The 57,671-nt window shown below is 56.3% G+C and carries 48 protein-coding genes and 2 pseudogenes (1 of these 50 running past the window's edge); 19 read left to right on the plus strand and 31 right to left on the minus strand.

Features of this window, described 5'->3' with window-relative positions; genetic code table 11:
- The 3 genes and pseudogenes from APH42_RS01460 to APH42_RS01470 form a co-directional block, all read left to right on the plus strand.
- A pseudogene (locus tag APH42_RS01460) lies at nt 1-106 on the plus strand (DNA mismatch repair protein MutS); the annotation flags it as partial.
- 70 nt (nt 107-176) lie between these two features.
- Nucleotides 177-722: a GTP cyclohydrolase I FolE gene (gene folE, locus APH42_RS01465; RefSeq protein WP_012271077.1), complete on the plus strand. Its 546-nt coding sequence runs from the start codon at nt 177-179 to the stop codon at nt 720-722.
- 59 nt (nt 723-781) lie between these two features.
- Nucleotides 782-1,153, plus strand: coding sequence for a glutaredoxin (locus APH42_RS01470; RefSeq protein WP_012271076.1), 372 nt, complete (start codon nt 782-784; stop codon nt 1,151-1,153).
- A 69-nt stretch (nt 1,154-1,222) separates the two neighbouring features.
- Here APH42_RS01470 and APH42_RS01475 read toward each other — a convergent pair whose 3' ends face one another.
- Entirely contained in the window at nt 1,223-1,825 is a 603-nt protein-coding gene (locus APH42_RS01475; RefSeq protein ID WP_060492560.1) for a glutathione S-transferase family protein, read from the minus strand.
- A gap of 145 nt (nt 1,826-1,970) precedes the next feature.
- Between APH42_RS01475 and APH42_RS01480 the strand changes: the two genes are divergently transcribed.
- Nucleotides 1,971-3,161: a benzoate/H(+) symporter BenE family transporter gene (locus APH42_RS01480; protein ID WP_012271074.1), complete on the plus strand. Its 1,191-nt coding sequence runs from the start codon at nt 1,971-1,973 to the stop codon at nt 3,159-3,161.
- A gap of 99 nt (nt 3,162-3,260) precedes the next feature.
- Here the strand turns inward: APH42_RS01480 and APH42_RS30755 are convergent, their stop codons facing one another.
- The 3 genes and pseudogenes from APH42_RS30755 to APH42_RS01490 form a co-directional block, all read right to left on the minus strand.
- A complete protein-coding gene (locus APH42_RS30755; protein WP_370739278.1) occupies nt 3,261-4,142 on the minus strand; it encodes a methyl-accepting chemotaxis protein in 882 nt (293 codons plus the stop codon).
- A gap of 27 nt (nt 4,143-4,169) precedes the next feature.
- Nucleotides 4,170-5,201, minus strand: a pseudogene (locus APH42_RS30760) (methyl-accepting chemotaxis protein); the annotation flags it as partial.
- Between the two features lie 161 nt (nt 5,202-5,362).
- Entirely contained in the window at nt 5,363-6,124 is a 762-nt protein-coding gene (locus APH42_RS01490; RefSeq protein ID WP_060492562.1) for an SDR family oxidoreductase, read from the minus strand.
- 177 nt (nt 6,125-6,301) lie between these two features.
- Between APH42_RS01490 and APH42_RS01495 the strand changes: the two genes are divergently transcribed.
- Both APH42_RS01495 and APH42_RS01500 read left to right on the plus strand, forming a co-directional pair.
- A complete protein-coding gene (locus APH42_RS01495) occupies nt 6,302-7,303 on the plus strand; it encodes an NADP-dependent oxidoreductase (protein WP_060492563.1) in 1,002 nt (333 codons plus the stop codon).
- Nucleotides 7,304-7,467: 164 nt separating this feature from the next.
- The gene (locus tag APH42_RS01500; protein ID WP_060492564.1) at nt 7,468-8,493 is read left to right on the plus strand and encodes an acyltransferase; all 1,026 of its coding nucleotides are present in this window, start codon (nt 7,468-7,470) and stop codon (nt 8,491-8,493) included.
- Between the two features lie 101 nt (nt 8,494-8,594).
- Here the strand turns inward: APH42_RS01500 and pyrF are convergent, their stop codons facing one another.
- Complete coding sequence (gene pyrF / locus APH42_RS01505; protein ID WP_060492565.1) at nt 8,595-9,296, minus strand: orotidine-5'-phosphate decarboxylase; 702 nt, start codon at nt 9,294-9,296, stop codon at nt 8,595-8,597.
- A 181-nt stretch (nt 9,297-9,477) separates the two neighbouring features.
- On the opposite strand from pyrF, the gene APH42_RS28950 reads away from it, so the two are divergent.
- Entirely contained in the window at nt 9,478-9,645 is a 168-nt protein-coding gene (locus tag APH42_RS28950) for a DUF2897 family protein (protein WP_012271069.1), read from the plus strand.
- Between the two features lie 248 nt (nt 9,646-9,893).
- Here the strand turns inward: APH42_RS28950 and APH42_RS01510 are convergent, their stop codons facing one another.
- The gene (locus tag APH42_RS01510) at nt 9,894-10,229 is read right to left on the minus strand and encodes a helix-hairpin-helix domain-containing protein (protein ID WP_012271068.1); all 336 of its coding nucleotides are present in this window, start codon (nt 10,227-10,229) and stop codon (nt 9,894-9,896) included.
- A gap of 187 nt (nt 10,230-10,416) precedes the next feature.
- Nucleotides 10,417-10,881 carry a hypothetical protein gene (locus APH42_RS29800; RefSeq protein WP_150104945.1) on the minus strand — a complete coding sequence of 155 codons (465 nt, stop codon included), beginning with the start codon at nt 10,879-10,881 and terminating at the stop codon, nt 10,417-10,419.
- 32 nt (nt 10,882-10,913) lie between these two features.
- Between APH42_RS29800 and wecB (APH42_RS01515) the strand changes: the two genes are divergently transcribed.
- The 11 genes from wecB (APH42_RS01515) to APH42_RS01565 all read left to right on the plus strand — a co-directional run bounded on the left by wecB (APH42_RS01515) (nt 10,914) and on the right by APH42_RS01565 (nt 29,572).
- Nucleotides 10,914-12,056, plus strand: a complete 1,143-nt coding sequence (gene wecB / locus APH42_RS01515; protein ID WP_012271067.1) for a non-hydrolyzing UDP-N-acetylglucosamine 2-epimerase — start codon at nt 10,914-10,916, stop codon at nt 12,054-12,056.
- Nucleotides 12,053-13,315 carry a UDP-N-acetyl-D-mannosamine dehydrogenase gene (gene wecC, locus APH42_RS01520; protein ID WP_060492566.1) on the plus strand — a complete coding sequence of 421 codons (1,263 nt, stop codon included), beginning with the start codon at nt 12,053-12,055 and terminating at the stop codon, nt 13,313-13,315. The genes wecB (APH42_RS01515) and wecC overlap by 4 nt, the downstream gene beginning before the upstream one ends.
- Nucleotides 13,316-13,328: 13 nt before the next feature.
- Nucleotides 13,329-19,841 carry a methyltransferase domain-containing protein gene (locus tag APH42_RS01525; protein WP_060492567.1) on the plus strand — a complete coding sequence of 2,171 codons (6,513 nt, stop codon included), beginning with the start codon at nt 13,329-13,331 and terminating at the stop codon, nt 19,839-19,841.
- Nucleotides 19,842-19,848: 7 nt separating this feature from the next.
- A complete protein-coding gene (locus APH42_RS01530) occupies nt 19,849-21,648 on the plus strand; it encodes a DUF6270 domain-containing protein (RefSeq protein WP_082421365.1) in 1,800 nt (599 codons plus the stop codon).
- Nucleotides 21,649-21,660: 12 nt separating this feature from the next.
- A complete protein-coding gene (locus tag APH42_RS28955) occupies nt 21,661-22,074 on the plus strand; it encodes a hypothetical protein (RefSeq protein ID WP_082421364.1) in 414 nt (137 codons plus the stop codon).
- Nucleotides 22,075-22,116: 42 nt separating this feature from the next.
- A complete protein-coding gene (locus APH42_RS01540) occupies nt 22,117-23,856 on the plus strand; it encodes a hypothetical protein (RefSeq protein WP_060492569.1) in 1,740 nt (579 codons plus the stop codon).
- On the plus strand, nt 23,853-25,088 hold the full coding sequence (locus APH42_RS01545; protein ID WP_060492570.1) for a glycosyltransferase family 4 protein: 1,236 nt from the start codon (nt 23,853-23,855) through the stop codon (nt 25,086-25,088). The genes APH42_RS01540 and APH42_RS01545 overlap by 4 nt, the downstream gene beginning before the upstream one ends.
- A gap of 7 nt (nt 25,089-25,095) precedes the next feature.
- Nucleotides 25,096-26,313: a glycosyltransferase family 4 protein gene (locus APH42_RS01550; protein ID WP_256217751.1), complete on the plus strand. Its 1,218-nt coding sequence runs from the start codon at nt 25,096-25,098 to the stop codon at nt 26,311-26,313.
- 72 nt (nt 26,314-26,385) lie between these two features.
- On the plus strand, nt 26,386-26,769 hold the full coding sequence (locus APH42_RS01555; RefSeq protein ID WP_060492572.1) for a hypothetical protein: 384 nt from the start codon (nt 26,386-26,388) through the stop codon (nt 26,767-26,769).
- A gap of 220 nt (nt 26,770-26,989) precedes the next feature.
- Complete coding sequence (locus tag APH42_RS01560; protein ID WP_060492573.1) at nt 26,990-27,997, plus strand: D-glucuronyl C5-epimerase family protein; 1,008 nt, start codon at nt 26,990-26,992, stop codon at nt 27,995-27,997.
- Between the two features lie 486 nt (nt 27,998-28,483).
- Nucleotides 28,484-29,572, plus strand: a complete 1,089-nt coding sequence (locus APH42_RS01565; RefSeq protein WP_060492574.1) for a DUF6270 domain-containing protein — start codon at nt 28,484-28,486, stop codon at nt 29,570-29,572.
- A 207-nt stretch (nt 29,573-29,779) separates the two neighbouring features.
- Here APH42_RS01565 and APH42_RS01570 read toward each other — a convergent pair whose 3' ends face one another.
- The 3 genes from APH42_RS01570 to tnpB form a co-directional block, all read right to left on the minus strand.
- The gene (locus tag APH42_RS01570; RefSeq protein ID WP_060492613.1) at nt 29,780-30,040 is read right to left on the minus strand and encodes an IS66 family transposase; all 261 of its coding nucleotides are present in this window, start codon (nt 30,038-30,040) and stop codon (nt 29,780-29,782) included.
- A 67-nt stretch (nt 30,041-30,107) separates the two neighbouring features.
- Nucleotides 30,108-31,634 carry an IS66 family transposase gene (locus APH42_RS01575; RefSeq protein ID WP_060492575.1) on the minus strand — a complete coding sequence of 509 codons (1,527 nt, stop codon included), beginning with the start codon at nt 31,632-31,634 and terminating at the stop codon, nt 30,108-30,110.
- Nucleotides 31,635-31,652: 18 nt separating this feature from the next.
- On the minus strand, nt 31,653-32,012 hold the full coding sequence (gene tnpB, locus APH42_RS01580; RefSeq protein ID WP_060492576.1) for an IS66 family insertion sequence element accessory protein TnpB: 360 nt from the start codon (nt 32,010-32,012) through the stop codon (nt 31,653-31,655).
- A gap of 113 nt (nt 32,013-32,125) precedes the next feature.
- Here tnpB and APH42_RS01585 point away from each other — a divergent pair, with 113 nt between their 5' ends.
- Nucleotides 32,126-32,857 carry an SGNH hydrolase domain-containing protein gene (locus APH42_RS01585; protein ID WP_374701032.1) on the plus strand — a complete coding sequence of 244 codons (732 nt, stop codon included), beginning with the start codon at nt 32,126-32,128 and terminating at the stop codon, nt 32,855-32,857.
- A 99-nt stretch (nt 32,858-32,956) separates the two neighbouring features.
- Here the strand turns inward: APH42_RS01585 and rfbA are convergent, their stop codons facing one another.
- The 21 genes from rfbA to APH42_RS01690 all read right to left on the minus strand — a co-directional run.
- Nucleotides 32,957-33,838 carry a glucose-1-phosphate thymidylyltransferase RfbA gene (rfbA, locus tag APH42_RS01590; RefSeq protein WP_060492578.1) on the minus strand — a complete coding sequence of 294 codons (882 nt, stop codon included), beginning with the start codon at nt 33,836-33,838 and terminating at the stop codon, nt 32,957-32,959.
- A complete protein-coding gene (rfbD, locus tag APH42_RS01595; protein WP_060492579.1) occupies nt 33,835-34,740 on the minus strand; it encodes a dTDP-4-dehydrorhamnose reductase in 906 nt (301 codons plus the stop codon). The genes rfbA and rfbD overlap by 4 nt, the downstream gene beginning before the upstream one ends.
- Nucleotides 34,737-35,807 carry a dTDP-glucose 4,6-dehydratase gene (rfbB, locus tag APH42_RS01600; RefSeq protein ID WP_012271056.1) on the minus strand — a complete coding sequence of 357 codons (1,071 nt, stop codon included), beginning with the start codon at nt 35,805-35,807 and terminating at the stop codon, nt 34,737-34,739. Before rfbB ends, rfbD begins: the two co-directional genes overlap by 4 nt.
- Before the next feature lie 155 nt (nt 35,808-35,962).
- Nucleotides 35,963-37,960, minus strand: coding sequence for a nucleoside-diphosphate sugar epimerase/dehydratase (locus APH42_RS01605; protein ID WP_060492580.1), 1,998 nt, complete (start codon nt 37,958-37,960; stop codon nt 35,963-35,965).
- A gap of 64 nt (nt 37,961-38,024) precedes the next feature.
- Nucleotides 38,025-39,035 carry a glycosyltransferase family 4 protein gene (locus APH42_RS01610; protein WP_060492581.1) on the minus strand — a complete coding sequence of 337 codons (1,011 nt, stop codon included), beginning with the start codon at nt 39,033-39,035 and terminating at the stop codon, nt 38,025-38,027.
- On the minus strand, nt 39,032-39,997 hold the full coding sequence (locus tag APH42_RS01615; RefSeq protein WP_012271053.1) for an SDR family oxidoreductase: 966 nt from the start codon (nt 39,995-39,997) through the stop codon (nt 39,032-39,034). The genes APH42_RS01610 and APH42_RS01615 overlap by 4 nt, the downstream gene beginning before the upstream one ends.
- Nucleotides 39,997-41,247, minus strand: a complete 1,251-nt coding sequence (locus APH42_RS01620; protein ID WP_060492582.1) for a glycosyltransferase family 4 protein — start codon at nt 41,245-41,247, stop codon at nt 39,997-39,999. The genes APH42_RS01615 and APH42_RS01620 overlap by 1 nt, the downstream gene beginning before the upstream one ends.
- Before the next feature lie 14 nt (nt 41,248-41,261).
- On the minus strand, nt 41,262-42,392 hold the full coding sequence (wecB, locus tag APH42_RS01625) for a non-hydrolyzing UDP-N-acetylglucosamine 2-epimerase (protein ID WP_012271051.1): 1,131 nt from the start codon (nt 42,390-42,392) through the stop codon (nt 41,262-41,264).
- Between the two features lie 22 nt (nt 42,393-42,414).
- Nucleotides 42,415-43,533, minus strand: a complete 1,119-nt coding sequence (locus APH42_RS01630; RefSeq protein ID WP_012271050.1) for an NAD-dependent epimerase/dehydratase family protein — start codon at nt 43,531-43,533, stop codon at nt 42,415-42,417.
- Nucleotides 43,534-43,537: 4 nt separating this feature from the next.
- A complete protein-coding gene (locus APH42_RS01635) occupies nt 43,538-44,572 on the minus strand; it encodes a polysaccharide biosynthesis protein (RefSeq protein WP_012271049.1) in 1,035 nt (344 codons plus the stop codon).
- Nucleotides 44,565-45,773, minus strand: a complete 1,209-nt coding sequence (locus APH42_RS01640) for a glycosyltransferase (RefSeq protein ID WP_012271048.1) — start codon at nt 45,771-45,773, stop codon at nt 44,565-44,567. The genes APH42_RS01635 and APH42_RS01640 overlap by 8 nt, the downstream gene beginning before the upstream one ends.
- Nucleotides 45,774-45,843: 70 nt before the next feature.
- Nucleotides 45,844-46,869: an EpsG family protein gene (locus tag APH42_RS01645; RefSeq protein ID WP_060492583.1), complete on the minus strand. Its 1,026-nt coding sequence runs from the start codon at nt 46,867-46,869 to the stop codon at nt 45,844-45,846.
- A gap of 3 nt (nt 46,870-46,872) precedes the next feature.
- The gene (locus tag APH42_RS01650) at nt 46,873-47,874 is read right to left on the minus strand and encodes a hypothetical protein (RefSeq protein ID WP_060492584.1); all 1,002 of its coding nucleotides are present in this window, start codon (nt 47,872-47,874) and stop codon (nt 46,873-46,875) included.
- Between the two features lie 47 nt (nt 47,875-47,921).
- On the minus strand, nt 47,922-49,172 hold the full coding sequence (locus tag APH42_RS01655) for an oligosaccharide flippase family protein (protein ID WP_060492585.1): 1,251 nt from the start codon (nt 49,170-49,172) through the stop codon (nt 47,922-47,924).
- A gap of 47 nt (nt 49,173-49,219) precedes the next feature.
- Nucleotides 49,220-50,263: a Wzz/FepE/Etk N-terminal domain-containing protein gene (locus APH42_RS01660; RefSeq protein WP_060492586.1), complete on the minus strand. Its 1,044-nt coding sequence runs from the start codon at nt 50,261-50,263 to the stop codon at nt 49,220-49,222.
- 390 nt (nt 50,264-50,653) lie between these two features.
- Entirely contained in the window at nt 50,654-52,087 is a 1,434-nt protein-coding gene (locus tag APH42_RS01665; protein ID WP_060492587.1) for an MBL fold metallo-hydrolase, read from the minus strand.
- A 100-nt stretch (nt 52,088-52,187) separates the two neighbouring features.
- Entirely contained in the window at nt 52,188-52,451 is a 264-nt protein-coding gene (locus tag APH42_RS01670; RefSeq protein ID WP_012271042.1) for a lipopolysaccharide assembly protein LapA domain-containing protein, read from the minus strand.
- 19 nt (nt 52,452-52,470) lie between these two features.
- Complete coding sequence (ihfB, locus tag APH42_RS01675; protein WP_003252675.1) at nt 52,471-52,767, minus strand: integration host factor subunit beta; 297 nt, start codon at nt 52,765-52,767, stop codon at nt 52,471-52,473.
- 306 nt (nt 52,768-53,073) lie between these two features.
- Nucleotides 53,074-54,750 carry a 30S ribosomal protein S1 gene (gene rpsA / locus APH42_RS01680; RefSeq protein WP_003252673.1) on the minus strand — a complete coding sequence of 559 codons (1,677 nt, stop codon included), beginning with the start codon at nt 54,748-54,750 and terminating at the stop codon, nt 53,074-53,076.
- Between the two features lie 124 nt (nt 54,751-54,874).
- On the minus strand, nt 54,875-55,561 hold the full coding sequence (gene cmk / locus APH42_RS01685; protein WP_012271040.1) for a (d)CMP kinase: 687 nt from the start codon (nt 55,559-55,561) through the stop codon (nt 54,875-54,877).
- Nucleotides 55,558-57,671 carry the 3' portion of a bifunctional prephenate dehydrogenase/3-phosphoshikimate 1-carboxyvinyltransferase gene (locus APH42_RS01690; protein ID WP_060492614.1) on the minus strand. It continues 94 nt past the right edge of the window, so the window shows 2,114 of its 2,208 coding nt (coding positions 95-2,208); the start codon falls outside the window, past its right edge; the stop codon is at nt 55,558-55,560. Before APH42_RS01690 ends, cmk begins: the two co-directional genes overlap by 4 nt.

Consider the following 57,671-nt stretch of genomic DNA (forward strand, 5'->3'; position numbering starts at 1 on the left):
GCACCCGCAGGTGCTCGGTTTTGCCTCCTGCAGCGCCCGCCATGGCGGCACTGGCGCGGTGTATGTGATGCTCAAGCGAACCATGCTCGAAGGCCGCGACGAGTAACGCCGCGCTTGCAGCGCCGCCCTCACCGCCGTACCCTTCGTTTTTGCGATTTTTTCCCACAGGTAGATCCATGTCCCTGGAACAGAACTACACCGAGATCCTCAGCCAGATTGGCGAGGACGTCTCCCGTGAGGGCCTGCTCGACACGCCCAAGCGGGCTGCAAAGGCGATGAAGTACCTTTGCCGCGGTTATGAGCAAACACTGGAAGAGGTCACCAACAACGCGCTGTTCAGCTCTGATAACAGCGAAATGGTGCTGGTCCGGGACATCGAGCTGTATTCGATGTGCGAACACCACATGCTGCCGTTCATCGGCAAGGCACACGTGGCCTACCTGCCCAAGGGCAAGGTCCTTGGCCTGTCGAAGGTGGCGCGCATCGTCGACATGTACGCCCGCCGCCTGCAGATCCAGGAAAACCTCAGCCGCCAGATCGCCGAAGCCGTGCAGCAGGTTACCGGTGCCGCCGGTGTGGCCGTCGTGGTCGAAGCCAAGCATATGTGCATGATGATGCGCGGTGTCGAGAAGCAGAATTCGACCATGATCACCTCGGTGATGCTGGGTGAATTCCGCGAAAACGCCGCCACCCGCAGCGAGTTCCTCAGCCTGATCAAGTGATTGGCTGCTGACCCCGAGCCGACCCCTGCGGGTCGGCTTTTGCATTTCAGGAGTTGCCCATGATCGTCAAAGCCCTGCGGGTTGGCCTCGGCCAGCTTATCGTCTTCGGTGACTGGATCAGCCGCCCGGCCAAGCGCAAGCGTGACGCCGCCGCCCAGGCCCGCGTCGAGCAAGCGGCCAAGGGCCTGGCGCTGTACCAGTTCCATGCCTGCCCGTTCTGCGTCAAGACCCGCCGCACCCTGCATCGCCTGAACGTACCGGTGGCGCTGCGCGACGCCAAGAACGACCCGGTGCACCGCCAGGCCCTGCAGGAAGGTGGCGGCCGGGTGAAAGTGCCTTGCCTGCGCATTGAAGAAGCCGGCAAGGTGACCTGGATGTACGAGTCCAAGGCCATCATTGCCTACCTGGATGAGCGGTTTGCTTCGGTCTGACAGGTCGTAGCTTTCGTGTATCGGCCTCTTCGCGGGCAAACCCGCGAAGAGGCCGATACAAGCTGAAGATCATCCCACCATCGGCACATGCCGTGGGTGGCTGGTGACCCGCTCCAGCCAGGCCCTTACCGCCGGGTAATCGGCCAGGTCGAAACCGCCCTGCTGCGCCACATGGGTGTAGGCATACAACGCCACATCGGCAATCGAGTATTGCTCACCCACCAGGTACGGCGTCATCTGCAGCTGCCGCTCCATCACCTTCAGCGCCTTGTAGCCGCCCTTGTGCAGCTTGCGGTACTCCTCCAGGCGCTCGTCCGGCAGCCCCAGGTAAAACTGGATGAACCGCGCCACGGCGATGTACGGCTCATGGCTGTACTGCTCGAAGAACTGCCACTGCAACACCTGCGTGCGCAGGCGCGGCTCGCTGGGCAGGAACTCGCTGCCATCGGCCAGGAAGTTGAGAATGGCGTTGGACTCCCACAGGTAGCTGCCGTCCTCCAGCTCCAGTACCGGCACCTTGCCGTTGGGGTTCATCGCCAAAAACTCGGGCGTTTCGGTCTCGCCCTTGAGGATGTCCACCGGGTGCCATTCATACGGCCGACCCAGCAAGCTCAACATCAGCTTGACCTTGTAGCAGTTGCCCGACTGGTAGTCGCCATAGACCTTGTACATCGCCCCTCCACTGCCAAGCAGTTTTGCAATTGCGCCCAATAGTTGGTGACTGTACGGCTAAATGCAATGGCCGCTGTATGGCAAGGATCAACCTTGCGCGCTGTAGTCTGAAAAAACTGCTTACACCTTTACAAGGATTTTGTTCATGACCGATGCCACCTCCGCACGCCTGCGGCCCCTGGCAGACACCTCTCCGTCGGCTGTGGTTGCAGGCTTCATTGCCATGCTCACCGGCTACACCAGTTCGCTGGTACTGATGTTCCAGGCCGGCCAGGCGGCCGGGCTGACCACTGCGCAGATTTCGTCATGGATCTGGGCGCTGTCCATCGGCATGGCGGTGTGCAGCATCGGCCTATCGCTGCGCTATCGCACCCCCGTCACCGTGGCCTGGTCCACCCCGGGCGCTGCCTTGCTGATCACCAGCCTGGGCGGGGTCAGCTATGGCGAAGCCATTGGCGCCTATATCACCTGTGCCGTACTGGTCCTCATCTGTGGCCTGACCGGCAGCTTCGAGCGCCTGGTCAAACGCATTCCGGCCTCGCTGGCCTCGGCACTGCTGGCGGGCATCCTGTTCAAGATCGGCAGCGAAATCTTCGTCGCCGCCCAGCACCGCACGTTGCTGGTGCTGGGCATGTTCTTCAGCTACCTGCTGGTCAAGCGCCTGTCGCCACGCTACTGCGTACTGGCCGCGCTGTTGGTGGGCACGGCATTGTCCGGCGCGCTGGGCCTGCTGGACTTCAGCGGCTTCCACTTGGAAGTGGCCAAACCAGTATGGACCACACCCAGCTTCTCGCTGGCGGCAACCATCAGTATCGGCATTCCACTGTTCGTAGTGGCCATGACCTCGCAGAACATGCCCGGCGTGGCCGTGCTGCGTGCCGACGGCTACCAGGTGCCCGCCTCGCCGCTGATTTCGGCCACCGGCTTTGCCTCGCTGCTGCTGGCGCCATTCGGCTCGCATGGGGTCAACCTGGCGGCGATCAGCGCAGCGATCTGCACCGGGCCGCATGCCCATGAAGACCCGAGCAAACGCTACACCGCGGCGGTGTGGTGCGGGATTTTCTACGGCATTGCCGGGGTGTTCGGGGCGACCTTGGCGGCATTGTTTGCGGCATTGCCTAAGGAGCTGGTGCTGTCGATTGCCGCACTGGCGCTGTTTGGTTCGATCATGAACGGGCTGACCGTGGCCATGAGCGAGGCGCGCGAGCGTGAGGCGGCGGTGATTACCTTCATGGTCACGGCTTCGGGGTTGACCCTGTTCTCGATAGGCTCGGCGTTCTGGGGGATTGTGGCGGGGGTGCTGACCTTGATGATCCTGAATCCGCGCAGGGGATGACGGTAGAGAGGCGCTGGGGTTGAGATCGAGCGCCGCCCGCGCGGCGCTCGATCTCAAAACCCACAAAGCACTTTGAACCTGGCACCTGGCACCTGGCACCTAAAGCCTGAAATGCCCCACCATCCCTTTCAAATCAGCCCCCAACTGCGCCAGCTCCACACTCGACCGGGCATTGTCCCGCATCGCCAACGCCGCCTGATCCGCACTACCGCGAATCTGCGTGACGCTACGGCTTATCTCCTCCGCCACCGAGCTCTGCTGCTCGGCCGCCGCGGCGATCTGCTGGTTCATCTGCTGAATCAATGACACCGCCGCGGCAATGCTGCCCAGCGCACTTTCCGTCTGCAGCGCATCGGCCACCGCCAGGCGCACCAGCTCGGCACTGCCACGGATCTGCGCCACCGATTGCTGGGCATTACCGCGCAGGCTGGCGACCAGTGTCTCGATCTGCTCGGTGGATTGCCGGGTACGCCGCGCCAACGCGCGCACCTCATCGGCCACCACGGCAAAACCACGCCCTTGCTCACCGGCGCGAGCTGCCTCGATGGCGGCATTGAGCGCCAACAGGTTGGTTTGCTCGGCCACGCTCTTGATCACTTCCAGCACGTCGCCGATGGTGTGAATTTCGGCACTGAGGCTGTCGATGCCAGCGCTGGCTGTTTCCGCCGCCGCCGCCAACTGCTCGATGCGCTGCATGCTCTGGCGCACCACCTGCTGGCCGGTGTCGACTTTCTCGTCCGCTGCCTGGGCCGCTTGCGCCGCCTCTTCGGCATTGCGTGCCACATCGTGCACGGTGGCGGTCATCTGCTGCATGGCGGTGGCGACCTGCTCGGTTTCTTCCTTCTGGCTGCCCACCTCGCGATTGGTCTGCTCGGTCACCGCCGACAACGCCTGGGCGTTGCCAGCCAATTGTTCGATGCCCTGCTGCAGGCCGCTGACAATACCCGAAAGCCCCGCCGCCATCTGCTGCATGGCCTGCATCAGTTGCCCCACCTCGTCCCGGCGCGGCGCCTGGGCGTCCAAGCCCAGCTCACCCGCAGCGATACGCTGGGCGCGGGCGATGACATGCTGGAGAGGGCCGACGACCGCACGGGTAATCATCCAGGCCGCCAATACACCGACGATCAAGGCCAGCACCGTGGCCAGGCCGATGGCAACGGCATTACGCTGCAGCTCGCCCTGCAGAGCCTGCTCCTGCCCCAGATAGGCCTGGTCGACTTGCCCGGTCACTTGCTCGGCACTGGTTTGCAACTGCGCCTTTAGCCCCTGCTCGCGGGCCAACTGGTCGGTGTATTCGTTGAGTTTTTCCGAGAAGCTGCCAATGTGCCCGGCCACTTCGCCAAGCACACTCTGGTAACCGGCATCGCCAACCGCACCCTGTAGTTGGCTGACCAGGCTGGCGGCCTCCACCGTCTGGGCAATTCGCTCCTGGCTCAAACCCTCTTCGCCCTTACGGCTTTTTTCCAGGCGCACCCGCGCTTCGTCCATGGCCTGCAGCATCAGCCGCGACACCTGTGCCACTTGCGCAGCTTGCTCAAGGAACTCACCACCCTGCTGGCCCTGGGACTGCTTGAGCGTGTACACACCGTCATCGGCCAGGCCGGCCTGCAGCACATCGAGGTTGTTGGCCACGCTGGACACCGACCAACTGGCCATGTCCAGCGCCAGCTCCTTGGCCTGCACCGCCTCGACAAAGGCCTCGAATGCCTGGCCATAGGCGGCAAGATCGGTTTGCGCCGCCGCCAGTGCCGGCAGGCCCCGGGCGCGCTCGGCCAGGCCCTGCAGGCCGCTGCGCAAGGCCTCGGCCTGCTGCATGTCGGAGCGCAGGGCAAACGCCTGCTCGTGCTGGCGCAAGCGCAACAGGTCGGTATTGAACTGGGCCAGCTGGCGCAAGCTGTCGAAACGCTGGCCGACGCTGTGCAACGCAGCGACGCCGATGGCTGCCACCGCCAGTGTCAACAGCAGCACCAGGGCAAAGCCCAGGCCGAGTTTGCGGGCCATGCCCAGGTTGGCCAGCACACCGTGCTTGCTCGCGCCCATCGCCGACTCCCCTTCTGCTTGCGAGGTTATCCGAAGGCCAAGGGTGGCAACGTTGCCAGCCTGTGAACAAGGGCCTGGCGTCAGAATAGTGTCAAATAGCTATGTGCGTGTCGTTATCAGCTTGGCCGAGGTCGCCCCTGCGTGCGGGAGGAGTGCCTGGCTCAGATCGCCGTAGCCCCACCATCGACCGTCAGGCAATGCCCGGTGGTAAACGCCGCACCGTCGCTACACAGGTACAGCACCGCGCTGGCGATTTCCTCAACCTTGCCAATGCGCCCCACCGGGTGCATGGCGGCGGCGAACTCGGCCTTGCGCGGGTCGGCCTCGTAGGCACGGCGGAACATGTCGGTGTCGATCACCGCCGGGCACACAGCGTTCACGCGGACGCCCTTCTTGGCGTACTCGATGGCCGCCGACTTGGTCAGGCCAATCACCGCATGCTTGCTGGCGCTGTAGATGCTCATCTTCGGCGCCGCCCCCAGCCCCGCCACCGAGGCCGTGTTGACGATGACCCCACCGCCCTGGGCCAGCAGCAAAGGCAGCTGGTACTTCATGCACAACCACACGCCCTTCACGTTCACACCCATGATGGCATCGAACTCTGCCTCGCTGCCTTCCGCCAGACGGTGTTGCTCGATCTCGACCCCAGCGTTGTTGTAGGCATAGTCCAGCCGACCGCAGGTGGCGATCAGGCGCTCGTGCAGCTGGCGCACCTCGGTGTCGCGGGTAACGTCGCAGGCAATGAACAGCGCTTCGCCACCCGCCGCGTGGATCAGCGCCACAGTGGCTTCGCCGCCGACCGGGTCAAGGTCGGCCACCACCACCTTCAGGCCCTCGCGGGCGAAAGCCAGGGCGGTTGCCCGGCCAATACCGGCGGCAGCGCCAGTCACCAGGGCTACCTGGCCAGAAAAGGTCATGCTCATCGCGTGCTCCTGTGGGGGGTTAGGTGGGGTTCAGAGCATAGCCAGCCACCGCTCGGCCGGGCAGCATCATCACACCAACGGTTGGGCTACCATGCCTGTCAGTGATGTTAACGACCTGCCTAAATCAACAAGGTAGATTGAACACCTCACTCACTCCACTGCCCACAAGGACCCGCCATGACCCAGACCAACCGCCGCTTCCTGCTTGCCAAACGCCCGGTCGGCGCCGTGCGCCGTGACGACTTCAGCTTCGAGACCGTGCCCGTCGAACAACCCGGCGAAGGCCAGGTGCTGGTGCGTAACCTGTACCTGTCGCTGGACCCCGCCATGCGCGGCTGGATGAACGAAGGCAAGTCCTACATCCCGCCCGTGGCCCTGGGCCAGGTAATGCGTGCGCTGGGTGTGGGCGAAGTGGTCGCCTCCAACCACTCGGCATTCAAACCAGGCGACCACGTCAGCGGCGCGCTTGGGGTGCAGGACTATTTCACCGGCGAGCCCCAGGGCCTGCACAAGATCGACCCCAACCTGGCCCCCCTGCCCCGCTACCTGTCGGCGCTGGGCATGACCGGCATGACGGCCTACTTCGCCCTGCTGGATGTTGGCCAGCCCAAGGCCGGCGATACCGTGGTCATCTCCGGCGCGGCCGGTGCGGTGGGCAGCATTGTCGGGCAAATTGCCAAGGTCAAAGGGTGCCGCGTGGTCGGCATTGCCGGCGGCGCCGAGAAGTGCCGGTACCTGCTGGACGAGCTGGGCTTTGACGGGGTGATCGACTACAAAGCCGAAGACGTACTGGCTGGCCTGAAGCGCGAATGCCCCAAAGGCGTGGACGTGTACTTCGACAACGTCGGCGGCGAGATCCTCGATGCCGTGCTGACGCGCATCAACTTCAAGGCCCGCATCGTGATTTGCGGCGCGATCAGCCAGTACAACAACAAGGAAGCGGTGAAGGGGCCAGCCAACTACCTGGCGCTACTGGTGAACCGTGCGCGTATGGAAGGGTTTGTGGTGATGGACTACAGCAAGGACTACGGCAAGGCCGCGCTGGAGATTGCCGGGTGGCTGGCCAGTGGGCAGGTGAAGAGCAAGGAAGATGTGGTGGAGGGGTTGGAGACCTTCCCCGAGACGTTGCTGAAGCTGTTCAGTGGGGAGAACTTTGGCAAGTTGGTGCTGAAGGTCTAACCCTCAAAAGCCTGCGCCGCCCCTCCTTTAGGAGCGGCGCCCCATTGAAGTCGGGCCTCAGCACGTGTTGTGGCACTTTCACCGCTTGCAGTTTCCCCCTTCCACCGTACATTCAGGCATCTACAAGAACCCATTGCGCAAGGTAGCGACAAGGTGGGCAACCAATGCAGCAACGCTTGAATGCCGGACTCGACCTTTGCAGGATCGCCGCCTGCTTCATGGTGATAATCCTTCACATCGCATCAGCCGGGGCACTGCAACGGGATGACAACTGGATGTCCTCCAACATCTACAACTCCTTGGTCAGGTCTTGCGTCCCCCTGTTCCTGATGCTGTCTGGCGCCCTGCTGTTGAACCGAACAGAGGGTGCAATCACGTTCTACCAGAAGCGCTTTGTGCGCATACTGCCGCCGCTGCTGTTCTGGTCGGTGTTCTATGCGCTGTGGCGCACGACCCTGGGCACCGGGCACGGCAGCTTGTGGCAAGCGGCAGTGGCCATGCTCCACGGCCCTGTCTACTACCACCTCTGGTACCTGTACGCGATCATCGGCATTTATTTGTTCATGCCCTACATGGCCAAGGTCTACCAGCATTGCGGGGCACAGGAGAAGCGAGTGTTCCTGGGCCTGTGGCTAGTGATCAGTTGCCTGCTGCCCACCGCCGCACAGTTCAACCCTACATTGGCCAACGTGGTCCATACCTATGAGCTGTTTACGTTCATGGGGTTTGCCGGCTATGCATTCCTGGGCGCCTATGTTTACGAACAAATTCGGCTGCACGGCCCGGGCAACGCCTGGGTAAACCTTGCCGGCTTCGCCACCAGCGGCGCCCTGACCGCCGCCGCCACGCATGCCGTGTCCATGCAGCACGGCGAGCCCAACCAGGTTTTCTATTCCTACGTATCTCCGTTGGTGGTGCTGGCCGCCATCTGCGCCTTTCGCCTGCTGCTTGCGCTGGGCGGGCACCTTGTACAGCACAGTAAGCTGCTGGCCGAGCTGTCGGGTTGTACGTTGGGGCTGTACTGCTTGCACGTGTTCATCATGAACAGGGCCAGCATCTTCTATGGCCCGCTGATCGAGGGGCATTCGCTGGCGTGGTTGATACCGTTGCTGGCAGTGGCTGTTTTCGTGCTGACTTTGGTACCGATCTACTTGCTCAGGCTGTTCAAGCCGGTGCGCGCAGTGATCTGATTCCAGCTACCGAAGATGGGTGAAAAACCTGCACACACAGCCTGCAGAAACAAAAAAGGCCAGCACGCTCGTGCTGGCCTTCTTCCACAATCGCAGGCTACTTACGCGCGAATCTCCGCCACCACTGCCGCCAGCGCTTGCGCTGGGTCGGCTGCCTGGCTGATCGGCCGGCCGATCACCAGGTAATCCGAACCCGCATCCAGTGCCTGGCGCGGAGTGAGGATACGGCGCTGGTCATCCTGCGCGCTACCCGCCGGGCGAATGCCCGGGGTCACCAGTTGCAGCGACGGGTGCGCCGCCTTCAGCGCGGGGGCCTCAAGCGCCGAGCACACCAAACCGTCCATGCCGGCCTTTTGCGCCAGTGCCGCCAGGCGCAGCACCTGCTCCTGCGGGTCGACATCCAGGCCAATGCCAGCCAGGTCTTCGCGTTCCATGCTGGTCAGCACGGTCACGCCAATCAGCAACGGCTGCGGGCCGCTGCGCTTGGCCAGCTCTTCGCGGCAGGCAGCCATCATGCGCAGGCCACCGGAGCAATGCACGTTGACCATCCACACACCCATCTCGGCGGCGGCCTTTACCGCCATGGCGGTGGTGTTGGGGATGTCGTGGAACTTCAGGTCGAGGAACACTTCGAAGCCCTTGTCGCACAGGGTTTCGACAATGCCCGAAGCGCTGCTGGTAAACAGCTCCTTGCCAACCTTTACCCGGCACAGCGCAGGGTCAAGCTGGTCAGCCAGCTTCAGGGCGGCCTCACGGGTAGGGAAATCCAGGGCGACGATCAGGGGCGTCTGGCAGGCGGACATGGCAGGGTCTCTTGGCAAGTCGAAAACGGCGCGCATTGTAAACGAAGTGACGCAAGCTTTGGGGCCCGCGGGTCACGGAATTGGCCCGGCAGTGGCTGGCTTCTATAATTGAACCAATGGAACGGGCAAATGCTCAAAATTCGTACAAGCGCTGCCCACTAGCCGCTATAGGAGAACGACAATGCCCTGGTATGCCTGGCTGATCCTCATCATAGCCCTCGGCTCCATCGTCGGTGGGTTGATGATGCTGCGCGACACGGCAAAAAAATTGCCACTGACCGAAGACCAACTGCGCAAGGTGCATGAGCGCAATGCCGAGGCAGATGCCAAGGACGCGCAGGACCGTTAAAAGGGTTAAACAATGGGTTTGAGACGCCGTGGCTTCAGGCAACTTTTTGACGCTCGGCAAAACACTTAATTAACCTATTGTATTGTCTCGTTTTTTATTTTTATAAACGCCCCCCCTTTTCCAAACAAAGCCGCACCCACAAGCGATTGCATCTCTCTTGTGGGCGCGGCCTCGCGCCGCGATGGGCTGCAAACCAGCCCCAAAAAAGCAATTAGCAGCCCCAAGCCAGCTGGCTGCCTGCCCGTCCCTTACTCCACCATCACCTTGTCACGATTCCGCTCCAGCAGGGCATTGCCTATCCCCTTGATCTCCAGCAGTTCATCCACCGAAGCAAACGGCCCATGGGCCTCGCGGTAGGCCACGATGGCTTCGGCCTTGGCCTTTCCTATCCCGTTCAACTCCTTCTGCAAAGTCAGCGCATCGGCCTTGTTCAGGTCCAGCCGAGGCGCTTGCTGGGCCTGCGCCTGAGCCACCACGGGTACCGCTTCGGGCGCCGACGGGGCGCTGGCCGGTGCTGCGCTAAGGGAGAACGACAGGCTGGCGAACAGTGGCAGCAGCAGGTACGACAGAACGTTGTTACGCATGGAAGAACACTCCTTGGGTTGGTCGATTTTCAGCAGCCGCTTTCCTTCGGCTGCGCAACTAACCCTAGCGGCCCTGCCATTTTGCGAACAACAACTAGGCCCGTTTAATCGTTACGGGATCAGACATTGAAAAAACCAACTTCGGCCATCCAAAAATGATGGCGTTACGCCATGTTTCAAGTTAACTTCATGAAAAAGAGGCAATGGCAAAACGCCGCCAGGTAAATTCCCGTTTAACCTCGGCTTCATTCAGACCAAACGCCGTTGCTTTTCCTACAAGCCTTGCCGGACAAGGCCCCGCCCGTTCGTCGTATACGTTAGTGATATTGACTTTGTTGGCATGATGTCTGAATAACATCAAACAATCGTTTTTATTGATTATTCCAACAAAAATAGGATCCAATTTATCGATGCTTGTCAGTATTTTCCTACACACAATGGAAAAAAACGTGCCAGACGGGATGTCATAATGATGACGAAATGATAAATTTGCGGACTTAGGACAGCCGCTTCGCTTGAAGGATCCGAGCAGAATGAATTTTTTTTCACCTCCCCCACTGACCTTGCCCGATTTCCATCGTGCGGCGTCAGCAGGCCACCCCCGGCCGACCTGAGCAACACCCCAGATCCTTGCCCGTAGCACCTGTTCCATCCGCCTTTACTCACACACAGAAGACCGTCGCCGTGTCCCTCAAGACCCTCATCGTATTTGGCACCCGCCCAGAAGCCATCAAAATGGCACCGCTGGCCCTCAACCTTGCCCAGGACGACCGTTTCGAGTCGCGCGTCTGCGTCACCGGCCAACACCGCCAGATGCTTGACCAGGTACTGGAGCTGTTCGAGATCAAGCCCGACTACGACTTGAACATCATGAAGCCCGGCCAGGACCTGACCGACGTGACCACTGCCATCCTGCAGGGTCTGAAACCTGTGCTGGCCGAGTTCAAGCCCGATGTGGTGCTGGTGCACGGCGACACCGCTACAACCCTGGCCACCAGCCTGGCCGCTTACTACCAGCAGATTCCGATCGCCCACGTGGAAGCGGGCCTGCGCACCGGCAACCTGTATTCGCCATGGCCGGAAGAAGGCAATCGCCGCCTGACCGGTGCCTTGGCCGCGCTGCATTTCGCGCCCACCTCCACCTCGCAGGACAACCTGCTGCGTGAAGGCACCGATGCCGCGACCATCTACACCACCGGCAACACAGTGATCGATGCACTGCTGGAAGTCGTTCGCAAGCTGGAAAGCCCAGCACTGAAAAACCAGTTCGAAGCCCAGTTCAGCTTCCTGAACCCTAAGCGCCGCATGGTGCTGGTGACTGGCCACCGCCGCGAGAACTTCGGTGGCGGCTTCGAACGCATCTGCCAGGCGCTGGTGCAAACTGCACGTCAATTCCCTGACGTGGAAATCGTGTACCCCGTGCACCTCAACCCGAACGTGCGCGAACCGGTGAACCGCCTGCTGGCCGACGTCACCAACATCCACCTGATCGAGCCGCTGGACTACCTGCCGTTCGTGTACCTGATGACCCGCTCGTACCTGATCCTCACCGACTCCGGTGGCATCCAGGAAGAAGCCCCAGCCCTGGGCAAGCCGGTACTGGTCATGCGTGACACCACCGAGCGCCCGGAAGCCGTGGCCGCCGGCACGGTCAAGCTGGTAGGCACCGACGTGGAATCGATTACCGAAAACCTGGCGAAACTGCTCATCGACGATGCGACCTACCGCGAGATGAGCGTTGCCCATAACCCCTACGGCGATGGAAAAGCGTGCGCGCGAATCCTCGACGCACTCTCCGCATTCTCCAACTCCAAGGACGTAGCATGAGCTTCAACAAGATTTCCGTCGTAGGTCTGGGCTATATCGGCCTGCCAACCGCCGCTGTTTTCGCCGCCCGCAAGAAGCATGTCATCGGCATCGATGTTAACCAGCACGCGGTCGATACCATCAACCGTGGTGAAATCCACATCGTCGAGCCCGAGCTGGACATGGTGGTACACGCGGCGGTAACCGAAGGCTACCTGCGCGCCTCCACCGTACCGGAAGCGGCCGACGCCTTCCTGATCGCCGTACCGACCCCGTTCATGGACGATCACCAGCCGGACCTGAGCTACATCGAGTCCGCCAGCAAGGCCATCGCGCCTGTGCTGAAAAAGGGTGACCTGGTGATCCTCGAATCCACCTCCCCAGTCGGTGCCACCGAGCAGATGGCCTACTGGCTGGCCCAGGCTCGCCCGGACCTGAGCTTCCCGCAAACCCACGGCGAAGCCTCCGACATCCGCATCGTCCACTGCCCTGAGCGCGTACTGCCAGGCCACGTGCTGCGCGAATTGGTAGAAAACGACCGCATCATCGGCGGCATGACCAAGAAGTGCTCGGAAGCTGCCGTACGCCTGTATCGCACCTTCGTCGAAGGCGAGTGCATCATCACCAACGCCCGCACTGCCGAAATGTGCAAGCTGACCGAAAACAGCTTCCGTGACGTGAACATTGCGTTCGCCAACGAACTGTCGATCATCTGCGACAAGCTGAACATCGACGTGTGGGAGCTGATTCGCCTGGCCAACCACCACCCACGCGTGAACATTCTGCAGCCTGGCCCAGGTGTTGGCGGCCACTGCATCGCCGTGGACCCATGGTTCATCGTCAGCCAGACCCCTGAGCAGGCTCGCCTGATCCGCACCGCCCGCGTAGTCAACGACAGCAAGCCTGAGTGGGTGATCGACAAGGTGAAGATGGCCCTCGCCAACTTCCTGATCAAGAACCCAGGCAAGTCGGCCCAGCAAGTGAAAATCGCCTGCTACGGCCTGGCCTTCAAGGCCGACATCGACGACCTGCGCGAAAGCCCGGCTCTGAGCATTGCCGAACGCCTGGGCAACGAGCTGGAAGCCACCCTGCAACTGGTCGAGCCGAACATCGAAGCCCTGCCGCAGCGCCTGTCGCGCCACGAGCATGTTGATTTCGTGTACGCCCAGGATAGCGCCGATATCCACGTACTGCTGGTGAAGCACCGCGAGTTCCGCGAAACCTTCAGCGTGCGCGACGCCGCCTTCGTGATCGACGCTGCTGGCGTAACCCAGGGCTGATGGACCAAACCGCATGAACAACCCCACGCTTGAGAAACCTACCGTGAACACAGAGCTGCCTTCACCTTTGGCCGATATTCATGACCGCGTGATGGAAGCCTATTACGGCAAGCTGGGTGATCAGTTCATGCGCGAAACGCAGGCCCGCATCCACTGGATCTGCGCCCAGGTCAAAGGGCGTCGGATCCTGGATGTCGGCTGTTCGCAGGGTATCGTGCCCCTGCTGCTGGCACGTGAGGGTTGCCAGGTCACTGGCGTGGACACCAGCCCGCAGGCCATCGAAGAGGCCAAGGGTTACCTGTCTGCCGAACCGGCACACATCCAGCAAAACGTCACGTACATCAATTCAGACTTCCTCGCGCTGGATACGCTCGAGGTTGAGCCGGACACCGTGGTCATCAGCGAAGTGCTCGAACACCTGGTGCGCCCGGAGCTGTTCGTGGAAAAGGCCTACGAACTGCTCAAGCAGGGTGGGCGGCTGGTGATCACCGTACCGTTCGGGGTCAATGATTTCATTGACCACAAGCACACGTTCTACCTGTTGGAACCGTTCCGGCTGCTGGCCGAGCACTTGCAGATCATCGAAGTTAAGATGCTTGGCAAGTGGTTGGGCATTGTTGCCGTCAAGAGTGAAACGCATAAGCCGGGGACTATCGACTCACTGACAGTCGAGCGCGTGCGAGAGCTCGAGAAAGCGTTTGAGTCGATTGAGCGTACGTTGCGCGAGAGCCTGGGCTCAATTGGCACCCGGCTGGCGGACGCGAACAAGAAGTATCGCAGTGCTACCGAGCAAATTGCCCAGCTCAGGCCCGAGGCGCAAAAGGCTGAAGCGCTGTCCAAGCAACTGCAGACACGTGATGCGGATATTGCGAACCTTCAGAAGTCGAACCGTGAAATTCTCGAAGCCAAGGCACAGCGTGTTCAGGAGCTTGAAGAGATCAGGCAGCGTCTGGAAGAGGCCAACAAGAAATACCGTGTAGCAACAGAACAACTCGCGTTGCTGAAGCCCGAAGCCCAGAAGGCCGAGGCCCTTTCGCGTCAACTCAAGGAGCGCGAATCCGATATCGCTGCACTGGAGCAATCAAGCCGGGAAGCACTGGAATCCAGCGTCCGCAATGTGCAGGAGCTAAGTGCAGAGCTCGATACACTCAAGTCTCAGTTGAGCGATGCCAGCCAGAAGTGCCTCAGTGCAGCTGAACAATATGGTCTTCTGGAACAACAGTTCGCGGCACTTGAAGAGGCGCGTGTACAAAACCTTGCAGACGCGGAACAGCGATTCGACGTGCTGCAAAGTCAGTACGCCGAAGCGCAGAAGCAATTGACAGAGGCAACTGACGAAGTTCGCGACGCCACAGACAAGCAACGGCTGCAGGGAGAGCAGCTGCAAACGACACAGGCACAACTACAAGAAGCGCTTCATAACGCAGACGCCCAACGTATACACATCAACCAGCTTGGCGAGACTGTAAGCCAGCAGGAAGAAGCCCTGGAGTCCCTGCAACAGTTGCAACGTTCGATTGAGGAACAGCTGCAAGCAACCGTCCAGCAGCGAACATCCGCTGAGGAGCGTGCAACACTGAAGAGCGCAAAGCTCTTGGAATTGCAGGCAGATCATGATGCGCTGGCAAGCCAGCTCAGAGATACAAACGAACAGCTGAGCCAAGTAGAGGAAGTCAACGGTGGTCATGTCGCCACCATTAACGACTTGCGTGCGTACCAGGCTGCATTGGTTGCCGAACATGAGAAAGCGCAGCAAAAGGCAGCTGAACTACTGGGTGATGAGCAGCAGAAAAATGCAGAGCATATAGATGCAATTACCGCGTTGCGCGCTCATCAGGCGGCAGTTAAAGCAGAGCTCGAATCGCAGCAAGCGGAGTTAGAGCTACAACTGCAGAAGTCAGCTGAACTCCAAGTCGAGACACTACAGGCCAATACTCATCAGGCTGACACGATTTCTGAGTTGCAGGCCCACCAAGCAGAACTGCAAGCAGACCTCGAAGCCCAACTGCACGCGATGAGCGAGCTTCAGGCCGAAGCCGAACAGTCCGCAACAAGCCATAACGAAGCCATTGCTTCGCTTCAATCGCTTCGAGCGGAACTTGAGCGTCGACTACTTGAAGCTGCAGAACTGCAAGATCTAGCCGACCAAGCCAACACGGCCCACATCGAAGAGATCGCACTGTTGCGCGGACAATTGTCGGCAATGGACACCGAGCTGCAAAACCAGATTGATGCGATGACCCGCCTGCAATCGCAAAGCAATCAGGAGATTGCAGAGAAAGACAACACGATCACTACGCTGCGCATGCGCCAAGCGGAACTGGAAGCCGAACTTGAAAGCGAGTTGGAGTATATGAAGGAATTGCAGGCCCAAACACAACGGGCCGACGCTGCTCAGGCAGAAACCATCGCCCTTTTAAAAGCACGTCAAGCGGAACTGGAAGCAGAGCTGTCAAACCAGCGGCAGGCCATGAGCGAGTTGCAGGTTCAAAGCCAAGTGGCGAATGCCTCTCAAGCGGAAACAGTCAATACATTGCAAGGCCGTCAGGCTGAACTGGAAGTTCAGTTGCAGATCATGAACGACGTCCAAGCACAAACCCAGCGCGAGCATGCTGCTCAGGCAAACTCCATCAATGCCTTGGTTGAGCAACGCGCACAGCTGGAAGATCAGCTAGAGCGTTTGGTGCTTGCAAATAATGATTCTGAGGAAGCTCGGGCAGCGCTGACAGAGACCATAAAGTCGCTGAGTCAGGCCAAAGACATGCTGGAAGAACAGCTGATGCTTGAAAGCAGCAGCCGTCAGGCAGCTGAAGCCAGCCTTGCAGCTACCAACGAGCAATGGCAAGGCCTGCGCCAGCAACTGGAAGCTGAACTTAACTCTTCCAAAGCGGGCCTCGGCGCGGCAAACATGAAGTACCGCACTGTGACTGGCGAACAGATCCCACAATTGAAGGCCAGCCTCAATCAACTGCTGGAACGCAGTGCCGCACAGCAACGCAAGATCGACGAGCTTAATGAAAACCTGGGGCGCGCCAACACTCAGCGCCACCTGGCGGAGCAGCGCCTGGTGAAAACCCGCGCAAGCATGACCTATCAGCTCGGCTATCAAATCAAAAATAGCGCCACCTCGCTGGGCGGCTTGGTCAAGCTGCCAGTTCGCCTGCTCCGTCTGTACCGTAAGGCAAGCCAGCAACGCCAGCAGAACGAGCAAAAGTTGCTCGCCAATGAACCGCTCAAGGCACTGCTTCCACCTGCACCTGTGCAGGATGAAAACTACCTCAAGCTACCGGCCACCCTGGCGACCAGCGAGCAGGCCCGCACTACGTTGCTGCGTCAGGTCGATCAGCCCGTCAGCCGCCTCAAAGTGGCCTGCGTGATGGACGAGTTCACCTTCGGTTCCTATCGCTACGAATGCGACCTGATGCCGCTGACGCCTGCGAACTGGAAAGCCGAGATCGAAGGCTTTGGCCCGGAGCTGCTGTTCATTGAATCAGCCTGGCGCGGCAAGGATGACCTATGGGGCAGCAAGGTTGGCCACAACGGGCAAGAGCTGCAGGACATTCTGGCCTGGTGTCGTCAGAACAAGGTACCGACCGTGTTCTGGAACAAGGAAGACCCGGTTCACTTCGAGACCTTCCTGACCACTGCCAAGCAGTTCGACCACGTGTTCACCACCGACATCGACTGCATTCACCGCTACAAAGGTGCACTCGGTCACGATCGTGTCTACCTACTGCCATTCGCTTGCCAGCCAGCGCTGCACAATCCTATCGAGCTGTATGAGCGCAAAGACGCATTCTGCTTCGCTGGTGCGTACTACGCCCGTTACCCGGAGCGTACCCGTGACCTGGGCAACTTCGTCTGTGAATTGCCGAAGTTCCGCCCGCTGGAAATCTTCGACCGCAACTTCGGCAAGAACGACGTCAACTACCAGTTCCCAGAGGAGTACCAGCCGTACATCGTCGGCACCCTGCCCTTCGAGAAAATCGACACGGCGTACAAGGGCTACCGCTACGCGATCAACCTGAACTCGATCAAGCAATCGCAATCGATGTTTGCCCGTCGCGTGTTCGAATTGCTTGGCTGCAACACCCTAACCGTCAGCAACTTCTCGCGCGGTGTGCGTCTGCTGTTCGGGGACCTGGTGGTGACCACCGACAATGGCGAAGAGATGCTACGTCGCCTGCAATTGCTGGCCGAGGATCCGCTTAATAGCGACAAGCTGCGCCTGGCTGCCCTGCGTAAAGTGATGCAAGAGCATACCTATACCCAGCGCCTGGAATACGTAATGAGCAAGGTGACCGGTACCGCGAAGGCCCAACGCCTGCCGGAGATTGTGGTCATCGGCGAGGCACAGGACCGCCAGCAGTTCGACATGCTGCGTGCTCATCTGGACCGCCAGACTTATCCCCAAGTCCGCATGGTCATCATCAGTGATGCCTACCAGAGCAGCATCGTAAGCGATGACCCACGCATCCTGGTGCTCAAGCCGGCTCAACTGAAGAAGAGCTCGCTGGGCGAGTTGGTTGGCAATACCCCTTGGGTCGCAGCTTTCGTGGCAGGCGACTACTACGGTCCGAACTACCTGCTCGACCTGGCGCTGGCAACCCGCTATAGCAATGCGCAGGTGATAGGCAAAGCAGCACACTTCACCTGCAAAGGCCAGCACGCCGAACTGCAGTCCAACGAACAGGCCTACCGTCCAATCCAAAATCTGAGCGCTCGCCGCTCGCTGGTTGCAACCGAAATCGTTGCCGCACAGCCGTTGCGCAGCTGGCTGAAGAGCCTATCGTCACTGCAGTACACCCATGCACAAGGCGTGGCCATCGATCCGTTCAACTACTGCGAGAACGGCGCAGTGCAGCAAGAACGCATCAGCACCGAGGTCAACGACCTTGAGCTGAACCTGGGCATGACCATCGACCAGTTGCAAGCCCGCGCACAGTCCATTGCCCCGCTACAGGTCAGCCACGACGCACCGGAAATCACCGGTCGCGGCTTGGCAGAAATGTTTGGCGTCATTCGCAACAAATTCGTTGACCTGGTGGTTGATGGTGATACGTGGCGCGTGCATTCCAAGCTGAGCGACGGTAAGCATGAGTACATCTATGCCCAGCAGGAAGTGCGTGTGGATGAGTTGGGCTGCGAAGATGGCCGTCTCAAGTTGTTCGTGGACTGCACTCCTGGCCTGAACCTGCAACTGGTGGTGCTGTTCCTGGATGCAGACAAGCAGCGCATTAGCCACGTAATGCAATACGCCAACCGTAATCAGACTGCCGATATCCCACCGGAAGCTGCTTACATACGCTTCGGCCTGCGCGCTTACGCTGCCGGCAGTGCTGATCTGAAGGTGCTGGTCCTTGGCCATCGCAATCTGCAGCCATCGGAAATGATGGGCCGCGGCGAACACTTGCTGCTGACTAACCACTATCCGGCCTACTCCGACCTGTACCGCAACAAGTTTGTGCACACCCGGGTCACGGCCTATCAGGAACGCGGCATCGACGTGGACGTATTCCGTCTACGACCAAACGAGACGGTGAGCTACCACGAGTTCCAGAACGTGGATGTAGTTACTGGCTCCGCTTCGACCTTGACGAAGATGATCGAGAAGAATCGCTACAAGTCGATTCTCGTACACTTCCTCGACGAGCAGATGTGGAACGCGCTGCGTCCGTTCCTGAACTCCACACGCATCACTGTCTGGGTGCACGGGGCAGATATTCAGCCTTGGTGGCGTCGTGAGTTCAATTTCACCACTGACGAGCAGTTGCACCTGGGCAAGCTTGCCAGTGAAAAACGCATGGCGTTCTGGCGCGAGCTTCTGCTGCCGATGCACCCGAACCTGAAACTGGTGTTCGTATCGCGCTACTTTGCAGAAGAGGTCATGGAAGACTTGGGCTTCCGTCTGCCGGAAGGCCAGTTCGAGATCATCCACAACCCGATCAACACCGAACTGTTCGATTATCGCGAGAAATCGGCCGAGCAGCGCAAGAAAGTGCTGTCCATTCGTCCTTATACCTCGAAGACCTACGCCAACGACCTGACCGTGAAAGCGATCCAGAGCCTGGCGGGCAAGTCCTGGTTCAACGACATGGAGTTCTGCCTGATCGGTGATGGTCCGCTATTCGACGAGACTCTGGAACCACTGCGCAACTTCAGTAACGTCAAAATCCAGCAGGGCTTCCTCAACCACACGGAAATTGCCGAGGCGCACAAGGACTACGGAATCTTCCTTTGCCCGAGCCGCATGGACACCCAAGGGGTATCCCGTGACGAAGCCATGTCGTCAGGCCTCGTTCCGGTTACTACCGCCGTGGCTGCCGTTCCTGAGTTTGTAGACAGCGCCTCCGGCTACGTGGTCGAGCCAGAAAGCTACGAACAACTGGCGAAGGCAATCGAGGAGATGTACCTCAACGGCAACACCTTCGTAGAAAAATCCAAGGCTGCGGCCAACCGAGTTCGCGGGCAGAGCGCCGGCGACAAGATGGCAGAGCGGGAAATCGCAGTGATCAAGAACCATTGAAGAAATGATGAAACCTGCTTTGAAGCACTTTGTTTTCACCAATTTTGGTATCGGCATCAAGGATGAATTGTGGCTGTCCTACAGGTTGGAAATCTTTGCCAACACTGTTCTTCCATCCTTGGCCAACCAGAGCAATCAAGGCTTCGAGTGGGTCATCTTCATTGATGAGGCATTGCCGATTCTGCACCGTACGCGTCTTGAACAATTGCTTCGTGACACTGGCCTGAATGCCCGCACGCTTCAGGTCAGTGACTACAGCATGGTCAGCCGGGAAATCATGCAGCTCATCAAAAATGTCGAAGTGACAACGCTCATCACTTCACGCATTGACGACGATGACTGTATTCACGAGAGCGTCATCGAGCTGATTCAGGCTGAGGCCACCTCCGAGCACAACATCTCGGAGGTATTACTCATATCGCTGAAAAACGGCCTGGAGTTCCTGCCTTCGGACGAGTGCTATCGCCCGGTCGATTATGACACGCTGGCTTTGGCACTTACGATGGTCGACAAAACCATTGGCCCCAAAGCCCATGTGATTACCCAGTATGCGCATCATCTTGTCGTATCCACCTTGGAGCAACAGCAGATCTCTGCTGAGCACATTCACCTGACGCGTGAAGAACCGCTGTATCTCTACACCAAACATCCCCTCAGCGATTCCTACTTCTTTGGGGCTCGGGCTCGCATACTCTGGGCGCCTGAGAGCCTTAAAGGCTTCGACCCCTCCCTGTTTGCTCGGTTTGGCCTGCAACCAGCACGGCTTGAATACCTGAGCAAACTGCTCAGACAATCGCCGCTGGGCATGCCTCACAAATACCTTGAGAAACTCAACAACGTACGCCGGCAACTCAGGGCTGAGCAAAAGAGCATCGATGGGCCTGACGCATCCGTGGTGAATGGTCTCTTGTCAAAGAAGGCCAGGCTTGAGATCAAGGCATCACGGCCAAACCCCGTCAAAGCGGGTTCGGTCAAGGTACGCGTCGCCATTCTTGGCTCTAGCGCTTCCCACAATCTGTTCAAGTTTCAGAAGAAGGCACTGGAGCGCTTTGAGGTGTGTTTCTACATGTCTCAATCGTCAGTGATCTCGTACATGGCGCCGCCTTGTCTTGATGCACGGTTCAGCGTTGAGGCAAAAGACGCAGAAGCCTACCGCGTTCAGTGGGATGCATCGAAAGAGCATTGGCAGCAGCTTGAACAATCTCGCCCCGATATCGTTATTGTTGATTTCTTTGACGAAAGCATCGGCATTGCAACGTTTGGCACCTCGATTGTTACAGCCAGCCCGTTGATGCTCAAGACGTTGACCAAATGCGGTATCGATTACTCCGTGCAAGCCCCCTGGAGTGAAGAGGCAAAGCGACTGCGCGCCTGGGCCCTGCCCGTGTTCCTAGATCGTGTAGCCAGCCTGTGCCCGAACATATTTGTGCATCAGGCCAACTGGGCGAGTCAGTACAAGAGCAAAGAAACCATTTCCAGCTTCGCCGGCAGCACCTTCGAGAGTCTGATTGATCTGAATAACGCGATCATCGACCCGATGCTTGAAAGCCTGGATGACTCGACAGTCCCGGTTGAACGTGTTGGCGGCAAAGATGCCGGGCTGATCGCCGGAGGTGCCCCGCGTTGGGCTTACTGCCCCTATCACTACGACAGTTCTTACTACAGAACGATTGCAAAACAAGCTTTTGCGAAGATGGTGCAGTACGTTTCTAAAAATGAGCACAAGTGGGCATTCTGCCCATACTACTACCATGGCACCTACTACAGCACCGTCGCCAAGCAATTGCTGGCGCGGGTCATAAATTGAAGTGAACACACCATGAAGCCATATATTTTCTTTATTGCGCTCCTGACCATGCTGGCTGGTTGTGAACAACCACCTACAGCTGATGTAACGTTGGCAGATAAGTCTGCCAATGCCCTGCACCTGAGTGATTCCACTTATGTGCTTCTCAGAGGGACGCATCAAAAATCTCACAAGAAGCCTAACAATGCGGGATTCCTGAGCATGCATGAGTTCGTTTACTCCGGTGTAGATAAAATTGCCGAAAACGACGTGTATGCAGTTCTCAAAGCCAATGGCTACACCCGCAAGATCATTGCCAATGACGCCAATCAGTTTAAAGTTCAGTACTACAAAAAAGCGGTCCCTCCAATTGGTGCAATTTTCGTCACGCAAAATAAGGACGACGGTTACGAAACACTTGCCAGCATCTACTGGCAGGAAAAATGATGGACGTACGTTTGAAGTTTGTGCGCACGGTTTCGGCCTAATATGAAACTCCAACAGCAGATCAGAGCAACTATCGGCTGGTGCATCTCCCTGGGCATAAAATTTATCCGGGTCGTACCCATCATCACGTTTCTCGTACAAGTCAGCACGCTGGCCAGTCAGATATTTCTTCTCCTGGCATTTTTTTTGCCGCTCAAAGTCATCATTCTGCTGGGCTCGGAAAAAACACCTTCCTATTTCCCGTCCATTTTGCAAACGCTCGAGAAAGATCATTTGATCTATGCGCTGACTGCAGCGGCAGCGCTTTGCTACATCGCCTATTTGATGTCAGAGCTAGCCACCGCACTGCTTTGTCGCAAAGGTACGCGGACACTTCTGGCGCGCACTTCGAAACTTAACTTATTCGAGAACCAAGACAAGATTGCCACCAATGCTTACTCGCGCTTCAATCGCGCCATGGCCGGCGCAGCTTTCTTCAGCCTCAGCGCGCTGGCATTGCTGTACGTATACCCTAGCTTGCTGCTGGCAATTCTTGCGTACTTGGTCATTGCCGGTAGTGTTTGCGTCCTGACGTATAACCACGTGAAAAAAGTTCGCGAGAGTTTTCATAATCATCACGGTCCGATCCTCAACGCCTTGGCCGCGACCGGCTTTCTCTTGAGTTTTTTCTTTCTGGTTACCGACTTTCTATACTACCAACACAGCAAGATCTTCAATGCAGTGATTGCCGTGCTGATCATGCGACAAGGACTGCAGAGGCTGTCCAGCATGATCTTGGACATAGTCGGCCTACGCATTCAGCATAGACAAGTAAACGCGTTGTTCTATCAATCCCAGCCTCTTATCGAACTTCGACCACAGAGCAATGGCCTCGAGTACATTCTGGATGCTGAAAATAGAGAGAAATGGGTCAAAGCACTTCTTGAAAAGCTGAACCTGGAAGCAGCCGGCGGCTACCAGATGCACTGGCACCAAGTGGGCTTTGCAGACATCTACGCGTTCACACTTCAACTGGACCAGCAGGACGATGTAGGCGCACTCTTGGTCAAGGTATTTGGAAGCAATATTTCGTCTTCAGCCTTGCAGGAGCGGACGCTGCTGGTTACACAACCTTGCCTGCCGGGTCTGCCATTTGTTGGACACTATAAAGTCAACGACATTGACTGCCATGTCTACAAGTTTGAAGGTGCAGAAAAGCTGAGCGGCGGCCGAAAAATTGGCGAAGGCATTCTTGCAATTGCTCAGAAACTGATCCTGCTTGAGCCCTCAGCAGCGCTGATTGCTCAATTTACCCGCACGCGCCTGTACCTTGAGCAGCGCCTGGATGAAGCAACAATCAACTCGCTGCGCCTGGCATGCATCAATGTGGATGACACAGGCAACGTTGAACGTATCATCGGCAACTTGCCAGCTATTACCCACCATCTCGCCGCACTCCCCCGCCAGATTGTACCCTTGGACATCACCAACAACACGATACTGGCGTCGCCTACATCCGGATTTGTTCTCAGCCACTGGAGCAATTGGCGAATCGAAGCGATTGGTTGCAGCTGGCCTGTCGCCCAGAAGGACGCATTGCTCGAAACACTGCGCAGCGCAGATCAACGTCAGGCGCTAGCTTCCGCCGACCCTCAAAAAGTGTGGTTGGCCGCACTGATGTACATGTTGGAAAGACACATCGTGCGAAAAGACTATTCGGCAGCCCTTGCACTGACACCCGACATTGTTAAATGCATTGAAATTCTCGATACACCTGTAGCTGCAGAGGGGGCAACGCAATGACAAAAGTCTCAATGATTGTCTGGAACGAGTTCCTCAATGACGCACGCGTAATGAAAGAGGCACAAACACTGCAACGTGCAGGCTATAAGGTTAGGGTATTTGCGCTGCACACCCCTGGTGTCACCGAAGAGTACACCGTCCTGCAAGACGGCATCGAAGTCGTTCGGGTTGCCCGCTCTCCTCTGTGGAAACTGCGCAAGAAAAGTGGACCAGTTGCTACCGATGCAACTGTCAAGGCCACTAGGCCTGCCCCAATCAAAGCCAGCCTGAAGATGCTTGTGTTCAGAGCCATCGCACGCGGCTGGACCCATTTTGCCCTGCTCCTCAAAATGCTTGAGTACCGCGCTCCGGTGGTTCACTCACACGATGTAAACACCCTGCCCACTGCCTGGCTAGCTGCGAAATTGTCACGGTCAAGGCTTGTATATGACGCCCATGAGATCAGCACAAGTCGCGAAGGCTACAAAAGCTTGAGAAAAGTGGTGGGGTTCGTCGAAAAGCGTTTGATGCCATCTGCCAACGGCACCATCACCACAACCGATGCACGCGCCAAATACTTCGCCAGAGCTTACGGTGTGGCGCGGCCACTGGTTCTGCAGAATCGTCCACGGCTTGTCGAGAGCCCGCGCTCCAACAAGATCCGAGATGAGCTGGGGCTGGTGGAATCTTGGCCAATAGTTGTATATCAAGGTGGCTTGCAGCAAGGACGCGGGCTGGAAAAGCTGATCCGCTGTGCACAGCATGTGCCTGATTGCTATTTCGTTCTAATTGGTGGAGGCCGGCTGGCACAACCGCTCATGGCGTTAGCGCACGAGTTGAACATTCAGCATAAAGTCCATTTTATCCCGACGGTAGCGCTGGCTGATCTCCCTAGCTATACGGCCTCTGCCGATATTGGTGTACAGCCTATCGAAAACACGTGCCTGAACCACTATACGACGGACTCAAACAAACTCTTCGAATATGTGATTGCCGGCTTGCCTGTGGTGGCCACTGACTTCCCTGAGATCCGTAAGATCGTCAGAAACAATGACATTGGGTTGCTCGTACCGGCAAATGACGAGCAAGCACTTGGCCATACCATTGCGAAACTACTAAATGATCGCGAACTTCGCGAACGTTTTGCCACCAATGCGAAAAGCACAGCACGGACTTTGAACTGGGAAACCCAGGAAAAGTGCTTAATCGATCTTTATGAGCGGGTACTGTTTGCTCCGTCTCAAACCAGGTAAACCGGCCTTGAAAACCCGCATTCTCTTTTTGAGCTTTTACTACCCGCCGGACCTGTCGGCGGGATCATTCCGTGCGGAAGCATTGGTAAAGGCACTTCTCGATAATGTCAGCGATCATGTGGAAATCGATGTCATCACCACGCAACCTAATCGATACCATACCTTCAAGACCAGCGCTTGCAGCTACGAACAGTTTCCCAACCTGACTGTGCGGCGCCTTGCCGTGCCCTCGCATAAAAGCGGCTTCATCGACCAAGCTTTTTCATTTGGCAGTTTTGCCATGCAAGTGTGTAAAACGGCTAAAAACAAACACTACGATTTGATTTTCGCTACGTCATCACGCCTGATGACCGCATCGCTAGGTGCCTACATATCCAAAAGAACAGGCACCAAACTATACCTGGACATCAGGGATATTTTTGTAGACACCTTGCAAGGCGTTCTCCCTCCGGCACTGGGGAAAATAGCTTCCGTTATATTTTCATCAGTAGAGACTACCACTATCCGGCAAGCCGCCAAAGTGAATCTTATTTCACCCGGATTTACTCCTTATTTCAATAAGCGCTATCCGGAGAAAGCTTTCACTCACTACACCAACGGAATTGATGAGCTTTTCCTAGCACCGCTCCCGACACCCGTTGCTATACAAAGCCTACCCGCGAAACCGCGCAGGCTGAAAATTGTATACGCAGGAAATATAGGTGCGGGTCAAGGATTACACCTGATAGTGCCACAACTGGCCAAACGCCTGGAAATGGAAGTGGACTTTCACCTCATTGGCTCTGGCGGTGCTATTGAGCGACTTAAGAAGGCCATTGAACGCGAAAATGTAAGCAATGTATATCTGGCCCCGCCAATGAGGCGGGACGCCCTACTTAAGCTCTATCGTGAAGCCGACGTCTTGTTTTTACACTTGAATGATATGAAAGCATTCCGTCGCGTGCTTCCGTCCAAACTGTTCGAATACGCAGCTACGCAAAAGCCGATACTGGCTGGTCTGTCAGGCTACTCTGGCCGCTTTGCCAGCAGGCGTATCCAGAACGCAGCCGTTTTCAACCCATGCGATATCGAAGGCGCAATCCGATCCTTCAGAAGCCTGGAGTTCCGCCCGACGGCTCGAAATGAATTTATACAAAAATATTCGAGAACAGCTATCAAAAGGAGGATGGCCTTCGACTTGCTCAAAACCTCACCCAAACATGCGGAGTTTGAGCAGACAGAATAGTAACCAACTACCAAGTTTGCTAGAATTCGAAATCACACCTCTACACCAACCACCCTGGATTTATAGTTTAAAATGAAAAAGATCACCTGCGTTGCTGTTTTGTCCTGCCTGCTCGCTTTGAGCGGATGCAATGAAGAAAAAGGCGTTGATATCCAGCTCCCTTCAGGCGAAAAGCTGACCCTTGAAGGCAGCATCACTAAAAACACCAGCAAGCCTATTGAAAATGGCACCTTGAAGAGCTTCGAAGTTCAGTACACAGTCGCACAAGATGCTACCAAAGCAAAAGTTGATGAGCGCTTCCGCGCGTTGGGCTATGTCGCCTCCGAGCAACCGAATACAGCCTCAACGACTCTAAAAATTCACTACATCAAAAAAGACTCGCCCACAATTGGCGTTTTGGTTAACGACAAAAACCCGGCTGTAGTCAGCATTTATTGGCAGGAAAAAAACCAGTAAACAACGCTTTATTTAAAGTCACTATTTAAATTGCGTAGCTTGGTATTCCCACTAAGGACGATTCTTAGTGGGAATATGCTTCTAAGTAACAGACCACTCTCATAGCATCCATCTCATTCCCCAGCAGATTGACTAAGCCCCCAAGAAGCAAGTCGCAAACTAAAAAAATTAACACTGAATAGCGGCTAACCATCACATAGGGACACAAGGCAAAGGACAAATGAAGATCCATTACGAAGCATTGACAAGCGATTGGTTTGACAGGGCAATGAGCTCGGGTCCAAACAGAGGCGATTGGCAGCCAAAACATCATCTGGACTTGTTCAGACCTTGGCCGGAAAAGTATGTATCCGACTATCACCAGCCATTCAACCCGTTCGCCTTTGCAATCAACGCATGCGCTCTAGATGCTTCGAGCAAGAAAAATGGCTTTTCAAAAACCATACATGACCAGATCAATTACCTTGATCTAGCAGCATCTATCTATACAGAAACCATAGAAGACCACGACTATATTAAAAATGACTTTGCGTTCCCGATGTACTGGGCAACAATGAAAAAGCCTTTCTATGGCGCATTCATGAATGCTTACACGGCATACGGATACATGCGACTATACGAAGCAACCAAAAATGAAAAATATTTAAATAAGTCTTTCAGATTAATCAGAACAATCATATCAAAAGACGCCAAAATTAAAATATCCGGAAAAGATTCGAAAGATGATCTTTGGTTATACGAATACGTCTTTACACCTCAAGACAATGAGGTGGAGTACCTAAAAAAGCTGGGCACCGAGATGCAAGAGGATGGCAAGATGCGTTTTCGCGTCTACAATGGCCACATAGGCGCAATCATTGCTCTGATGAAATTTCGAAAACTAACTAACATGCGCTTTGCCGACCATATCATCGAGCAAGCAATTCTAGCAATGTCAAAGAATCTAGCCAGCCAGATATTTGATAACAAATACTTCTCCTATTCTCTTGAAGCCGTAATTCTGCCAGATTACGGACAAGCAAGAGCCGTACACCTTGCGAAATGCCTTGCCGAAGCAACAGACGACGAAAAATTGAAAGCAACCGCCAGCACATTTGAAAGGTTTTATTCGACATTCATCAAAGAATGCGAGCGAGACACCTACCTAGCAGGGAGAGACGCTGCACGTACTTTCTACGGATCCCTGAAAAACCAAGCGATGAATACCGAAGTGCCTAAACCTTTGTAGCACGACTCGCTTTAACTCTTTGAATTCTCCGAACTCACCGTATAAAAACCTTCCGAAGGTCATAATTTACTTGAGCAGGCTGCCCTTTAGGTGGCCTGCTCAATAGCGTGACGGGCTTCACAAACGCTGCAAAACCTGGATTCCGTCGTTAAATTTATAATCGTGATACAGGATTTCGCTTTCCAGACATTCTGAAGCCCAAGAGGTTCAATGAACCCTAACAAAATTGTCAGATTGGATCCAGAATGCGACTCTTACTCACGCTAGGCTAAAAATTCGCTCAGTAAGGTGAATTGATCGTAAGGCTGCGTTGCATTCCTAATGCTGCCTATGGATAATGAATCCTCTGTTACATCTTTGTGGCTTTGTGAGTGTTTCAACCTATCTGCCCTCTACGGAAGCGAAGCGGCTCAGGACTAGGCTAGGTCCAGGCAGGGAAAGATTCTACATCCTTTCATTAAATATTCTAGAAGGCTGACGCGAATAGTGATCAAGAACTTAATAATTTACGGTAGCTGTGTATCTAGAGATATATTCAACCTAGAAGAGAGCCGAAACTTTAAGTTAACGGATTACTTTGCAAGATGCTCAATGGCCTCACTATCTAGCGCCCCTTACGAAAATGAGGAAGCGCTGAATCGTATACCTTCAGACTTTCGGCGGCGCATGGTTGCATGCGATTTCTCTAAGAAAATACTTACAGAAGCGGAAAAGCTCAGCAGTGCTGACGTAATATTGATCGACCTTATCGATGAAAGATTTGATCTGGTCACCTTACTCACTGGGCAAATCCTTACCAATTCGAATGAGCTTTCCGAAAGTGGTTTGCTGGCTGACAATTGCGTCAGTGGCTACCAATTAATCAAGCACGGTTCTGCCGAACACCGTGAGCTATGGATTCAGGGAATGAATAAATTCCTGAGTGTGCTGGAACAGCATAACAAGCTAGACACCGTTGTTGTCAATAAAGTCTACTGGGCTACCCGCTTTGAACATGCCAGTGTCTCTGACTTCCCTGCTTCCTTGGCTGCTACCGAAAAAGCCAATCAGGAGTTGGACTGGATGTATAGCGAACTCGAAAAAAAGCTCGGAAAACATCAATTCCTACAATTCCAACCTGACTTTCTAACAGCGGACGAATTTCACCGCTGGGGTGCATCCCCCTTCCATTATTGCGAGCGCTACTACAGAAAGGCCTTGGAACTTTTAATAACTGCGACAAACTTCGACAACGACGCAGATATTGAAACAATCGAATTATTGCCGACTGCTTTACCTCTCGTTTCCAACGGAGCCAAAGTTACTGCTTCGGCCTATAAGACCGAGAGCGATATCTTTGCTCACTGCTCATTGGTAATGGACGGAAAGATTCACGAAAGCGGCAACTTTGCATTTTATCTGCTCATTGACGGCACTCGTCATGCGACACGTTGGTATGAGGCTTCACAGTCTGCGCGCTTCCCTGCTCCAGAAATTTCAGGAGAAATAACCGTGATGGCTTTCTATCAAGATCCAAACGGGGAAAAAATCTCCTGCCAGTGCACTGCGAAAGACTTCAAACGTCCTGAATGTTAGCCAGGAATAAGTCGGTCACTCACTACATCTTGATCGGGTTTCTTTCTCACACAGGATTTTCGGTCGGCTAATGTCCCGAGAACGCCCTCCTGAAAACTGGACTCAGATCTCTCCGATAGTCAGGTATGCGGTATCGCAACCGCCACCTGCAATGGGTAAAGCGTAAGCGATCCATAAACCCCACCCGTTACATGAAGGACGGGGAAATCAGGTATTCGAGTCGGGCACCTGCCCCGCTTGAGTCTTTAACCCGAACAACTTGTCAGCTAGCTGTCGGCCTCGCTCCAGCCCCTCCGCCGTCAACCAGATGGATTTGTTTCTATTAACTGGATCACTGATGAAACCCCGTTCATGCAGTCGATTCATGATCTCGAAGTCAAATCCTTTCCACGCGTTACCTTTGTCGGAGCTATAGGCTGCCAACAAGGCAAGCACTGCGTCTTCAATCAGTTTTTCGTCGTATTCCATGGTCGTTACCCCGCTCTTGTCCTTCAAGCGCTTCGTAGGCCCCATCTGACCCACGATGGGGGAGCACTTAACTATGTATTTTAGGCGTGCAACTCCACGGCAGCAGCGCTTCGTAGTCTTCCACGGAGGACGCCTGGCGTTCCAGTGCGTGGCGCAGCCACGCATAGGGCTCTTGGCCGTTGGCTTTGGCCGTCTCGACCAGGCTGTAAAGTTGCGCACTGGCCGTCGCCCCTCTGGGCGTGTCACTGAACAACCAGTTCTTTCTGCCGATGGCAAACGGGCGGATCGCACGCTCGGCTGCGTTATTGTCGATCGGTAAGCAGCCGTGCTCAATATAGCGTTCCAACTTGCTCCAGTTGCTGGCCAAGTAGCCGATGGCCTTGCCCAAGGCATTCTGCGTCGTGACCTGAGGTTGCGTTTTCTCTACCCAGCTTTTCAGCTGAGCCAGCAATGGCAGGCTGCGCTCCATGCGGGCAGCCTTACGATCTTCATCGCTGCCGTCCTTAAGGTCGCGCTCGATGCCATACAGCTTGTTGATCAAATTCAGGGCGATGTCTGCGCGCCCGGTTTTACCCTTGGGCTGCACTTTCTGCGCTTCGACGAACTTGCGGCGTGCGTGCGCCCAGCAGCCCAACCGCTCCACGCCGTCCTGTGCAGCTAGCGCGTTGTAACCGGCGTAGTCGTCGGTCATGACAAAGCCGCGATAGCCATCCAACAGGCGCGTCGGCACCTCCTGCGCTCGGCTGGTGGCGTAGTCGAAAAGGATCACTGGCCGCTCAGGTGGGCCGCCGGTTTGCACCCACATCCAGGATTGGCTGCTGGGCTCACGACCCGGCTCTTTCAACACCTGCACACGCGTTTCATCACAGTGGATGATCCGACTGCTCAACAGGCTTTCGCGCATCAGACTCAGCAGCGGTTGGAAGTGCTCGCTGCATTGAATCACCCAGCGTGCCAGGGTTTGGCGCGAGAGATCGATACCGTGGCGCCCCAACACTTTTTCGAAGCGATGAAGCGGTAGGCCGTCTACGTATTTGGTGGTGAGCAGCATGGCCAGCACACTCGGGCTAGCCATGCTCTTCTCGATCACCTGGGCAGGCTTGTCCGCCGTTACGGGCGCTGACTCGCAGTCGCGGCAGCCATACACCTTGCGAACATGTTTGATGACGCGAATCTGCATCGGGACGATTTCAAGCTGTTCGCTGACCTCTTCACCAATGGCATGTTTGCGGCAGCCACAAGCGCACGTCAGCTCATGCTCGGGCAGTTCGTGGACAACCTCGATACGCGGCAAATCAGCCGGCAGTGGTTTGCGGTTACCACGGCGCTTGGTCGGTGCAACGACTTCTTCGTCGCCGGCCTCATCCAAGGGTTCTGCCAGGCTTTCCGCTTCGTCGAAGAGCGGCAACTGTGGCGTCGCCGCATCGCCTGTCTGCTCGGTCTTTCGCCCGAACAGGCGCTGGCGCAACAGCGTAACTTCCTCTTCGAGATGAAGGATCTTGCCCTTGTCGGACGCCCGCTCGTTGATCATCTGCTCAAGCAGTTGCTTGAGCAGAACAGGATCGTCAGGGAGGTCTTCGGGCATGGAAATCATGCCGCGGATTATACCGAATCAGGCGACGTATCGAGGCGTCAAAACCTGATGCGGACGGTTGCGCCAGAGGTCGAAGCCGTCGAGTAGCCAGTTCAGTTCCTGAACGGTCAGTACGATGGCCACGTCAGTCGGATCGGGTGAGGTTTTGAACCGTTCGGAGTCCAGGCGTTTGAGCCAGAGGCAGAAGCTGTTGCGTTCCCAGTACAAGATCTTCACGCGGTTGCGCGGCTTGTTGAGGAAGACGAAAAGCACCGGGTCGAACACCGCCACTTTGATATCGAGTTCGACCAGCGCAGCCAGGCCATCGATGGACTTTCGGAAGTCGACGGGCTTGGGGTAGAGGTATACTTTTTCGACTTTGGCGTCGGGTCGCATCATAGTCGGCGAACTCCAGAAAGAAATCGGGAGCACAGCATCGGGGATCAGGTAAGCGCTTTGAATGTGGGTTTCATCGAGCGCTTACGAAGCGCCGTACCTCGCCTGATCCGAAGATTATCGTTTGGGGCGACTCCTACGCGATGCACAACATCCCGGGGATTTCCCAGTCGCAAAAAATCGACATTCGCCAAGCCACCCGCAGTGCATGCGCCCCGTTCCTGAACACCGAACCGAACGCCAAGCGGAGCAATTTCGAAGAGCTGGCACGTCAGTGTGTTGGCTTTAACGACAGCGCCTTCAAATTCATCAGCGAAACACCTTCGATCGACACTGTAATTCTGGCGGGCTCATACGGGCAGTACATGCAAGACACCTACAAGTCGATTTCTTTCGACGCCAGTGGAGCTATGCAGATCGCGAAGTCGACACCGGAACGAGCTATGAAGGATATGCGAGAGGTTGTCGAGAAACTTAAGGCGCTGGGCAAGCAAGTGGTAATCATTGCCCCACCACCACCGCTCAACACCACTCTAGTGGGATGCATTCAGGGGGAGATGGCAAACCCATCGCTCACCAATCAATCCAGCAAGTGCATGCTTGATAGGAAACTGTTCGAACGCTCCCACAAGAATGTGCTAAACCTCATGAAGTACGCGGAGAGTTCTCTCGGCGCCAAAGTTAGCTACCTGTCCGATGCGCTTTGCGATGCCAATTCGTACAAAACGATCATTGATGGCGTGCCAATCTACCGAGACCCGGGCCACTTGAGCACAACAGAATCGCTTAAATTGTACGAAAAGATGCCAAATATCTTGAGTACTATCACTGGTAAACACCAGTCATAAACTACACGCCCCCTCGCAAGAGGGAGCTTTGAGCATCAGCAATACTGTGCGGTCAAAGGCTCATGAGGTGGCCCTCCACACAAGGCGTGGCTTTAGTACTCAATAAACCCTATCCTGCACCAACCGCTTCAAATACTGCCCATACCCGTTCTTAGCCAATGGCTCAGCCAACCTCAGCAACTCCTCCGCCCCAATCCACCCCTGCCTGTAAGCAACCTCTTCCGGACAAGCCACCTTCAACCCCTGCCGCCGTTCAATCGTGGCGATATACCCGCTAGCCTCCAACAACGAGTCATGCGTCCCGGTATCCAGCCAGGCATACCCGCGCCCCATGATCTCCACCGACAACCGGTGCTGCTCCAGATACGCCCGGTTCACGTCGGTAATCTCCAGCTCGCCACGCGCAGACGGCCGAATGCCCTTGGCAATCTCGATCACGTCATTGTCGTAGAAGTACAACCCGGTTACGGCATAGTTGGACTTGGGTTTGGCCGGCTTCTCTTCCAGGCTGATCGCATTCCCCTGCCCGTCGAACTCGACCACCCCATAACGTTCAGGGTCCTGCACGTGGTAGGCAAACACGCTGGCACTGCCCCGGCGGTCCATGGCGCTGCGCAGCAGTTGCTGGAAGTCGTGGCCGTAATAGATGTTGTCGCCCAGCACCAATGCGGTGGGGTCGTTGCCGATGAAGTCTTCGCCAATCAGGAACGCCTGGGCCAAGCCGTCCGGGGATGGCTGCACGGCGTAGGTGATGTTGATGCCCCAGCGGTGGCCATTGCCCAGCAGTTGCTCGAAGCGCGGGGTGTCTTGCGGGGTGGAGATGATCAGGATGTCGTGAATGCCCGCTAGCATCAGTGTGGTCAGCGGGTAATAAATCATCGGCTTGTCGTACACCGGCAGCAGTTGCTTGGAAATGGCCAGGGTCGCGGGGTGCAAGCGGGTACCCGACCCACCTGCCAGGATGATGCCTTTGCGCTTCATAGTGGTCCTTTCTCGTGGATTTCCGTCAGCATGCGAGCCACACCCAGGCGCCAGTCTGGCAGGGTCAGGGCAAAGGCCTTCTGCAGTTTATGGGTATCTAGACGCGAGTTGGCCGGCCGCTTGGCCGGGGTCGGGTAGGCCTCAGTGGTCAAAGGCGTGACCTGTTCGGCATGGGTTTTCAGCCGCACGCCATGAGCAGCCGCTTGCGCCAATACGTAACGGGCGTAGCCGCACCAGGTGGTTTCACCGCCGGCGGCCAAGTGGTACAGGCCGCCCAGGGCCGGATTACGGCGGGTGGCGATGATGGCATGGGCGGTGATGTCTGCGATCAGTTCGGCGCCCGTCGGGGCGCCGTGCTGGTCGTCGATCACGCCGAGGCTGTCACGTTCCGCCGCCAGGCGCAGCATGGTTTTGGCGAAGTTGTTGCCGCGGGCGGCATATACCCAGCACGTGCGGAAAACCAGGTGCTGGCAACCAGCGGCCAGAATGGCTTGCTCGCCAGCCAGCTTGCTGGCGCCATAGGTGTTCAGGGGGCCGACGGCGTCGTCCTCACGCCAAGGCTGGGTGCCCTGCCCCGGGAACACGTAGTCGGTGGAATAATGTACCAGCAGTGCGCCGCAGTCGGCGGCAGCTCGGGCCAGCACATCGACAGCTTCGGCGTTGACCCTGAAGGCCAGTTCCCGGTCGCTTTCGGCCTTGTCCACGGCAGTGTAGGCAGCGGCGTTGACGATGACATCGGGTGCGAAGGCGCGTACGGTTTCGGCCAGGCCATGCAGGTTGGCCAAGTCGCCACAATGCGCCTGGCTACGGGCGTTCAGTGCCAGCACCTGGCCCAGCGGGGCCAGGCTGCGTTGCAGCTCCCAGCCTACCTGGCCGTCCCTGCCCAGTAGCAATACCTTCATGCAGAACGCCCTGCGTAATTTTTCTCGACCCAGTCGCGGTAGCTGCCGGACTGCACGTTCTGCACCCATTCCTGGTTGTCGAGGTACCAGGCCACGGTTTTGCGAATGCCGGTTTCGAACGTTTCGGTGGGTTTCCAGCCCAGTTCGCGCTCCAGCTTGCGGGCATCGATGGCGTAACGGCGGTCGTGGCCAGGGCGGTCGGTCACGTAGGTGATCTGTTCGGCGTAGGGCTTGCCGTCGGTGCGCGGGCGCAGTTCGTCCAGCAGCGCACAGACACGGTTGACGATTTCCAGATTGGGTTTTTCGTTCCAGCCACCGACGTTGTAGACCTCTCCGGCTTTGCCGGCTTCCATCACACGGCGGATGGCGCTGCAGTGATCCTTGACGAACAACCAGTCGCGAATTTGCTGGCCGTCGCCGTACACAGGCAGCGGCTTGCCTGCCAAGGCATTGACGATCATCAGTGGGATGAGCTTTTCCGGGAAATGGTAGGGGCCGTAATTGTTGGAGCAGTTGGTGGTCAGCACCGGCAGGCCATAGGTGTGGTGATACGAACGCACCAAGTGGTCGCTGGCGGCCTTGCTGGCCGAGTACGGGCTGTTGGGCTGGTACTGGTGGGTTTCGGTGAAGGCCGGTTCGCCAGCCGTTAGCGAACCATAGACTTCGTCTGTGGACACATGCAGGAAGCGGAATGCCTGGCGCGCCGGCCCATTCAAGCCACCCCAGTAGGCACGCACGGCTTCCAGCAAGTGGAAGGTGCCAACGACGTTGGTTTCGATGAAGGCTTGCGGGCCGTGGATCGAGCGGTCGACGTGGGACTCGGCGGCAAAGTTGACGATGGCGCGTGGCTGGTGGGCTTTCAGTAATTCTGCGACGAGCTGGCTATCGCCAATGTCGCCGTGCACAAAGATATGGCGCTTGTCGCCCTGAAGGCTGCGCAGGGTCTGCAAATTGCCCGCGTAGGTAAGTTTGTCCAGGTTGACCACAGGCTCATCACTGCCGGCCAGCCAGTCCAAAACGAAGTTCGCCCCGATAAAGCCTGCACCGCCGGTTACCAGAATGGTCATGTTTGTCTGCTTCCGTTGTCAGAGTCTGCTCTTCCACTTTCCAAATTCTAGCCTGTTAGCGGATGGTTCGAGAGCGAAGACGATGTCAACGTGACATTCAAGTTGGCGCGGCGCAGGCACAGGGGGCGCATTGCGGCCCTGTGCAAGCGGGTGGCTCAGGGTTCCAGACGGCGCTGCTGGTAGATCCAGTCGACAATCTCGCCTTCTGGCGAATAGCCGCTCACGGTTTCACGCAGCAACTGCCGAACTCGCACAAAATCATCAGCCGCGGCTGCCGCCATCAGTTGCCGCAGGGACTCCTTGAGCGTCTCCCAGGCCATGAAGTCCTCGTTGGCACTCATGATCATAGGGTGGCGAGTGGCAATCACATTGTCGCCGATCAGCAGCTCTTCATACAGCTTTTCTCCCGGCCGCAACCCGGTGAACTGGATGGAAATATCGCCCATGGGGTTACGTTCGGAGCGCACACTGAAGCCTGACAGGTGAATCATCTTCTCGGCCAGCTCCACAATCTTCACCGGCTCGCCCATGTCCAGCACGAACACATCGCCGCCCTTGCCCATGGAGCCGGCCTGAATTACCAGCTGCGCAGCCTCGGGAATGGTCATGAAGTAACGGGTGATCTTTGGGTGGGTGACGGTCAGCGGGCCGCCCGCCTTGATCTGTTTGTGGAACAGCGGAATCACCGAGCCCGACGAGCCCAGCACGTTGCCGAAGCGCACCATGGTGAAGCGAGTCTTGTTTACCTGCGAGACTTTGCCGCTGTCACCAAACAGCACTGGTGCTACTTCACGGCTGAGTGCCTGCAGCGTCATTTCGGCCAGGCGCTTGGTGCTCCCCATCACGTTGGTCGGACGCACGGCCTTGTCGGTGGAAATCAGCACGAAGTTGGCAACCCCGGCCTGCAGCGCGGCCTGGGCGGTGTGCAAGGTGCCGATGACATTGTTCATCAGGCCTTCGGTGATGTTGTGCTCAACCATCGGCACGTGCTTGTAGGCGGCGGCGTGGTAGACGGTGTCGACCCGCCAGGTTTTCATGATGTCCAGCAACTGAGATTGGTTGCGGACCGACCCCAGAATAGGCACCAGGCTTACAGTCAAAGACTCCCGCGAAACACGCTGTTCCAGCTCGGAGAGAATGCTGTAGAGGTTGAACTCGCTGTGATCGAACAGCAGCAAGTACTTGGGAGCCTGCCCCAGTATTTGCCGGCAAAGCTCTGAACCAATAGAACCGCCAGCCCCGGTCACCAGCACCGTTTGTTCGGTGATGCAGCGCTCAAGGAGATCTGGCTGGGCAGGCACCGTATCGCGCCCCAGCAAGTCGCCAATGTCGACCTCTTGGATATCATCGACTTTCACTCGGCCGCTGGCCAGGTCCATGATGCCCGGCACACTGCGAACGTGCAGCGGGAAGCCTTCGAGGAAGTTGAGAATCTCCCTGCGACGGGTGCGCGTCGATGAAGGGATCGCCAGCAGAATTTCCTGGGCGCCCGTCACGTTGATCATCTGGTCAAGTTGTTCCGGGCGGTAAACCTGCAGCCCGGCAATCACGCGGTCACTGATGCTGGCATCGTCATCGATGAATGCCACCGGGCGCATGGCCCGGTCCATGCGCAAGGCGGCAACCAGTTGGTTACCGGCAGCACCAGCGCCGTAGATGGCGACCTTGGGCAGCCCGTCGTCACGCTGGGCGAAAGGCACATGCTGTGCAGCCGCGGCAAACCAGTCACCCAGAAAATACTGACGCATGGCCAGGCGCAACCCGCCAATCATGATCAGGCTCAGCCACCAGTAGTTGAAGGTGATCGAGCGAGGCACGACGTTCTGGTGATTGCTTGCCCAATAAATGATGAACCCCAGAATCAGCGCGGACAGCGTCACGGCCTTGATGATGGCAATCAGCGCATCATTGCCAAAGTAGCGCATGACGGCGCGATACAAACCAAAGCGGATGAACAGGGGAATGGAAACCACAGGCGCGCACAGGAACAGCCAAGTATGGTCAATCAACGGGTTGGCCATATCGTCGATGCCCAAACGCACCACGAACGCCATCCACAGTGCGAACCACACCAGCACTACATCTGTCAGCACCTGCAACAGACGCTTTTGTCTACGCGGTAACCCGAGCAGTTTTTTGCGTACTTTGTCCATAGGCTCCCAGAGTTTTCTTCTGATTGTCATTAACCGACTCTTCAACACATCTACCGCACAACAGTTATTCCAAGCTACCCGCGCGATAATAGGCCGCGATGAGCGCCAAAGGCACATAGGCGATGATCAGCCCCATTACACCGTCGAGACCCAACAACATAACGCAGAGGGCCACCGGCAGCAGCCAGCACAGATTCAGCGCAGTGACTGCCAAGGTTACCGGCAGGTGCCTGCCGTAACGACGCGACGCGAACTGATAGGCATGGCTGCGATGTGCCTCATAAACCTTGTCACCGCGCAACAAACGGCGAACCAAGGTATAGCTGGCGTCGACGATGAAAACACCCAGCAAGATCAGCCAGCACCAGAACAACTGGGAAGACAGCCAAGCAGCTTGCAGTGAAAGACCACCGAGGATAATCCCTAGGAAACCGCTACCTGCATCGCCCATGAAAATCTTCGCAGGTGGGAAATTCCAGAACAGGAAACCCGCCACGGCTGCGGCCAGCAAAAGCGGCAGGGCCGTCATGCTCGCGTGTCCACTCAACCAGTAAAGCAGACAGGCACCTAGGCAGACAGTGATTGCCTCTACACTGGCAATGCCATCGATACCATCCATGAAGTTGTACAGGTTGAGCAGCCAAACCAGGTAGATCGCCGCCAACACTGCACCGGCCCAGCCCAGATCGAGCGACCAGCCGAACACCTGAAGCACGGGCAACCCGCCCAGCCAGTACAAAATCCAGACGGCCGCGGCAAAGTGCCCCAGCAAACGCCAGCGGGCGGCAATATGGCCATGGTCGTCCATGAAGCCGAGCACTGCGATTAACGCCCCCGCACCGCCCAATGCAACCAACGCGTCAGTTTGCGCGCCAGCCTGCAATGTCATCACTGCCAATGCGGCCAGAAACGCGAGGACAATCGACACACCACCGCCACGGGGCGTTGGGATTGAATGTGAGCTGCGTGCATTGGGTACATCGATGATGTTCTTGGCCAATGCATAACGTCTCAACGTGCCGGTCATGGCCAACGAACACAGCAGCACTACGGGTAAAAGCCACCAAAGCATCATTTGTTCGACGACTCCTGAAAATGTTGCGCAGTCGCCCTGAGCGCGGCATCGACACTCACCGGCGGTCGCCAGCCAAGTACCTTACGCGTTTTTTCGATATCCACCTGCAATGACCCGCATAATCTTTTGGACAACGCCGTACGGCCCAACAGGTTGGCTCCGCCGCTGAGGACCCAGCCAGGTACGGGTAGCAATCGCGCCGGCGCGCCCAATGCCTGGGCCATGCGGCGTAGCAACGCAGTAGTGGAAAGGTCCTCACCGTCGCTAACCAGAAACACCTGGTTTACAGCCGCCGGGTGATCGGTACAGGTCACTATCAGGTCTACCAGATTGTCGAGTGCAACCAGGCTCCGACGATTGTCGATGGCCCCAAATGGCAACGGCACGCCCTTGTTCAACCAACGCATCATGGCCTGGAAGTTCGCTTTGACCCCAGGGCCATACACCAGCACCGGCCGTATGATCACGACTTCCAGCCCGGACGCTTGCGCCAAAGCCAGCAATTGGGCCTCCGCCTCCATCTTGGAGATGCCATACGGGTCTTGAGGTTGCGGGCGGTCGTGCGCGGTGTAGGGCTGCCCAGGTGCAGTTCCCTCGCCATTGACCTTGATCGAACTGATAAAGACGAAGCGCTTCACCCCTGCTGCGACAGCTTGCCGGGCAAGGTTCATGGTGCCCTGCACATTGACCTTGCGAAATGCAGAAAGTGGGTCGGCCTCTGTATCATTCATCACATGAACACGGGCTGCGCAATGAATAACCGTGTCGCAGCCGCGCAACGCCTCGCCCCATTGGCCTGCTTCCTCGAACGAATCGAAGGGCACTGCCTGTACAGCGGGCGGTAGTGACAGGCTGCTGCCACGCACCGTGGCCACAGTTGGCATGCCGTCTGCCAACAGCCTGTGCAATACGGCACTGCCCACAAAGCCACTCGCTCCGGTGAGAAATACACGGCGGTTCATCAACTTGTCCTCCGTAAGGTGGCACCGCCAAACAGCTGCTCAAGACGTGTCAGCAGCACCTGGCGAGAGAATTCCTGTTCATAAAAGCGCCGCCCGCTTTCCCCCATTGCCTGGCGCTGCTCAGGCGCAAGCGTGGCCATCTTGCGAGTGATCGTCGCTAGCCCTTCGCCATCGCCAGACGCACAGGCGTAACCCGCACCGGACGCGTCGATGACCCGCGCCGCCTCGCCATTGATCATGCCCAGTACCGGTCTACCGGAAGCCAGATAGGCCTGTACCTTGCCAGGGATGGTCTGCTCAAACACGTCGTTGGTACGCAAGGAGACCAGCAACGCGTCAGCCTGAGCGAAGAGGGGCGGCATGGCATCAAGGGGATGGCGCCCCAGCAAGTGCACGTTATCCAGACCGCGATTGCGCACTTCATCAGTCAACCATGCGCTCATGCGGCCATCTCCGACGATGACCCAGCGAACCGGAACTTCACCCCGTAATGCCTGCGCGGCATCAAGGATGGCCGGAAAATCTTGCGCCTCACCAATGTTGCCGGCAAAGACGACCGTAAACACAGAACTGTCCCGGGCGATAAGTGCACAGGGCTTGTTCATGGGCGCCGAAAAGTCGTCTTCAGCCCAACTGGGGAAGTACACCAACCGGTCGTCCTCGATTTTCCGTGTGCAATACCGGCGCACATTGTCGAAAAAGCCGCGAGACTGCAGCAACAGGTAATCGGTGCGGTTGTAGATCCACGATACCGCCTTGCCCACCAACCCCAGCAATCGCCGGTCGTGGATGACGTTAACCGCCCGCAATGTCTCCGGCCATAGGTCTAGCACCCAGACAAATACCGGCGCCCGTTTCAACCGCCCGATTACAACAGCAGGTATGGCCGCGAGAATGGGCGAAACGGCATAGACGAAAACAGCATCGAATTTGTGCCCACGCAATTTGAAGGCGCCCATCAAAGATGCCAGCACGCAGAACGACAGGTAGTTGAATACCAGTTGTATGCTGCGTTTGCCACGGGGTACCAGCGGCACACGAACGACTTGCGCCCCCTCATAGGAAGAGAACGCCTCTGGGTTGGCTTTATAGTCCTGGAAAACACGCCCCTCCGGATAGTTGGGGAGCCCCGTCAGAACCGTCACTTCATGACCTCTGGCGGTGAAGTCGCGGACCATATCATTGATCCGCATGTTTTCCGGCCAGAAGTACTGCGTCACAACCAGTACACGCAATTTTTCAGCTGGCATCGATAGCTTCCGGTTCAGTAGCGTTTCCATACCACACGGTTCACGTAATCGGTATAGCTGTGCAGAATTCGCACTACTTTGTCGGAAACATTTGGCATGCTGTAGTCGGCAACCAGACGCAGGTCACGGTCGGCCCCTCGCGACTGCCGTTCGAGGATACCTAGGCCCTGCAGCACCCGCTCAACCTCAAGACCAACCATCATCGCCGCAGCCTCTTCCATACCTTCAGGCCGTTCATGCGCCTCGCGAATGTTCAATGCAGGGAAGTTGAGGATCGAAGCCTCCTCATTGATCGTGCCACTGTCAGAAAGCACAGCGCGGGCTTCGGACTGCAACTTGTTGTAATCCTTGAACCCTAGCGGCTTCAGCAAACGCACGTTGGCGTGGAAGTTGATACCCATGGCATCAACACGTTTCTGCGTGCGCGGGTGGGTGGAAACGATTACCGGGAGGTCAAACTCTGCTGCCACGGTATTAAGCACATCCACCAGTTTGAGGAAGTTTTTGTCGGAATCGATGTTTTCTTCGCGGTGAGCGCTCACGACAAAGAATTTACCCGGTTCCAGACCAAGGCGCTGCAGCACGTCCGATGCTTCGATGCCGCCACGATAGTGCTCAAGCACTTCGAACATCGGGCTGCCGGTCTTGATGATCTGGTCGGCTGGCAGACCTTCGCGCAGCAAGTAATCGCGGGCGATGGTACTGTACGTCAGGTTGATATCGGCAGTATGGTCAACGATTCGGCGGTTGATTTCTTCCGGCACCCGCATGTCGAAGCAGCGGTTGCCCGCCTCCATGTGGAAGGTCGGTATCTTGCGACGCTTGGCCGGCAACACCGCCATGCAGCTGTTGGTGTCGCCGAGGACCAGCAGGGCCTCCGGCTTGACCTCGGCCAGCACTTTGTCCACCGCAATGATCACATTGCCGATGGTTTCAGCCCCGCTTGCGCCTGCCGCGTTCAGGAAATGGTCCGGTTTGCGGATTCCCAAGTCCTGGAAGAAGATCTCATTGAGCTCGTAGTCATAGTTCTGGCCGGTGTGCACCAGAATGTGCTCGCAGTATTCATCCAGGCGCGCAATCACGCGCGACAGCCGGATGATTTCCGGGCGGGTACCAACAACGGTGACAACTTTCAGTTTTTTCATCGGTTCATCCTCTCGGGCCCATTCAGGCTTCGGTGCCTACTGGCCGAGCGTAGGTATCAGGGTTCTCACGGTCGAAAATTTCGTTGGCCCAGAGCATGACGATCATTTCGTCCTCACCTACGTTGGTGATGTCGTGGGTCCAGCCTGGGACAGTCTCGACAATCTCCGGCTCTTCGCCAGAGGTGAACAATTCGTGGAACGCCCCTGAGACCACATGACGGAAGCGGAAACACGCTTTGCCCTTGATCACCAAAAACTTTTCGGTCTTGGTATGGTGGTAATGGCCGCCACGGGTAATACCGGGGTGCGCGGTGAAGTACGAAAACTGGCCACTGTCCTTGGTTTTCAGCATTTCGACGAACACGCCTCGCGGGTCGCCATGCTTGGGCACCGTATAGGTGAAACTCTCGGGGGGCACATAGCTCAAGTAGGTCGAATACAGGGCTCGCACCAAACCGGTACCCACTGCTTCTGTGACCATGCTCGCACGGCTATCGCGGAAGGTGCGTAACAGGTCTGCCAGTTCACCCACGGTGATGCTGTACTGCGGCTCTACCTGCGCAAACGGCGTACCGGACTTCACACCGTCCAGCACCTGTACGAACGCTTTGACTACATCATCGATGTAGACCAGGTTGATACGCGCCTGAGGGTCGTTGATGGTGATGTCCAGGCCATGCACGATGTTGTGGCAGAACGTTGCCACTGCCGAGTTGTAGTTCGGCCGTGCCCACTTGCCAAACACATTGGGTAGGCGGAACAGGTGCACGGCCGAGCCATGCTGCGTTTGCAACTCGGCCAGGGCCTCTTCGGCGCCGCGCTTGCTGGCACCGTAGGCGTTATCCAGCTCAGCCTGGCTCGACGAAGTATAAAGGACGGGAATTTGCCGCCCACTTGCCTTGATGGCCCGGCAAAGCTCCAGGGTCAGGTCAGCATTGCCAACCTTGAATTCCTCGGGGTCTTTTGGCCGGTTTATGCCCGCCAGATGGAACACGAAGTCCACATCTCGAACCTTTTCGGCTAGCGACTCAAGGGCATGCTCCCGCGTGAAAAGCACGACCTCGATGTCCTTGCGCTCGCCAAGGTGCACCAGCAGGTTACGCCCTACGAAACCATTTGCCCCTGTGACCAGTACTTTCATCGTTTCATTCCTCCGGGGTCGCATGCTCGCCGCGTTCGATGGCACGAATGAAGTCGAGCTTGCGCAGCAGTTGCTGCATCCCGGCGACATCGAGGCGTTGGGTGTTGTGCGAGTTGTAGTCCTCGGTAATGGAGAGGCGGGTCTCGCCCTCTTCCACGAATTTCGCGTAGTTCAGGTCACGCAGATCTGGCGGCACGCGGTAGTAATCCCCCATGTCCTCGGCACATACCAGTTCCTCTCGGCTCAGCAGCGCTTCGTAGAGCTTCTCGCCGTGACGGGTACCGATGACATTGATCGGATGCGCCGGTTTGCCAACCAGTTCGGTCAACGCCTTGGCCAGCACTTCAATGGTGGCGGCAGGCGCTTTCTGTACGAACAGGTCGCCGTTGTTACCGTGCTCGAAGGCATACAGCACGAGATCGACCGCATCGGACAAGGTCATCATGAAGCGCGTCATGTTAGGGTCCGTCAAGGTCAGTGCCTGGCCGGCACGAATCTGTTCGATGAACAGGGGGATGACCGAACCACGAGAAGCCATGACGTTGCCATAGCGAGTACCGCAAATCACTGTCTTTTTCTCATCGACGTTACGTGATTTCGCAACCATCACCTTTTCCATCATCGCCTTGGAAATACCCATGGCGTTGATCGGGTAAACCGCCTTGTCAGTGCTCAGGCAAACAACCCGACGTACTTCGTTCTGGATGGCGGCCTCCAAGAGGTTTTCGGTACCAATCACGTTGGTCTTGACCGCCTCCATGGGGTGAAACTCGCAGGATGGCACCTGCTTCAGCGCGGCCGCATGAAAAATGTAGTCGACACCCCGTGTCGCATTCAAAACGCTTTGGTAGTCACGCACATCGCCGATATAAAACTTCAGCTTGGAGCTGGCATAGCGCTTGCGCATGTCATCCTGTTTTTTTTCGTCTCGGCTGAAAATGCGGATTTCCGCAATATCAGTGTCCAGGAAACGCTTCAGAACAGCATTGCCAAACGATCCGGTTCCGCCGGTGATGAGTAATTTCTTGCCTTTAAACATAGGTTTTCCCTTTTATGGCATCCAGCACCTTGGCGACCTGAGCACTGGGCATTTTATGATTTGCAACGAATTTTTTTGCCGTTTGCCCCATTTCGACGAGTTCATCGATATCGAACGAGGCCACCTTGGCCAGCATATCCCTCAACCCGTCTGCGCCGGGTGGAACCAGGTAGCAAAAACGATAATATTCTGCGGGTATACCGTCAAGCGCATACATCATGACTGGCACACCAGAAGACATGTATTCGATTATCTTGGAAGGAAATGAATACTTAGTGAACGCCGACTCATTATCACGCGGATTAATCAGCAGCGATGCTTCACGCTGCAACTGCAAAACAGCATTCCTGTCCAATTGCCCGAGGTATTTCACTCTAGCATTAGTTGCAGAAACGCTTTCTACATTGGCACGATCATCACCATCACCACAGATATAAAGGTGGTAATTCTCAATATTGGATTCAACGAATGCATCCAATAGCTTGCGAATTCCATATCGTCTGTCCAAGGTACCGCTATACAAGAAATAGGGCTTGCGCACGGACGAACTCGGGCGGTTGACATAGTCACTGTCTGCGATACCTTCAACAACAACCTTTTTGAGCTTTGGCGAAAAAACGTCAAGCATCGCATCCGTGATAGCGACTACGCTGTCGGCGCCATTGACAATGCGGTATGACAACCGCGCCAAACCATGGAAGACAAGCTTGGTCAGCCCCGTGCGCACCGCCATGTACTCTGGAAGGTCCGGCACAATCACGCAAAAATCTACATCCTTGCGCACTGCTCGGACCCATCTGCAGGCAAGAAGAAATGGCAGGTGCATTGAGTAACAGACCAGCAATGAACGCCCCCCCCCCTTGGGCAGGTTATCTTGTATTCCGCGGTAGGCTACCAGCACCTTATGTAGGTTCTTGATGATCGTCAGGTTGAGAAAGGCCTTGTTCTGTACGGTCGCGCCATTCATCTTTTCCTGTGTGGCGACAGGCGAATAGAACATTTCCTTGTATCGTCGCGGATATGCACCGATAAACGGCAGGTTGACAACCGTCACCCCGCTGATTTCTGGACATTCGCCAAAACCGCGGATGTAGTTCTTCTGCAGGGTATCCGCCGCAAACTGGATGCTACCTTGAGAATAGCGGACGATTGATGCGCGGTCGGCATCCGTGAATACGCCACCCAGAAACACGACCTTCATGAATGAGCCCCAGCCACCTGATTGTCTCCCCCTGCACCCAGCAAAGCCTGTTCCATTATGTATGCGTTCATCACCCTAGCCCCAACAGTGCATTGTTCTTGAACAGCGGTATCACCGAATACTCAGCCACCGGAACCAGGAAAAATATTACGAGGTAAAGCGCCAAGAATGACAGATAGCTCACAATGAGAAAATGGGTCTTGCGCCACACGAACAAAGCATTTACGCAATGGAGGACATTGAAGAAAAGAACAAACCTGAGCAACCTGATAAAAATTTCAGACTCGAAATAGAGCGGAATAAATAGCAACGACAAGAGATTGAGATTGTAAATAAAAGTCAATTCTTTACCACGCTCATCCATCGCAGCGCTGCGCAACAAATGCTTCCGCTCCCCCACTACGACCAGCACCAGGAAAAGCACTGAAAACACATGAACAATAGAATTGAACAAGGAGCTCTTCAATGAAGTGGCGTAGTAACTAAAATGCGCAGCTATCGCATCTGGAAGCGGTACAAAATAACGTACCATCACGTAAGTAGCTATACAGGTACAGAAAAACAACAGGAAGCGCATCAACGGTAGCGCTCGCCCTAGAGGCATTACCACGAAAACCATGTAAATTAGCGAAGACTGATGGATACTGGTCGCCAGCATGATTAATAGTACGTAGACTACTCGGCCTCTCCAGCCCCCTTCGTGCAAAAACAATATCGCTTGCAGGCATATGGCAAACGCCAGAAAATTTCGCATCAAGACAAAGTCCAGTGCGAAGAAACACACAAAATAAGCAAGCATCGACGCTACAGGGGCGACGGCTTTCTTGAGGACGTAGCGATACACAAAAAGTAGCGTTACCAGCGACAACGCAATCTGAAAATGGCCGAATGATATTCCGGACTGATTCGCCAGTATGTTGAGGTAGCCGTAACCAACTTCCTTGCCCCAACTAGCCAAGGTTACACGCGTATTGTAGTACAGCTCGTAACCCTCACGATCACCATTCCAGGTATTCCACCCGTAGAGCACCCACATCAGCAGGAATACTGGGACAGACAAAATAATCGAGAGGTACCTGCTCCGCGTCGTCGTCATGGCTCAGGCTATCTTGCTCTTGAAATAGCCCAGAATGCTTTCTGTCTTACCGATGCCCAATAGCTTACGAATAGCGCGCGAAAGCCTTGATTTGAGTGAAAAAAACTTCGGATGAAGGATAATTTTAGCAACTGCGACCTCAAAGGGCTGATCAATCAACAGCGTCTTGGGATGCTTTAACGGAAACTCCATAGGCCGAGTTGGAAGACCGCAGAATCGCTCGGTCATGACGTCTTCCATCGATGTGCCACCGTGCGTCGAATCAGCATCCACCCCAATATTGGTGATCTGATTGTACGCCGGCACGATACCGTACACATTGTGGGCGCGAATGGAAAAACTCATTTGATAATCCCATGAATAGAACCGACCCGTCTTGGCCCTGGCATCCAATTCATACTCTACATTGTAGCGATCCTGATAGTAGAGTTTTTCATATGCATATTCATGACGAATGCGATCACGCACATAGGGATCTTGCCACAGACCAAGCTCACCGTCATAGAAGGGTATAAATTTACTTGCCCAGGATGCCCAGCCACACGGCATCATATTCTTGGTAAACACGTAACTTGAACCATCTTGCGGCGCATACGTCTTCAGGTAGTTCGTCCCGCATATCCACAAGACACGGGTATCGTGCTCATACCTTGCCAACAACTCTTTGCAGAATTGGAAAAAGGTAATTTCCGGCAAGTTATCATCTTCCAGAAAAATAGCGAACGGCTCTTGCTGCAGCACCCACTTAGCGCCACCCGCTATGTTTTCATATACACCCACGTTCTGCGCTTCGTATTTCCTGACAATCTCGCATTCCCAGGTAATAGCCCGCTCGATCGCCTCACGGCACTCAGCGACCTGGCGACGCTCGTCATCGGTTCGCCCACCATCAGAAAGCAGGTACAGACGCGCAGGAGCAACCTTGGCAAGCTGCTTGATGATTTCCAGAGGCTTGTCAATACGCTTGAACAAGAACAATGCCACCGGTACGTCGAATTTCTCCATAAATCGCCTACCTTCCACTTCTTGACAGGGTGTCACTTCCCGACAACCTATTGATATCCGGGAACTTTTTTTACAAGACTGTAACTGTATACGATCTCGAGCATAGCTGAAGTTACCAAGCCGAGCACCACAGAACTGATATCCCAGTGGATGCTCAAGTACAGCGCGCAAAAGCAATAGAATGAAATAATCGATACAATCTGATTTTTTAGCACCAAACTATAACATTGGTTCGGAACATAGATGAAATAAATATGACTACCAACAATGAGGTAGGTCAGGATACTGAAGCTAAGCAGGATCGATAGGTAATACGCCTGCTCCATACCAGGTGGTGCAATCAGCGCCACCACCCAATATCCAGCAACCACAACCGACAAGATACACAGCAAACCTACGCCAAGCTCGATTTTTATAATTTTGCTAATCAACTCACGTCGTGCATTGCGAATTAGCGCAGGGAACAATGCCGCATTTATATTTGATGCTAACAAGCTCGGCACCGAAAATATCTTGTTCGCAAGGTCGTAAATCGCAACCTCTCGCATACCAAAGAGGCTACCAATAATGATTTCAATACTTTTCTGCTTAAACGTGTTGGCTGCGGTAGACCAGAAAAATGGTTGCACTTCCAACAGCAATTCCTTGACCTCTTTTACAGCGGGAAAGGCTGGACGCTCGCACCCCCGAGCGGCAAAAAGAAATGCGACCAGGCTGGCGAGCACGTTGACCCCCACAACAATCCCTGTGTAAATGCCTACATCTCCTTCTTGGGTAACCATCAGGAAGATCAAAGGCAACGACAGCAACTTCAGCAGTAACTGAATGTTCGTCAACACCTTCATCTTTTGCATACCATGGAAGTACCACAGCGGCAGAAACACACTGGACAGCACGTTGACGTAGGCCAGGGCAAACACCAGCCAATGCGAACGTATAAATTCAAAAAATGCTATCAAAATTACAAAAATAGCTGTGGCCGCGCAGGCCAGCCACGTTTTGGCCAGTAACACGCGCGCCAGCAGACTACCATGCTCGGCTTTATTCTCTTGCTCCAGCGAAACCAGCTTTGCTGCATGAATATCAAAGCCGTAGTTTACAAGCACCATGAAGTACATGGCGACGCCGGATGCGAATACATACAGCCCAAAATTCTCCACCCCAAGGCGGTGAATGACATAAGGGTAGATCAGCAGGTAAAAGAAAGAGTTCATAACCTGCAATACCGTCATGTGCAGGTAATTACTAACAACTTTCAGGTTGTTTTTATACAGTTTTTTAACCTGAACAAGATTCAATTCACGCCCCTTCTAGCACAACGATAACACCTGAGCCGAGCCACTCATCATGCAAACCGCGCTTTCTTCCCGCGCACGAAAAAACGAATTAGTGCAACGAATACTCCCAAACCAGCGCCCAATACCAGCCCACCCAGCATAATCAAAACCTTCCTCGGCTTAATAGGTTGGTCCGGCACTGCAAGCACACCATCCCGCTGATAAACACGAAAGGCATCCTCGTTGATTTTCAAATCACGATAAAATGCCATGCGCTCTTCAAGCTGACGTAAATTGGCAATATATGGATCGTCAGACTGACGCATCGCCATATTATTAATTTCGGCCTGAATCGCTTCGCTACCACGCATGTATGCAAGATCACCATCCATCCGTGCCGACAACTCCGAAGCACTACCCGTAATAATAGGGGGCTTCCTCAAACCGACTGACAAGGCAATTGACAGCGCTTCCTTCAATTTAATCAGTCGGTCTTCTCGCTCTTTGCGCGCGACCTCACGCTTCCCGGATATTTCTTTATCCAACATGACTGCGCGCATAGATGCATCTGAAAGGGCATTTTTTACTAGTTCGCTCTTGGTCATTTCAGCAGCGGTATTCGCGAGCGCATCTGCCAACTTCACTGCTGCTGCAGGCTCAGAATCAGAGACACTGACCACATAGCGCGCAGCAGCGTCATCACCCGTCTTGCTAATCACAAACAAGCGAGAGAATCGCGTAAACAATACATTCTGCGGCTGTGCTTTCTGGCTTTCAGAAAGCGAAGGAAAGAAGATTTCCTCGAATACCTTCCGTCGCGCATTTTCCGAATACAGATGACGCGCATATAGCTCATACACATCCTTGACCGTAATCACCGCCAAGCCGGTAGCCTCACCACGCCCATAATTAATGAGGGAAATATCATTATGAGAGGGCGCAACGATCGCAAGATCGGCCTGATATACAGGTTGACGTGTAAACGCGTAAAGTGCTGCCAGCAACAACAACGCGAGTGTTAATCCGGCTATCAAAACCTTTTGCGCCCACACGCTTTTAAACAGCTCACCCAGATCAACTTCCTCACCACCGCGGTATTGCTCGCTAGCCATTCTATTTTTAATCCTTTTCTCACCAGCACTTTTACTTTCGCCCCCTCCCCAGCCGCCAAGCCAGCAACCGAAAAAACGAGGGTTATAAAAAACAGCGAATGCCGAATAGCACCCGCAAAGGGGGAAATTTTACTGCCCAAAAAGAACTGCTCGAGGCTCTCCTCATACCAGCAGGCTTCTCGGCTTTAGAATATCCCATACGAAAGTAATAGCAAGAGTGATGGCAATTTACCTCCCTGCAAACGCGAACGCCTATCAATACCAAAAATGTATTTAATCACCCTGCCGACTTCCACGTGAAACCCTGTAGCCATCGCGATCGCTCAGGATTTAGGTAGAAATCACCTGGTTCCAAAAGTTCCTGAAAAAAAAGACCATTAGTCTGCCATGCTATCTTGGTATACCAACTTCCGGCATGACGCTCGAACAAGCAGCATCATTGCGTAATGCCCTTGCCAGCTGGTGTTTGGCGCCTGCCTCACCATGTACAAGCAGTATTTGCCGCGCTGGCGACCGCCCCTGGAGGGCGAACCTTACAAGCCCCAATTGATCTGCATGCCCTGCAAAGCCAGCGATCGTCCTAACCTTGAGATGCACCTCATACATCCGCCCATCCAGATCAACCTGCACAACCCCTTCCGCCCCTTCGCTAGCCTGTATCACCGCCCCCGGCGTACCCTTGGCCTGATAGCCCACAAACATCACCTCATGCCGCGGATCTGCCAGCATGGCCTTGAGGTAATTGACGATACGCCCACCCGAGCACATGCCATTGCCGGCAATCACAATCGCCGGGCGACCGGTACTCTTGAGGTAGTTGACCACCTGCTGGTGGCGAGCATGGGTATCCACGCTGATCAGCTGACTGAAGCCGAGCGGATCACGCCCTTCAGCAACACGCGCCCTGGCCTCGTCATTCCAGTAATCGTGCAGCTCCCGGTAAACGCTGGTGATGCGCTGAGCCAGAGGCGAGTCGAGGATGATGGGCAACTGGGACCAGTCGACCGGCTCACCATCAGGGGCTGGACCGGCCGTGCCCAGTAGTGCCTTGCGGTGCAGGATATCTTCCAGCTCAAACAGCACTTCTTGAGTGCGACCAAGACTGAATGCAGGGATCAGAATAGTGCCCTTGTCGGCGAGGGCGCGATCAATGGCATCTTCCAGCCGCCGCCTACGGTCGTCGACATGCGAATGCAGGCGGTCGCCATAGGTACTTTCCAGTACGAGCACATCAGCACGCTCTGGTGGCTGAACCGGACGCAGCAAGGGGTTGCCACACGCACCCAGGTCGCCGGAGAACACATAACGGCTGTTGGATTGCCCATGCTGCATGTCGCACTCGACATAAGCCGAGCCCAACAGATGGCCTGCGCGCTGCAAGCGAATGCGGCAGCCAAGACCGGGATGCTCAACCAACGTGTGCCACTGCTCGAACGGCAGCGGCACAATAAGGTCACGAATGAATTCGAGGTACCGGGCCACCTGAGCGGGCTCACTGCTGATGCTCAGCTTGTAGGCATCCTCCAACACCAGCGGCAGCAGCCGCGCGGAAGGCTCGCTGCACACGATAGGACCGCGATAGCCGGCAGCCAGCAGCGCCGGGATACGGCCAACATGATCGAGATGAACGTGAGTGATGACCAGGGCCTGGATACCCTGAATGTCGAAGCCAAGCGCTGCGCTTTCTGCTCCCGGCGCAGCTTCGCTACCCTGCTCCAGGCCGCAGTCGATCAGCAGACTGGTTGAAGAATCGAGGTGCAACTGATGGCAAGACCCGGTGACGCCACGGGTACCACCATGATGGGAAAGGCTGGGATATTCCATGCTGCACACTCGCCTAGGCCGAAAATGAAGTGCGCTATTACTCCATGTCGACCGACGCATGCATAGGTGAAACTTTCCTAAGCAGGTGTAGGAAATTTCCTTAATTTCCGCTTAGTGCCGCCTGTCGCGCAGAAGCCCTGATTTTGCGCTTGCTGCGCTGCACACCATAAGCTCCCAGCAATGGCCCTACCGCCAGACCAATGACCAAAGCTGCCAGTACCAACACGGCAACCGGCATGGCCGGCGCGGCCCAACCGAACAGAACCAACGACACGGCCTGCTGGTTCTCCAGCACGAAGAACAGCACCACAGCCGCCAACAGCAGCACGAATACCGCCGCCAGGGCGCGCTTGAGGTTACGCATCAGATTTCTCCTTGGTTGATCAGGCTTCAGCCTCGTCTTCTTCATTGACCCGATCACGCAGCTCTTTGCCGGGCTTGAAGTGCGGCACGAATTTACCTTCGAGGCTGACCGACTGGCCAGTCTTTGGGTTGCGACCCACGCGAGGTGCGCGATAGTGCAGCGAGAAGCTGCCAAAACCGCGAATCTCGATGCGATCACCAGTGGCCAGACATTGTGACATCTGCTCAAGCATGGTCTTGATGGCCAGCTCCACGTCCTTGGACGAGAGCAGCCCCTGATGGGTGACAATACGTTCGATCAGCTCCGACTTCGTCATATTTTTCCCTTCGTTATCAAGCAGCTAGATCATTGCTTAACCAGTTTGTAGCACGCCGGGAAGGTTTTGAATAGGGTGGTTCTTGACTTAATAAAAAAATTCAAGATTGAAGTTTTACAAGAATGGTCTAGGCGGCGAGGCTTTTATAGGTGTCCGGCAGTTGAATTGCAGTGGCGCGGCGATCGAGCGGCGCTCGATCCATCGAACACCACAAACCTCACGACGAACACGACTAAACCCACCCCAAAATCCACGCCAAAAAAAAGGGCGACCCGAGGGTCGCCCTTTTTACCGATCAAACAGAACTCAGTTCTGCTTGGCCATTGCTTCGCGCAGCAGCGCAGCCATGGTGGTGTCGGCAGCCGCTTCCGGAGCGTTTTTCAGGCTCTGGATGGCTTCGCGCTCTTCAGCGTCGTCTTTCGATTTGATCGACAGGCTGATAACGCGGGACTTGCGGTCAACGCTGATGATCTTGGCTTCGATCTCTTCGCCTTCCTTCAGAACGTTACGCGCGTCTTCAACGCGGTCACGGCTGATTTCGGAAGCTTTCAGAGTAGCTTCGATGTCGTCGGCCAGGGTGACGATGGCGCCTTTGGCGTCAACTTCTTTCACGATGCCCTTGACGATAGCGCCCTTGTCATTGACAGCAACGAAGTTGGAGAACGGATCGTCTTCCAGCTGCTTGATGCCCAGGGAGATGCGCTCGCGCTCTGGGTCGACCGACAGGATGACGGTTTCCAGCTCGTCGCCCTTCTTGAAACGACGTACGGCTTCTTCGCCGGTTTCGTTCCAGGAGATGTCGGACAGGTGAACCAGACCGTCGATGCCGCCGTCCAGACCGATGAAGATACCGAAGTCGGTGATCGACTTGATGGTACCGGTGATCTTGTCACCCTTGTTGAACTGGCCGGAGAAGTCTTCCCATGGGTTGGACTTGCACTGCTTGATGCCCAGGGAGATACGACGACGCTCTTCGTCGATGTCCAGAACCATGACTTCCACTTCGTCGCCAACCTGAACGACTTTCGACGGGTGGATGTTCTTGTTGGTCCAGTCCATTTCGGAAACGTGTACCAGACCTTCAACGCCTTCTTCCAGCTCAGCGAAGCAGCCGTAGTCGGTCAGGTTGGTAACGCGAGCTTGTACGCGAGTACCTTCTGGGTAACGGGCAGTGATAGCTACCCACGGATCTTCGCCCATCTGCTTCAGACCCAGCGATACGCGGTTGCGCTCGCGGTCGAACTTCAGAACGCGTACGTCGACTTCGTCGCCAACGTTAACGATTTCCGATGGGTGCTTGATGCGCTTCCAAGCCATGTCGGTGATGTGCAGCAGGCCGTCGATACCGCCCAGGTCCACGAATGCGCCGTAGTCGGTGAGGTTCTTGACGATACCCTTGACTTGCTGGCCTTCCTGCAGGGTTTCCAGCAGGGCTTCGCGCTCGGCGCTGTTCTCGGCTTCCAGCACGCTGCGACGCGAAACAACAACGTTGTTGCGCTTCTGGTCCAGCTTGATGACCTTGAATTCCAGCTCTTTGCCTTCCAGGTGGGTGGTGTCGCGCACTGGGCGGACATCAACCAGGGAGCCCGGCAGGAACGCACGGATGCCGTTAACGTCGACAGTGAAGCCGCCTTTAACCTTACCGTTGATAACGCCCTTGACCACTTCTTCGGCGGCGAAAGCTGCTTCCAGAACAATCCAGCACTCGGCGCGCTTGGCTTTTTCACGGGACAGTTTGGTTTCGCCAAAGCCGTCTTCGACCGCGTCCAGCGCAACGTGCACTTCGTCACCGACCTTGATGGTCAGCTCGCCAGCTTCGTTGTAGAACTGCTCGAGCGGGATGACGCCCTCGGACTTCAGGCCAGCGTGTACGGTAACCCAGTCGCCGTCGATGTCGACAACGATACCGGTGATGATCGCACCCGGCTGAAGATTGAGGGTTTTCAGGCTTTCTTCAAAGAGTTCTGCAAAGCTTTCGCTCATTTTAATTCCTGTAGATTCGGGCGAAACAAACGCCCATAGCCACATTCCAGACAATGTGGGTTCGTTTTAAGTAAAGGAAAGCCGGCAGGACGTTGACTGGTGCCCCTGCCTGCTTTCCTGGCTATCAGGCGAGATCGCGCTGGGCGATTTCACTTCTGATACGTTGCAACACCTGCTCGATGGACAACTCGGTAGAGTCCAACTGAATGGCATCGGCCGCTGGCTTCAGCGGGGCCACTGCACGTTGGGTGTCGCGCTCATCACGCGCACGAATCTCATCCAGCAGACTCGACAGACTAACATCTTCACCCTTGCCCTTCAACTGCAGGTAACGGCGACGTGCGCGCTCCTCCGCACTGGCGGTGAGGAAGACCTTCAATGGCGCGTCCGGAAACACCACGGTACCCATGTCGCGGCCGTCGGCGATAAGCCCCGGCACGTCGCGGAATTCACGCTGGCGCACCAACAGTGCATCACGCACGGCCGGCAGCGAGGCCACCATCGACGCACCCGCGCCGACGGTTTCGGTACGGATGACGTTGCTGACGTCCTCACCCTCGAGGATGATTTGTTGCAGCTTACCGGGCTCGGCGGCGATGAACTGCACATCCAGATGGGCGGCAAGCTTGGTCAGCAACTCTTCGTTGGTCAGGTCGACGCCGTGGTTGCTGGCATTGAATGCCAGCAACCGGTAAAGCGCGCCAGAATCCAGCAGCTTCCAGCCCAGCTCACGGGCCAGCAGGCCGGCGACCGTGCCCTTGCCCGAGCCGCTCGGCCCGTCGATGGTGATGACCGGTGCCAGCGAATTCACGACTTGCCCTCTTCCGCCACGCGGATGCCCACTTCGGCGCACAGTGCCAGGAAGTTGGGGAACGAGGTGGCGACGTTGGCGCAGTCGTGGATGCGGATCGGCGCACTGGCGCGCAGCGAGGCCACGCTGAAGGCCATGGCGATGCGGTGGTCACCATGCCCGTGTACTTCGCCGCCGCCCAACTGGCCGCCGTCGATGATGATGCCGTCCGGGGTCGGCTCGCACTTGATTCCCAGCGTGATCAGGCCGTCAGCCATGACCTGGATGCGGTCGGACTCCTTCACCCGCAGCTCTTCGGCGCCACGTAGCACTGTGCGCCCTTCAGCGCATGCAGCCGCGACGAACAGCACCGGGAATTCGTCGATGGCCAGCGGCACCAACGCTTCTGGAATATCGATACCTTTGAGCTTGGCACCGCGCACACGCAGGTCGGCCACTGGCTCGCCGCCGACTTCACGCTGGTTTTCCAGGGTGATGTCGCCACCCATCAGGCGCAGAATGTCGATTACGCCGGTACGGGTCGGGTTGATGCCAACGTGCTCCAGCACCAACTCGGAGCCTTCGGCGATAGAAGCTGCCACCAGGAAGAACGCCGCCGAGGAAATGTCGGCCGGCACTTCGATGCGGGTAGCGGTCAGTTTGCCGCCGGACTGCAGCGAAGCGACCGGGCCGTTGCTTTCGACCGAATAGCCGAAACCACGCAGCATGCGCTCGGTGTGGTCACGGGTAGGCGCAGGCTCGGTGACAGTGGTCTTGCCTTCGGCGTACAGGCCAGCCAGCAGCAGGCAGGATTTTACCTGGGCGCTGGCCATCGGCAGCGTGTAGGTCAGCCCCTTGAGCTTGTGGCCACCACGGATGGTCAGCGGCGGGCGGCCTTCCGGACCGGTCTCGACCACGGCACCCATTTCGCGCAGCGGGTTGGCCACACGGTTCATCGGGCGCTTGGACAGCGAGGCGTCGCCCGTCATGGTCACGTCGAACGACTGACCGGCCAACAGGCCCGACAGCAGGCGCATCGAAGTACCGGAGTTACCCACATACAGCGGGCCAGGCGGCGGCTTGAGGCCATGCAGGCCGACACCATGAATGGTCACTCGACCATGGTTGGGGCCTTCGATGACCACACCCATGTCACGGAATGCCTGCAGGGTCGCCAGCGCGTCTTCACCCTCGAGGAAGCCTTCGACCTCGGTAGTGCCTTCGGCCAGCGAGCCGAGCATGATCGAGCGGTGGGAAATCGACTTGTCGCCCGGTACGCGAATCCGCCCGTTCAGGCGGCCACCCGGTTGGGCCAGGAAAATCAGATCGTTGGCGTTCATAGCGTCCACATAGGCCCGGCGGGCCAGGATTTTACTGAAATGCTCGCGGGCAACCCGAGCGCGGGTGAATACACCCAGCAGTTGGTGCCCGTCCCCTTCAGCGATCGCGTCGCGCAAGGCGTCGAGATCGCTGCGATATGTATCAAGCGTGCGCAGGACAGCGTCGCGGTTGGCGAGGAAGATGTCGTGCCACATGGTCGGGTCGCTGCCGGCGATTCTTGTGAAATCGCGGAAGCCTCCCGCAGCGTACCGGAAGATCTCGAGGTTTTCATTGCGCTTGGCCAGCGAATCGACCAAGCCAAAGGCCAGCAGGTGCGGCAGATGACTGGTGGCGGCCAGCACTTCATCATGGCGCTCGACCGACATGTGCTCCACGTCGGCATCCAGCGCACGCCACAGGCGGTCGACCAAGGCCAGCGCCGCCGGGTCGGTTTCGACCAGCGGCGTGAGAATCACCTTGTGCCGACGGAACAGGGTGGCGTTTGAGGCCTCTACCCCGCTTTGCTCGGAGCCGGCGATGGGATGGCCTGGAACGAAGCGTGGCAGGCGCTGCCCGAAAACGGCGCGCGCCTCACGAACGACGTTGCCCTTGGCACTGCCGACGTCGGTGATGATCGCATCACCCAGGTCGAGCTGGGCCAAGCGGGCCAGGACTTTCTCCATGGCCAGGATTGGCACGGCCAGCTGGATGACATCGGCACCGACACAGGCAGCAGCCAGGTCTTCTTCGCAGCGGTCGACCACGCCCAGGGCCACGGCCTGCTTGCGCGAAGGGGCATCCAGGTCGACCC

The sequence above is a fragment of the Pseudomonas sp. NBRC 111140 genome (genome assembly GCF_001320885.1).
Classification (GTDB): domain Bacteria; phylum Pseudomonadota; class Gammaproteobacteria; order Pseudomonadales; family Pseudomonadaceae; genus Aquipseudomonas; species Aquipseudomonas putida_P.

Bases quoted from the DNA above. Each gene is read 5' to 3' on its own strand.
- APH42_RS01630 (WP_012271050.1), bottom strand. From the start codon at position 43,533: ATGAAAGTACTGGTCACAGGGGCAAATGGTTTCGTAGGGCGTAACCTG.
- APH42_RS29800 (WP_150104945.1), bottom strand. From the start codon at position 10,881: ATGGAACAGGTGCTACGGGCAAGGATCTGGGGTGTTGCTCAGGTCGGC.
- wecB (WP_012271051.1), bottom strand. From the start codon at position 42,392: ATGAAAAAACTGAAAGTTGTCACCGTTGTTGGTACCCGCCCGGAAATC.
- APH42_RS01470 (WP_012271076.1), top strand. From the start codon at position 782: ATGATCGTCAAAGCCCTGCGGGTTGGCCTCGGCCAGCTTATCGTCTTC.
- APH42_RS01670 (WP_012271042.1), bottom strand. From the start codon at position 52,451: ATGCGTAACCTCAAGCGCGCCCTGGCGGCGGTATTCGTGCTGCTGTTG.
- APH42_RS01610 (WP_060492581.1), bottom strand. From the start codon at position 39,035: ATGATGCTTTGGTGGCTTTTACCCGTAGTGCTGCTGTGTTCGTTGGCC.
- APH42_RS01490 (WP_060492562.1), bottom strand. From the start codon at position 6,124: ATGAGCATGACCTTTTCTGGCCAGGTAGCCCTGGTGACTGGCGCTGCC.
- APH42_RS01540 (WP_060492569.1), top strand. From the start codon at position 22,117: ATGAAACTCCAACAGCAGATCAGAGCAACTATCGGCTGGTGCATCTCC.
- APH42_RS01560 (WP_060492573.1), top strand. From the start codon at position 26,990: ATGAAGATCCATTACGAAGCATTGACAAGCGATTGGTTTGACAGGGCA.
- tnpB (WP_060492576.1), bottom strand. From the start codon at position 32,012: ATGATGCGACCCGACGCCAAAGTCGAAAAAGTATACCTCTACCCCAAG.
- APH42_RS01480 (WP_012271074.1), top strand. From the start codon at position 1,971: ATGACCGATGCCACCTCCGCACGCCTGCGGCCCCTGGCAGACACCTCT.
- wecC (WP_060492566.1), top strand. From the start codon at position 12,053: ATGAGCTTCAACAAGATTTCCGTCGTAGGTCTGGGCTATATCGGCCTG.
- APH42_RS01645 (WP_060492583.1), bottom strand. From the start codon at position 46,869: ATGACGACGACGCGGAGCAGGTACCTCTCGATTATTTTGTCTGTCCCA.
- APH42_RS28950 (WP_012271069.1), top strand. From the start codon at position 9,478: ATGCCCTGGTATGCCTGGCTGATCCTCATCATAGCCCTCGGCTCCATC.
- APH42_RS01475 (WP_060492560.1), bottom strand. From the start codon at position 1,825: ATGTACAAGGTCTATGGCGACTACCAGTCGGGCAACTGCTACAAGGTC.
- APH42_RS28955 (WP_082421364.1), top strand. From the start codon at position 21,661: ATGAAGCCATATATTTTCTTTATTGCGCTCCTGACCATGCTGGCTGGT.
- APH42_RS01640 (WP_012271048.1), bottom strand. From the start codon at position 45,773: ATGAAGGTCGTGTTTCTGGGTGGCGTATTCACGGATGCCGACCGCGCA.
- APH42_RS01660 (WP_060492586.1), bottom strand. From the start codon at position 50,263: ATGGCTAGCGAGCAATACCGCGGTGGTGAGGAAGTTGATCTGGGTGAG.
- APH42_RS30755 (WP_370739278.1), bottom strand. From the start codon at position 4,142: ATGCAGGCCATGCAGCAGATGGCGGCGGGGCTTTCGGGTATTGTCAGC.
- rpsA (WP_003252673.1), bottom strand. From the start codon at position 54,750: ATGAGCGAAAGCTTTGCAGAACTCTTTGAAGAAAGCCTGAAAACCCTC.
- APH42_RS01545 (WP_060492570.1), top strand. From the start codon at position 23,853: ATGACAAAAGTCTCAATGATTGTCTGGAACGAGTTCCTCAATGACGCA.
- rfbB (WP_012271056.1), bottom strand. From the start codon at position 35,807: ATGACCATTCTGGTAACCGGCGGTGCAGGCTTTATCGGGGCGAACTTC.
- APH42_RS01510 (WP_012271068.1), bottom strand. From the start codon at position 10,229: ATGCGTAACAACGTTCTGTCGTACCTGCTGCTGCCACTGTTCGCCAGC.
- rfbA (WP_060492578.1), bottom strand. From the start codon at position 33,838: ATGAAGCGCAAAGGCATCATCCTGGCAGGTGGGTCGGGTACCCGCTTG.
- APH42_RS01575 (WP_060492575.1), bottom strand. From the start codon at position 31,634: ATGATTTCCATGCCCGAAGACCTCCCTGACGATCCTGTTCTGCTCAAG.
- APH42_RS01570 (WP_060492613.1), bottom strand. From the start codon at position 30,040: ATGGAATACGACGAAAAACTGATTGAAGACGCAGTGCTTGCCTTGTTG.
- APH42_RS01525 (WP_060492567.1), top strand. From the start codon at position 13,329: ATGAACAACCCCACGCTTGAGAAACCTACCGTGAACACAGAGCTGCCT.
- APH42_RS01530 (WP_082421365.1), top strand. From the start codon at position 19,849: ATGAAACCTGCTTTGAAGCACTTTGTTTTCACCAATTTTGGTATCGGC.
- pyrF (WP_060492565.1), bottom strand. From the start codon at position 9,296: ATGTCCGCCTGCCAGACGCCCCTGATCGTCGCCCTGGATTTCCCTACC.
- folE (WP_012271077.1), top strand. From the start codon at position 177: ATGTCCCTGGAACAGAACTACACCGAGATCCTCAGCCAGATTGGCGAG.
- APH42_RS01500 (WP_060492564.1), top strand. From the start codon at position 7,468: ATGCAGCAACGCTTGAATGCCGGACTCGACCTTTGCAGGATCGCCGCC.
- APH42_RS01495 (WP_060492563.1), top strand. From the start codon at position 6,302: ATGACCCAGACCAACCGCCGCTTCCTGCTTGCCAAACGCCCGGTCGGC.
- ihfB (WP_003252675.1), bottom strand. From the start codon at position 52,767: ATGACGAAGTCGGAGCTGATCGAACGTATTGTCACCCATCAGGGGCTG.
- APH42_RS01555 (WP_060492572.1), top strand. From the start codon at position 26,386: ATGAAAAAGATCACCTGCGTTGCTGTTTTGTCCTGCCTGCTCGCTTTG.
- APH42_RS01650 (WP_060492584.1), bottom strand. From the start codon at position 47,874: ATGGAGAAATTCGACGTACCGGTGGCATTGTTCTTGTTCAAGCGTATT.
- APH42_RS01665 (WP_060492587.1), bottom strand. From the start codon at position 52,087: ATGGAATATCCCAGCCTTTCCCATCATGGTGGTACCCGTGGCGTCACC.
- APH42_RS01635 (WP_012271049.1), bottom strand. From the start codon at position 44,572: ATGTTTAAAGGCAAGAAATTACTCATCACCGGCGGAACCGGATCGTTT.
- APH42_RS01620 (WP_060492582.1), bottom strand. From the start codon at position 41,247: ATGCCAGCTGAAAAATTGCGTGTACTGGTTGTGACGCAGTACTTCTGG.
- APH42_RS01605 (WP_060492580.1), bottom strand. From the start codon at position 37,960: ATGGACAAAGTACGCAAAAAACTGCTCGGGTTACCGCGTAGACAAAAG.
- rfbD (WP_060492579.1), bottom strand. From the start codon at position 34,740: ATGAAGGTATTGCTACTGGGCAGGGACGGCCAGGTAGGCTGGGAGCTG.
- APH42_RS01615 (WP_012271053.1), bottom strand. From the start codon at position 39,997: ATGAACCGCCGTGTATTTCTCACCGGAGCGAGTGGCTTTGTGGGCAGT.